Origin of the sequence: Moritella sp. PE36, assembly GCF_000170855.1 — a bacterium.
Taxonomy (GTDB): domain Bacteria; phylum Pseudomonadota; class Gammaproteobacteria; order Enterobacterales; family Moritellaceae; genus Moritella.
The window spans coordinates 57,672-115,342 of record NZ_ABCQ01000009.1 but is presented as its reverse complement, the minus strand read 5'-3'; the positions used below and the strand labels follow the sequence as shown (position 1 = coordinate 115,342).

The following is a 57,671-nucleotide window of genomic DNA, read 5'->3' as shown; positions in this document are numbered from 1 at the left end:
CACGCATTAGATGCAAGTCCTTTTGCTACTGACGTTGAGTTTAATCAGGCGTTACTGCCTGCAGAGGAAAAACAGCGATTAGTGGTGCTTAAATCACAGCTAACCGCGAACTTAACGCGTTGTCAGGCGTTGTTTGAACAAGCCCGTGAGCGTTTGTTAACACTGCAACAGACGCAGTTAACCGAATTGGATATTGTCACTCTGGTTACTCAGTTAGACGAGATAACGACACGGCTAAACCAAGGTTTACAGCGTCAAGGTGAATTGAAACAACGTCTTGCCGATGATACTACACGCAGCGCTGACTTAGCTGATTTTTATCAGCAGATCAAAGCCTGTGAAGCTGATTATGATGACAAAGCGTATCTGCAAAGTTTGATTGGCTCGAAAGATGGCAGCAAGTTCCGCCGCTTTGCACAGGGGTTAACGCTCGATCACTTAGTGACTTTAGCCAACCAACAATTAAACCGTTTACACAGCCGCTACCAGTTGCAGCGTAAGCTAGCGTCAGGCAGCGAAGCCTTGGCCTTACAAGTTGTTGATACTTGGTTAGCGGATGCAGTGCGTGACACCAAAACCTTATCCGGTGGTGAAAGCTTCTTAGTGAGTTTGGCGCTGGCACTAGGCTTGTCTGACTTGGTTAGCCATAAAACCAGCATTGATTCATTATTCCTTGATGAAGGCTTTGGTACGCTCGATGCTGAGACATTAGATATCGCCTTAGATGCATTAGATAATTTGAATGCGTCAGGCAAGATGATAGGTGTGATCAGTCATGTTGAAGCTTTAAAAGAACGTATTCCGGTACAAGTTAGAGTGAACAAGGGCAGTGGTTTAGGGCTGAGTTCGTTTACTGTTGTGAGTTGATTTAAGTTTTATTGCTTTCAGTTATAAAAATAAAATTAATCCGGTGGCGAAAGCTGCCAGATTGATTTTATCGTTTTTAAATCGATTTATTTAAAGGATTAACCATGATTCAACTTAGACCTATGACATTAGTGGAATATCCCGCTTATTGTGATTATTTCATTGATGATTATAGTCGTGAAATAGCTGAGAACTACGGTCATACAATGGACAGGGCTATCGAATTAGCCGAGCAAGATTTGATTCGTAGCTTCCCTAATGGATTGGAAACTAATGAACATGATTTACTGTGTCTTGAACTTAAATCAGAATCAGGCTCGGAATCAGAAGTTGTCGGTTATCTATGGCATTCAGTTAAGGTCAGCGATAAATCGACGTTTATTTATGACTTTTTCATTTTCTCGAATCAGCGTAATAACGGGTATGGGAAATTAGCTATTAAAGCCCTTGAATCTCAACTGCAAGCGATTGGCATTGAACAAATAAAGTTAAGAGTAGCGTATCAAAATCAGCGTGCTTTAAAGTTATATCAAGACGTTGGCTTTGTTATTAGTGGCTATAATATGTCAAAGAAAATAGTGAGTTAACGTTTATAATATACGTATTAGAATAACTATCTCGCTGCTCGTCCAACCTTTAATGGTAGCCACCGTTTACCTCGCACCCTTAAGTTGTTAATGTATTGTGAATACATTAATTCAGGAGGTTCACATGATCCCGTTAGATACATTGATGCTTTTTCTCGCCGCGACTTTTGTCGTGGTACTTTCACCGGGACCTGCTGCAATTGCTGTCACAGCTGAGTCCGCGTCCAATGGATTTAAGAGTTCTGTTTGGGTGATATTAGGTATTGCGACAGCAAACGTTGTATTTTTCGTCTTGTCTGCTACAGGTATTGCAGGACTCCTAATCGCGTCACACAGTTTATTCACGGTAATTAAATGGGTAGGTGTTGCATACCTTTTGTACCTTGGGTTCAGTGCAATCTTTAGTGATGCAGGCCCTTTAAGGATTAACAAGTCAAACAATGAGAAAGGCAGTTGGTATAAAGTATTTTTGAAAGGTTTTATTTTAGAAATATCGAACCCAAAAGCACTGTTGTATTTTTCAGCATTGCTGCCACAGTTTATTGATATATCTCATCCAATTATCCCTCAATTAGCCATATTGTGTTTAATCACTATTTTTATAGATCTTTTTTGTTATTCGCTATACGGGTATTTGGGGTTCAAATCAATTAGTGTTGGGATAAAACCCATCATAACGAAACTGATAAATCGGTCTGCTGGCTGTATGTTAATTTTCGCTGGGGTAAAAATGGCTTCAGTGGAAAGCCAATAAATATAAAACGCATAGCAATCAGCAGTAAAAATCTGCGCTTCAGTGCCACGATTCGTTGCCTCTGTTGTTTACAAAATTTGATACTTAGGAGTAAAAATGTCAGTTATCGCCAATACACCTAAACCACCCTATTTTGCTGTTATTTTCACGTCTACACGTACAGACGGTGATAATGGTTATGATGACATGGCCAATAGGATGGTTGAATTAGCAGATCAGCAATCTGGATTTTTGGGCATTGAATCAGCAAGAGAAAATGTTGGGATAACCGTTTCTTACTGGGCGGATCTCGAGTCAATTAAAAATTGGAAAGCGAACACTGAGCACTTAACCGCTCAAAAAATTGGTCGTAAGTCTTGGTATGATTCTTTCAAGGTTCGTATTTCAAAAGTAGAACGAGATTACGGTATATAATAAATATGAATTCAATTCCGTATAGGAGAATATAAATGATTGGATATGTAATGTTAGGATCACAAAATATCGACGTTTCGCGTTATTTTTACAGCTCTTTAATGGATATGATGGGGGCTAAAAAAGTAGCCGATTCGAAAACATTTCTAGCGTGGAGTTTTGGTGACGAAAAACCGGTACTGGCAATAGGAACGCCCTTCGATGGTGAAGATGCGAGTTATGGTAATGGCACCATGGTCGCTTTAGCTGCTTCTTCGGTTGAGGACGTCGATAAGCTGCATAAAAAAGCATTAGCTTTAGGTGGACAAAATGAGGGCGACCCTGGCGTGCGCTCAGGTGGGTTTTATTGTGCTTATTTCAGAGATTTAGATGGCAATAAATTAAACTTCCATTGTAAACCTTAGAGAAGTAACTCTTAGAATTAAAACAAAAATTGTTATCTGATGAGGGAATATCATGAAGTTAGTTATTGGCAATGATCCTGAGCTTATTGGAAAAGCCAGAAAAATTAGACACAGTGTATTCGTCACGGAACAAGGCATACCTTCACAGCTGGATTCAGACGGATTAGATGACGGCGCTTATCATGCCTTAATGACTCAAGGCGACGATTTAGTGGGTACGGCAAGGCTAACACTCGTGAGTCCTACCCATGCGACCTTAGCTAGGGTTTCTATTATGTCTGATTTCAGAGGCCAGGGGTTATCCACAACGTTAATTAGCTCGTTAGTCAACAAGGCGAAAGAACTCAATTTAAATCGGATTGAAATTCATGCGCACAAAAATCTTAAACATTACTATGAGTCGTTGGATTTTAGCTATATTAAGGACGCCGGGTCGGTTGCTGAGCATCCGCTTATCGAGATGCATTTGAAGTTAAACCCCGAATAATACCCCTCCACATTCAAGAACATTTCTGCATATGAGTACATAATGAGACAAGAATTAAGAAACAAAATAATTGATGTTTGTAATAAAAAAATAGCCAGCAAAGGCGATAATGTCGGCCTTTCATTTTATGCCTTTTTCGCCAACAAAAATGATAAGCCGGAGTTACTGATGGAAGCGGCGACTTGGTGGATCCAAATACATAAATTGGATCACTTCGTTAAAGCGGTTGTTATTAAAGAGATGATCCAAGCTGGACTGTAGTGGCATATAACAAGAGATCATAACCTCGGAGAGTATGATGCAAGCACTTAAACATAGAGTACCACCACCACTTGTAGCGGGACTATTTGCGTTTGCTATGTGGGCTATTTCATTTGTTGTACCGACGGTTGAGATGAATACCGTGGCGCGTTTGACCTTATCAGCTGCGACAGTCGCTTTAGGGATCTTTTTTTGTCTTGCGGGTGTTGTTTCTTTTCGACGCGCTAAAACAACGGTTAACCCTTTAAAACCTGAAGCAGCGACTGCGCTAGTAAGTTCGGGTATTTATGCCATATCACGTAACCCTATGTATGTTGGCTTTGCTTTATTTTTGACTGCATGGGTTATGTATTTATCATCACCTTGGGTAAGTATAGGCGTTGTCGGTTTCGTGCTTTATATGAACCAATTTCAGATTGAACCTGAGGAGCGAGCGCTTGCAGAAATATTTGGACCTGAATTCATCAGTTATCAAGCAAAAGTTCGTCGCTGGTTGTGAGTTTATCTAGGCTGGTATTTACCTTATCGCCTTAAGTTGTTAAGGTATTGTTACATTGTGTCTACTTTGCCATTTTATTGTATACAATTTAACGGGGTTAGTGTTTCAATATAATTACATTCAATACAGTTACATTCAATACAGTTACATTCAATATAAGTAGGTATGACTTATGAAATACGTTGTTTATTTATCAGGTGAAATTCACAGTGATTGGCGCGAACAAATTATCAGTGGTTGCGAGCAGAAAGGGTTAGATATTCAATTTACGTCTGCGATAACGAACCATGACGCAAGTGATGCTGCTGGTGATTGTTTGGGTGAAGAAACCACTTCATTTTGGCGTGATCATAAATCATCAATTTCCCTAATACCTTCATTGAATCCTATAAGTTATCAATTATAAACCTTGTTTAATCATCCTGATGTTAATATCGTTGTTCTGATATCAACGCTATCTTCTTTAAATAATTTTATATTACTCATATTATCAAAAGACTAATAATAACTAAAGTCTAAGAAAACTAGAGTTACTTGATGAACCTGTTTATTCATTTATTTGAATAAATATGATTATTTTGGTATTTACATATTTGTTTGTCTGAAATATCAGAGAGTCGGAACCAAGTTTTCATAAAATACCGTTAAACATTAATAGGTCAGATAAGGGATAACAAGATTTTGGATAGAATCGCGTTAGAATGTATGGGAATGATGACAAAATTTTCAGCTCGACATAAAATTATATCGGGAGTATTTGTCAATATTATTCCATCATGTATGATGTTAACCGCGTGGCAATCGATAATCCAATAAGCGAGCTATCTACTCTGTATACTCGATATGACCAATCTATGTAGACGTATACATGAAGGCTACTCTAGGGTACGGTTAATACTAATATTAACCACTGTGCATAAAGTATGTGATGTAAGATCAGTATCTAGTAGTGGTTCGCTACGTTAAATCTATTGAACTAATTACGCCCCGAAAATATCATTTCAAGCAAGCTAGTTCCTTATGCAATGCTTCAACAGTTAATTTAATTACATCGGCATTAGTTAACTTTTCGTCAGGATAATACCCCTTGATGTGATTCAACGAATTAATCAAATTAATATCAACGATAACACTACTAACTTTGGAATTTCCTAGGTGTTTGTTTATTACCCTGACACTGGTCATGCTAGCGTAACTATAAGTAAACTTTAAACTAAGTTCCACATAACACAAAGATGCCATAGACCTCTTAGGTATTTACAAATTTGTGGATTATTTTACTGAATTACAACAACTTTCAGTAAAGGTTATGCGCTATATTCTTCTTATGTACAGAATTAAATTATTCTAATGTTCAACCGAAATACTGTAATATAAAATGCTCTGACGATTTAGGTGGGTATTACCTATTATTTAAATTACGTTACTAGGAGTTAAGCATGGATTTGAACCAACTCATTGAATTTTCCTGGGGAGCTATAAGTGGAGGAGTATACTATGATGCACTTAAAACTACTTTAGGCGCCGTTTTCCCAAGATTGGAAGCATTCAAAGATAACGATAAAAAAGAATTGTTTGACGCTTCTTTACTTGCGGTTTTGGAGACAAATGAGCAAATTAAAGAAGAAATTTCACATATGGTCCAAGGGATTTCGTCTATAGAAGTGACTCAAATCACTACAGGTAATATCGAAGCTAGTGGTACAGTCATTGTGGGAAACCACAACATAATAGGTAGCTCTAAGTGAGTGAATCTAGCTTTAGTGTTGGGGATATTGATGCGGAAGGTTGCGTAATTGTCGGTAGTGGAAACAGCATAATCCAGAATTTTTATAATACACCTGATTACAAACGTCTTAAAGGCGAGCTTGAAGAATCAATCACTAATCGACAAAAATGCGAGATTAGATACAATAAATACCCCGAAGATAATGACTTCAGTAACGATCTTAACTGTGCAACTCAAGCTGTAATTCAGTGTGAAGATCAACTAGTACAGTTTGAGAATGAAATAATTTCATTATACCAGTTAATTAAGAATTCGGAATCCCATAATGATTCTGAACGATTGAAATATGCTAAAGAATTCTTTAATAATGGAGACTTAAATTCTGCCAGAGAAGCTCTAAATGCTGATAGTTTAAACTCTGAACAGATGTCTTTGTTACAACTAAAAAGTAATGCTTTGGAGTTAGTAAAAAAGACACAAGTAAAACTAGAGGTTAATGCTGAAGAATTTTCCTTAAAGGCCAAGTTAACTGCTACAAACTTTAGTTTAAATGACCTGCGTATTCCACAAACAATCAATTTTTATAGAAAATCGTTAGTTTCATCCAACTCACCTGAGCACAAATATAGGTTTGCTAGTTTTTTGTATGAACATAACTTATTTACTGAAGCTAAAAGTCTTTATCAAGAAGCTCTGACTCAATATAGACAACTATTTGATATGACTGGAGTATCTGGTGTGTTAAACAACTTAGCTAATTTGTATGCCGATGAAAATTCACTGTTTGAAGCTAAGAGTCAATATCAAGAGGCATTAGTTATTCTACGCCAGTTAGCTAAGTCTAATGCCCATGGACACTTGTCTAATTTATCAATAATACTTATCAATATAGCAATCTTGCTAAATAGTCAGAATGAGCACCCAGAAGCTAAAGAATTATATCAAGAAGCTATAGATATTCAGCGTCAGTTAGCTCAATTAAATTCGCAAATTTATTTGCCTGTATTGGCTGTTTCACTGACTAACCTAGCAAACTTGCTTGCAAAAGAATATTCAGAGACAAAGGCTTATGAAGCATACCGTGAAGCGCTGAATATTAAACGTGAACTAACCTGTTTGGCCCCACAGATATATCAGTCCAGTTTAGCAATCACTCTGAATAACTTTGCGTATTTTCTCTACAGATCTAATATGCTATCTGAGGCAAGAGAAATATTTCTAGAGGCGCTGGTTATCCAGAGGGAATTAGTCGAATCTAATCCACAAGTGTATTTACCTGACATGGCAAAAACACTTAATAATTATGCAAATCAGCTGGTTAAAGTAAACGCCTTAGATGAAGCGCGAAATAAATTTCATGAAGTGTTAGTTATCCGGCGCCAGCTAGCTGAATCGAATTTACAAGTTTACTTACCCGGTGTAGCGACAACGCTTAACGATCTTGCTAATTTATCATCGATAGAGAACGCGTTAGTTGATGCCAGAGATCAATATCATGAGGCGCTAATTATTAGGCGTAGGTTGGCAAAGTTAAACCCAAGTGCTTATTTATCGGAATTAGCTGTCTTACTGAATAATCAGGCGAATTTATTCTTAAAAATGAATTTATTGATAGAATCCAAAAAAATGTATCAAGAGGCTTTAAGCATACAGCGTAAAATGGTTGAATCTAATCCCAATACTTATTTGCCAGATCTAGCTGTAACTCTCATTAATCTTGCGCGTTTATTTACTAGAATAAATGAGAAGACTGAAGCTAGAGAAAAGTGTCAAGAAGCATTGAGAATATACCGTCAGCTGAACGATTCAAATCCAGGAACTTTTTTGCCATACTTAGCTATCACACTTAATAATTTGGCTAATCATTTTGTAGATGAAAACATGTTAGATGGAGCAAGAAAAAACTATCAGGAGGCGCTGTATATCAGACGTCAACTTGCTAAATCGAACCCACAAGCATATTTACCGGATGTGGCTACTACACTAAGCAACATAGCGCTTTTGCTAGAAAACGAAGACAAACTAGCTGAAGCTCTAGATAAATACCATGAAGCATTGAACATTTACATGAAATTTCATGACAATATACCACTTGTATATGAGCAATACGTGGAAAAGGTAACTGATAGAATTAAATTTATTGAAACTATGTTATCGCTCAGGAATAAGAATAAAATAGGTCCGTAAATATTTACATTATCCATATTCAACATTTTATCTTATGTTCAATATGGTGGCCGTCTTGTAATAAGAACAAACTAAACTAGCATTTTACTCTAACTTACTTGTGTCCTACTTTAGCCTTGTACCTCCCTACATCATCATGACCTTTTATCAGTAGTAGATAATGATGATTGCAAAGAACTAAAATCACGGACGTGAATCTCTATTAAGCCACTTACTTGTGGGTTTTACATTTAAAATGTTGATTGTAAGTAATTGATATGATAATGTAATTTCACGGTGGCGTATCGCTGCTCTACTACGACAAATTATTAAAATATTTGATCACGTTGCTAGTTAGATTTTAATTAGCGTTCTAAGCATTTGCATTAGAACTACACCAGGGCCCCCCTGCCTTCGCCACGGCTGCAAGCAACCGTAGCGCTTGATATGCCTAGCCGCAACCAAGAACAGGTAAGTTGTGATTAAGTTAATATGTTTCGGTAGCTGAGTTTGGTTGTGACCTATTGTATGGGTAGGCTAGGTATATAATTATTCTGGAATGATATTGAATGTCTTATAAGTATGACTTTGGTAAAAGGTCTAAGCGCTCTATTAGTAGTGTTGACAACCTACTTATAGCTTTAAATATTACTCGTAACGAATTTGATCATGTTAATGCATTAACTGAATTGCAAAATACAAAGAATCGAAGTTAAAAATCTAATGGTTCTATTCGAGTAGTTTATAATCCCGAAAAAACGCTTCGCAAAATTCAAAGGCGTATCAATAAACGAATATTTAATCAGCGTCATATCAAAGGTGGATTGATATCTTGGCCAAGTTATTTGTTTGGTTCTATACCTAATGATCCTCAACATAATAGTTCCGTTCCAGTAGTAGATTTGTCCAGAGATTATGTGGCGTGTGCTACAAATCACTGTAATTCGAAAAGCTTACTTAAAATGGATATAAGTGATTTTTTTGATAATATTCATGAAATACATGTATATAGTATATTTTCAGATCTACTTAAGTTTCCAGACGATGTCTCTAATGCTCTCACTTCGTTATGTTGCTTGAATGGGAATGTAGTACAAGGTGCGTTAACATCTAGCTATATTGCTAGCGCCGTTCTATTTGATGTGGAAGCTAAAGTGGTAAGAAGGCTTCAATATAAAAATCTAACATATACTCGACTCGTTGATGATATTACAGTTTCCAGTAAGAAATTTGATCATGATTTTTCCTATGCTCAAAGTATTATAACCGAAATGGTTCAGTCAAAAGATTTACCTATAAACATAGAAAAAACAACGATATCTAGATGTTCAACTGAAGAGCTGATGGTTCATGGCCTTAGGGTTAATTATAAAGAACCTAGACTTCCAGCAAGTGAAGTTTCACGTATACGATCTTCTGTAAAACACTTAGAGTTGTTGGCTCAAGACTCTGTTTATCGTGTCAGTAGAGATTATCGAAAAAGTTTTGATCGATGCCAAGGTAGAGTCAATAAGCTTGGTAGGTTAGGGCATCGGCAGCATAAAATTCTTCTAGATAGAATTTTGAGAATTAAACCATTGCCTAGTAAAAAAGATATAAATTTGGCTATTAAATTTATTACTAAACTCGAAAATTGGCATATAACTAAGGCTGGCGAATACTGGTATTTTCGCTTATTCCATAAAGCCCATGCTGAATTAAATATCCTTCAAAGATGTTTTAACAAAACAGCTTATTCTTTGCGACAAAGGCTTAGAAAAATAAAACCGACAGCTGGAGATTAGCATTGATATGAAGTCAAATTACTCAGAAGTAAAAGCATTATTAAATTCATTAAAAATATACTTAATCGTATCCGCTATTCTAACTATTTTAATAGCAATATTTTCACTTGGTAAAGCTGGGCTTTTTAGTCAAAATATTTGTTTTACTTATCAATGTATAGATAGTTTTTTCAGTGAGCTTACTAATGTTATATCCTTTGTTGACTTCGCTCTAAAAGTACTCGTATCGTCAGTTACCATATTTGGTATCTACCACGCACTAAATAACTACCTTAGTAGTATTGATGCTTCACGTTCAAACATTCATTTAACTCACTTAAATACATTCAAAGATTATTTGATATCAGAAGTTAGCAGTCATGACCGATTGAACATAAAGAGTTTTAATTTTTTCAAATGGTATAATATAGCATTTCCATTGTCACGAAATGGGAAGTTAGACATCGGTGTTGATTATGAGAATTGGATAAATGAATTGAACGCTGAAATCAAAATATCAAATGATTTGGTTCAAGGTGTTACAGCAAGTGGTTATGATTATAAAAAGCATCAAGGTAGAATGATTAAAGTTATGAAAAAGGTAGGAATAAACTGTCCTCGATTGCATAGAAATGATTTTTACGAACTTGAAGGTGAGGTTATGCAGTTGATTAACAAAGTAAATATGGAATTTTGTTTTCTCGATAAAAAGATTTTTAAACGTCATTATAATTGAGTGAAAAATCAATGTTAAGTTAAGCACCGTTACAAAATTGTACATGATATTTAATCCGTAACTTGTTTATATGCTCTTGTGTTGCTGAGCTTGTAGGAAGAGGATCTACTAAAGTACCAGAATTTTTTATGGCGATGAATTTTCAACTATTAACAGCAGTGATTGGGAGTCCTTCTTTAAAGATGTAAAGCTTAAGGTAGTAAGCCTTTAGCATCACACTCTAACACTTCAGCGATTTGATATAGTTTTTCTAGCGTAATATTGACTTCACCACGTTCAATACGGCCCACATACGATCGATCAATATCGGCTAGTAACGCGAGTTTATCTTGAGATACTCGCATTTCTTTTCTTCTAACTTTAATTTTCAATCCAACATTAATCGCTAAGTCTTTCATTTTAAATCATTCTAAAAATGAAAGACTATCCGCTCTTGTCACACCAAAAACAACGGACTATAATCCGCATTTTGTAGTGCGCTTTAAGTGCGACCCTTGGATTTAGAATGATGCCGAAAAAACCGATAAAAGTTACAACGTCAATATATTCAATTTTTATTACTGATGATTTGAATAATTTTACAGTCAGTGAAATGAGAAGTGCTTATATGGATATTACCTGTGAAACAGATCCTGTTCTTTCTCGAAAGATGGTTTACCGACAGATTTTGCGCCTACAAAAACTAGGTATGCTTGAAAAGATCGACTCTGAGAACGTAAAAGAGCATCGTTATAATAAAACAAATGTGTTTCACCAGACAGGCTTAACAACTGAGGAAATTAAGAATAAACAAACAAGTCCAATGCTTGTAAAGAGTCCTAAAAAGATTACTAGATCATTACTTGATGAACGTTTAAAGCAGTGTGAAGTAGACTTGATTGCAAGTATTGCTGAGTCAGAAGAATACATGGCATTGTACAAGTCACTCCCTGAATTGAAAGAGCACTTAGAGTCGAATTACCTGCAGTCTCGCGAGCACAGCTCTAAGTTATTAGGGCAAATCAAAGCGATAAAAAGCGTTATCTCATACCAGAGGAAGCAATGATGAAATTGAGACCCTGGCAAGAAGAATGTGTATTGACAGCTGTTGAACATTTTAAACATACTAGCAAGCATTTTTTATGTTTAGCTACGCCTGGGGCTGGCAAAACTATTATGGCTGCAGAACTAGCTGCGAGTTTGCATAAGTCTAAGCTTATTGATTTTATTTTATGCTTTTCACCATCGATTAATGTAGCCCATAGTATTCGAGATCGGTTCTCTCAACGTTTAAACTACCGGTTTGATGGTGTTATTGGTGCATTAGGTTGTTCATATACATACCAAAGTTTATTGTTTTTTAATGATGACTTTTGGCAAATCATGAATAACCATCGCGTATTGGTTATTTTTGATGAGATCCATCATTGTTCTGGTTCGACAATTGAAAACGCTAATGCATGGGGTGAGGAGATTATATTAAAGATTCAATCTCAAGCTGCCTATACCTTAGCATTAACAGGTACACCATGGCGCTCAGATAAGGCTCCTATCGTTCTTTCTAATTACATCGAGCCAGATGGTGCTATTCAATGTGATTACGCCTACGGGCTTAGTGAGGCCGTGAGAGACAGTGTCTGCAGAAATCCTAAAATTGTTTTGATTGATAATGAAAAACTAACTGTAACTCAAGAAAATAAAGTTTCAAAAGTATTCTCAAGCTTCCAGGCTTTATTAGGCGACCCTTCTATATCCTACCAAGCGATTATAACGAACGATACTGCGATCCGTTATGCATTAAATTTATCATGTAATAAGTTAAGCGAAATAAGATGTATGAACCCAAATGCAGCCGGTTTAATTGTCGCATCTTCAGTTGAGCATGCAGAATATATTATGAATATTCTACAGGTTGAATTTAAGCAAAGTGCGATATTAGTGACTTATAAGCAACCCGATGCTCAGTATCTTATCGATCAATTTCGTCATAGTGATTCGGAATGGATAGTGTCAGTCAATATGGTTTCTGAAGGCATAGACCTCCCTCGTTTGCAGGTATGTTGTCATTTGAGTCACGTTAAAACTGAATTATATTTTAGACAGGTGCTAGGTCGTATTTTACGTATGAATAATGCTCCAAATAAAGATGCATGGCTTTATACGTTTGCAGAGCCGTTACTCAGTGAGTTCGCATTAAGAATTCAGCAAGAGATCCCTGATGTAGAAGTTATAATGGATAACAATATTAAAAAGGTACCTGGCTTTAAAGCATTAAATAAACGGGGTTTCGTTGGGAAAAGGAATGATAGTGTAAAACTCGATATGGGTGTTGAGAGTGTTTCAGAACGTCCATTATCACCTTATGCTATCTATCAAAATAAAAGTTGTATAGATGATTTTACATTTGAGATTAGAGGCGATTTCAGGGAAAAAGTAATAAGAACCTTTAGTTCACCATTTTAAGCGATAACTGTCATTAAATAGAATTTTGAGTGAAGTTGAAGTAACAAAGATAATGCAGTTTATAGTCAATTTTACATGCCGTTGCATGCAACGGCATGTGAGCGTACAAGCCGCAATATATACTTTTAAAATACTTAACTATCTGACTGAACTAATTTTACGTCTCTTTAGCGTTTAAATTACAGATGTTTATAGATTAGTTAAAATCCATCTAAATCATTATGCCCCTTTCTGTAGAGTAGTTACTCACACACAATATATTCATATCGGTTTGCCATACATTTATTATGCATATTGAAAACTGTTCGACGAGATGATTTTATACCGTATTATTGATATTTTGGTGAACGCAGTCTCGGTTTGTCAAAAAACAGTCAGGTTTATCTTGTGACTGAAAATTAATATCAATATACTCAATCACATAGATAGTTTTGTATATAACTTATAAGACTAAATCAATAACTTACAGGACGACTCGTTCCCCCTGGAATCGGTAATCAATAAATTTCTAATATAATCTTATTTTTCAGTTGATTAGTTACCATCTTTAGCGGTGAATGAGTTTGGCAAACCGACACGTCCTACTATACATACGTTCAAGCGATTTGAGCCTTGCAAAGAACGCAAAGCACAAATACTAAGACGTTAGAGGTTCGAGGATATAAGATGGACAAATTAGTTTCTGATTTTATTAGTCAAAGAACGTTATCACTTGATATGGAACTTAATGAACCACTTTACAATGCAATTTTGTACTTAGAAAAATCTAATGTACTAATTAATCAAATGTGCGAAGAAAACCAAGAAAATTTAGTTAAGGCTGTTCCATGGTCTTCAATGCATGATATGTACAAAAGAAACTACGAGTATTGCAGTGCCGTTCTTGGTTGTTTCCTTATCGGTCAATTTCCATCAAGTGAAGCACTTTGCAGAACTGCTATTGAAGGTGCTGTCAATTTACATTATGTAAGCCTTGGAGATTCAATGGGCAAACAAATAGCCTATTTTAAAAATCACCTAACTACGGAACGTAAACAAAATCGGAGCTGGAAATTAAGTGTTGAAAATTCAGAATATCCCCAAGAAGCGAAAAAACATCATTTTACAAAAATTGAGGAAAAAGAAGAATCGTTAAATCACTATGAAAATGGTCTTAGACAGTCTCTCGCTCTGTCTGGTGTAGACTTTGATGCTGTTGATTTAAAGTGGCCTAATATTTTTGATAGATTCAAAGAAGCCGATGATGAAGTTGGCTACAGAACAGTTTATGCAGCTCTATGCTCTCAAGCACACAATGATGCAGAGGATATTCTAAATAAAATCATGTCTCGAATTACCGCTAATGCTTCTGGAATGGAAGAGGCTCAATGGATAGAACAGTATAATTTTTCTCTTTATTTATTATTGACTGCCATCAATTACCATATCAATGCATCAGCTATGTACATCGCAAAATTTAGTATAAAACCGGATCGTTTAATCGAATGTAAAAATAAAATAGTTGAATCCATTATTCTAGTTACAGAGCACGGTCCTAGGTTGGTAAAAGAAAAAATAAATTTTAATGTAAATGGAAACCTCTAACAATAAGAATAGGTGTCGCGTCGCCGACACCTTATTCGGGTGTTGAACAAGTCCAACAAGCAAATCAAAGCGGATCAATTAAAGTCGGCTGGTTTCGCTTCGCTATACTTTTCTCATGCATTATTTATAAGGTATCCACCTGCGTCTAAACGCTTACATGCTTAATAAATTAAACCGACAAAACTACCGTATTTATCCATAATACATACGATTGTTCAACTGCACATTTAATTGTGCTTTATACAGTGTTATTTGATTTTTGATAATAGTATTCTCGTTTTTCCAGTTAATTCAGTACAGTTTCTCTTGTAGAAAATAATATTATTCTTTAAACTCAGGTAGATACAAGTTCCATCATAGAAATAAGCGGAGCATAAATTCGATATAACAGGCGCGCACGCTTTTTCAGAAATGAAACATTAAAATTTTTTGATTAATTTAAATCTATTCAATGAGTTATTTGATATTGGTTAAACTGGTCTAATGAGGTAAATGAGCGCCGTTTATACAAATGTTATGTTTTTTTTGAGGCATGAGTATGATTACAAAGAAAGAGCCGATTACTAGAGATGAACGGATTCGTAGAGTCGGATTTCTTTGTGTGCATTTTGTAAGAAATTTGGCGTTCTATCGTGCAGGTATGGAAAATGGAATATTATTAAAAACGAACCCATTTTGGCGAACTGCAAATTTTAATTTTTTTGATCAAGCCGTTTTGGAATGGTGCAAACTTTTTGCTGATAAAAAAGGGAAACATTATTGGGGTAAAATTGCTACTGACTGCTCTAAATTCCAAATTTTCTTATGTGAAACTATCAGAATGGATAATGATGAATTTGAGGTTTACGTAAATGAACTTCGTAAATCTAGAGATAAGTTCATCGCGCACCTTGATTCTGAACGTCATGATTATCGTCCACATATGGATATAGCTTATAAATGTATAGAGTATTACTATCAACATCTATTTAACCACGATAATAAGCAGAATTGTCTATCGGATTTTCCAAGTGACCTTAAAGTATTTTATGACAAGTGCTTCCAATTGGCTGAAGCTGAATATAAAACATAACAAGTCAATTAATTACACGCTTTCAGCGTCAGACATCCTATACGTGACTTCGTCACAGGCAGCTAATTATTGAGGCGTTATGTGTCAGTGTTACCCATAGACGATTGGTGTTAATGGATAAAAAGTATCAAGTATTCGCAAGTCTCATATTGGTCTTTGACTCCTTACAGTAAGAATAGAATGATGCAACTTCGTGCATTGAAAAAGTAGAGTTATCAAAAATAATGAATGAAAAAGTACAAGACACACGCAAAATTCAAATTGATGAGCTGGCAGATATACAAGAAAATACTGATCTTGAAAATCAGATTCAAAAATTCTTATTTGTTATTATGATTGGTTTAGTTTTATTGGGGGCTTTTCTCTGGGCCGAATCTCAACTTGTTGCAACATATATTACAAATGGGTATTTCAAAGGTAATTCAACAAGTGATAAGGCTAAATTGGTAAATATTAAGATTTTTGGTGGTGTACTACTTTTATTTTCTACCGTTATCTTCTCATATTTACATATGTCAGGATTTAACCTTAAGAGAATAAGAAAAATAAAGACAGAAGAATTGAACACCCCTTTAAACTCAAAAGAAAATAAGGCAATTGTAAGTTTGCTTCGTTCAATTAATGATTCATTAGAAAAGGGGAAATTAGAATCAACGTTATCAACTCATGAACGAGAATCTATCGTAAGTAAAATATCAGAGACAGTCGAATCACAGCTCAATAGTGCTCTATTATTAAAAATTGAAGGAAAGTACGGTTCTAAAATATACAATGATAAACTCTCGATGCAAGCAGAAAAATCATTAAACTCTACCGTTGTGAGATTAAAAAAGTATGCTGATACCTTACAAGCCAAAGCAACTATAAATTTAGTTTATGGTATCGCAGCAACAATCTCAGCCATTTTGATCCTAATATTTGTTTTAATGAATGCTACTCCGCCTCAAAATGATTCAAATATTGAAACAGTCTTTTACTATACATCTCGGTTGTTTTTAGTTCTTATGGTTCAGGGGATTTCCATTTTCTTTTTAAACCTATATAAAACAACATTAAACAATATTATTTACATTAATAATGAAGTGACAAATTATGAAGCAAAACGAGATTCATTAATGCTCGCTTTCAATTCTGGTGATTCAACTAACACATCAAAAATGCTTTCAAACCTTGCAAATACGGAGCGAAACTTTGTACTTAAAAAGGGAGAAACCTCTGTTTTTGATAAAGGAGGAATTCCAGTAGAGCCTGCAATATCAGCTACTATGGTCGCTGATTTGTTAAATAAAATGAATTCTAGTGGGAAAAACACATAACAAGAAAATTAACTAGGACTTAAAATAGCTTGCTGTTTTTCGTTACTCAAAATTTTAGCTAACTATTTTAAGCCTGTGATTTGGGCGTTGTGTTTCTGGAGTTGTGGTGAATAATCTAATTGAAGATGCCGAACTATCTTTTAAATTACTTGAGTACACAATAAGAAACATGTGTTACGCAGAGTTAGGGAAAATTGATGTTGATGTATTTGGCCAAGATCTTCAATCGAACCTTGATGAAGAAAATGTTTCCTATTCTTCCGATGAATTTAAAAACCAAGATAGTATCGTTCATGCATCTCAAATGGCAGTAAGTACAGCTTTTGGCGCAACGGCTATTTGTTTAGATTGTATTTTAGAGAAAGTGAATTCAGAGCATAGTGAAATCAAAATTATAAAATCATTAATATCGGCTACGCGTAATGCATTTTCTCACGGTATTGCAGCGCCAGAATGGTTTGTTAAACCTCACAAATTTGAGGTGTTAGATTTAAGCTTTATTGATGGTATCGGAATTAATTTAGAAAACCTAAATGGGCAACCATTTGATTATTCGCAAATAGGTGGCTTAGCTGTTTGGTATAGAATTAAATCATATATAATTACATACGTATCAAACACATAAAAAGTCCTTTAAAAGGACGAGAAACAGCTGGCTGTTTTCGTTCCTCAACAAGTTTAGCCAACAATTGTTGTCCGTTTAATGTAGGCGTTAATCTCAATTTATCCATACTTTCTGGAATGCAAATTATGTTCTTTGAAGCTTAAACTCTAAGCCAGTTTTGTCCAGCAATGATTTTGGGATGTGGGGCGTAACTTGATGTGGGGCGTAACTCGGAACGTGCCCCAAACCTTTTTAGATAAAACTATCATTATGTGTAACCCCACAGATAACAACCGCAAAGAACTTCGTTATCGGGAAGACGAGTAACCGTGATAATATTCTTAAGTGTCTAATATTATCAAGGAGTAAGTATGTCTATTTCAGAAGAGGCATTACAACCAAAGTGCCCGATTTGTGGGGCTCAACCTGTTCATACAGACGAGCATCAAAAGTTTATGATATGTAAAGAGTGCGGTCATAAAGAGAACTTTAATGACTTCATGGAAGAATATGAGGCTAAGATGCTTGATGAGGTGGCTAACTCTTTGACTGAATCATTTGAGAGTGCGTTTAAGGGAAATAAGAACATTACATTTACGAAGAAATAGAGGGGGTTAAATGGAGTTAACTGTTAGCGATGCAGGCGCTATTGCCGCTGCTGTTTTTGCTGGTTGTTCTTTATGGCATAGTATTAGAGTTCATAGTAAGCAGAAAGACTTAGCAAGAGAATTGGGTAATCTGCAAAGGGAGCTTACAGTCCTTGAGTTAAAGGATGCTAAAGAGCGTGAGATGAATAAGGAGAAGGCAGAGTTTACTGCTAGGTTCGTAAGTCATCGTAGCAATAGCAAACGGCTAGTTATTACTAATATAGGTTCTGCTCAAGCCAGAGATGTAAGAATTGATTTTGGTGAGAGAGTTGATTTTGTGATTTCATCAGAGATTAAAGATTATTTTCCATGCAACCTTGATAGTTCTGAGTCCGTTAAATTGCTTGCAACAACCTCACTTGGTCATACGGTTGTTAGAGAGTCATTTACATTATCGTGGATGGATAATGCTGGCGGTGGCCGAAAAGGGTTTAATATTCAATACACATAATAGTTGCTAAAATAATTATAACTACGCGAGTCCAACTTGTTGTGGCTAAACTATATTGGCCACTGATTTGTCGTTTTGTAAGACGAGTTGTGCCACAAACGACTCAGTATTATCAATTCAAACCTCGCCAATCACGCTAACTCGATTCTGCCCCTTTCTGCGTTAGAGCAGTTACTCACTCACGATGTTTTCATATCGATTTTCCATACATTTTATCATGTGAGGAATCTGTCATATCACAACAATACACGCGAACTCTATTGCGAGTTCAATTGTGATCCAGCCTTGGTTAGATTAGATATTATGCAAAGGGGCTCTCCCTCCTATAGTGACTTGTATCCCATATTACAAAAGCATTAGAAATAAGCATTTCAATTAAAATCGATGCGAAAGTGATATTCACTAAGACAGTGCAAAATGATCCATCCAGAATTACGGGTTAAAATTGGTTTTAAAGGGGTAAAGTAAGCGTTAGAGAGGACTTTTTGCCTGAGTAGTGAAATGACACTGCGCATTATCACCTTTATGTTAAACAGCCGCTCAGGGACTAAATTTATCTCAAGATCAAAAACATTCGAATTTTGCAGTTCCAAACTAATCCCCTAGGTTTAAACTTATCATTATGGAATTTTTATTCACCCCATGATTTATGCGTAAGCCCGCTATTTACGATTTAATACCCACCTTATCTAAATCACCTCAGCTAAATGTCGAATTAACCCACAAGAAACACTGTATTTAGATACAGTGTACGTGTAAGCTTATTACCAATGTCAGTTTAGTATTTAGCTTAAATTCTTTAGTGCTTCACTGTTTTAAATAAAATATACAGTTAATGAATTAAGGAGTTATAAAAATGATTAAGTCTGAAGCAAGCTGCCTTTGTGGGGAAGTAATAATTACCGCAGAGGAAGTGAATCCTAAGTTTACAGTATGCCATTGCCAATCATGTAGAACCTGGGGTGGCGCTCCATTCTTTGCGGTGCAATGCGGTACTAAAGTAAAAATTGAAGGTGAAGATAAAGTTAAAATGTACGAATCATCATCTTGGGCATCACGAGCTTTTTGTTCTGAATGTGGAACACACCTTTTCTATAAATTAAAAGCTACAGGTGAATACAATATGCCTGTAGGCTTATTCTCGCAATTGAAAGGGTTAGAAATGGACATGCAGTACTTTAGTGATCTCCGTCCTAATTATTATTGTTTTACCAATAAAACAAAAGAAATGACTACAGCTGAGATAATGGCCTATTTCTCTGAAAAAATATAACTGAAAATAGCCATAATCTACATTAGTGGCAAGGATACTACGTAACCTATCCAACTGCGCATAACGCATGTTATGTAAGAACCGAATAAGATAATGGTTCGCTACGTGAAATCTGGCGAACTAACTCCCACCAAGAATTATTCCAGGCACGTAACTGACGGCCATCAAACATTACTAGGTAATATTTATCGCCATTACTTAAACCCGATCATAGTTATGCGCGTTATCGCCTTTATGTTCAATAGGCCGCTCAGGCTAGATTTTATCTCTAGTTAAGAACAGCCTATATTTGGTAAAGTGAATAATAAACATTAATACAGCCAGCTTGATAGCTAGTCTTTAAATACAATTAAGGTGTTTCTGTGGAAAATAAAAACTATCGTGATGAATTAGAGTCTTTTTTAACTCAAGAGTTTGTTCCTGTAGGCTATAAAATAACTAAAAATGTTGAGATAGATTCTGTTCTTGAAAGTTCGAAGTATGAAGCATTAAATTTTTCCCTAGATAATAGGAATATTGTCTATCGGAGAGGTAAAGTGACTTCAGATAGGCCTGGAGCTTTTTTAGCCGTTTGGAAACGTCCACTTTCCGAGAGTATCAATGGTAATAAACCTATTCCATTAAAATCCAATGACCTCGATTATTTGTTCATACGGGTTGATAGCCATTCTAATGTCACTGAACAGTTAGAGCATAAATCTAAATGTGGGATGTTTATTTTCCCTGTCTCTATTTTGATTGAAAAAGGTATTGTCTCTCAGATGAAAAGCAAGGGAAAAACGGGATTTAGAGTTTTTCCACCGTGGAGCGAAGATAGAGGTATTACTGGAACTAAAGTATTTTCCGAATCGGGTAAGAAAACTCAGCGCTGGCAATTACCATTCTTTCTAGATATTGATGAGGACGGTTCAATCGATTCATTCGAATTAAGTAAGCTATTAAGTAGTCAAAGCATTAATCACACTTAATCGTTGGTTATGCTTCGTCGTATAACCGTTTGTAACTTTACTAGTATATCGAGTAAGGTTACTTCTTTAGTAATAAACAATCCATAAAAAACGGCGGCAAGTTGGCGGCGGTATTTCGGAATAATAGGTAAGTCATTAGATAAGAACGCACAAAATCAAAAATGAACGCTGTATATAAGCACAGTTAAAATCGCGCTTCAACTCCCCTCGACTCAACTGCGCATAACGAATGTTATGTAAGATCAGAGTCTAGTAATGGTTCGCTACGTGAAATCTAGCGAACTAACTCCCACCAAAAATTATTCCAGGATCGTAGCTGACGGCCATCAAACATCCCAATGAGATTATCTGTTGTCACAACAGATAATTATTACCTAGTAATAATTAAACCCGATCATCGTTATGCGCATTATCGTCTTTATGTTCAATAGGCCGCATATGGAGGTTTTTATCGCTAGAGATTAACCTCCAACAAGGAAGTTAATCTCAACAAACCATGATGCGACACACGAACGCTTACAAACCAAACATTTTCTTTACAACTGATTTTTGTTTTAATAATTCATCTAACATATGGAAAAGTGGAGCTGTGAAGGATATTAAATATTTCACCTTCGACGCTTTTCAAGGAGTAGTTTTGATTCATGCTAAATAAATTATTATTAAGTTCAATCGTATTGTTTGGATTAGGTTTTAGCTTTCTTTTTTTAGAAAATACATTCTTTCAATATATCGACGAAGAAGGTGTTCTACATGAAAGTCTTTTTCTTCCATTTGGTGTTATAGGCATTCTATCTGCTGCAGGAGTTCTGTTTATTTATCTAACGATAGTACTTATTAGAAAAGTATTTAAGTAAGATATGAAGCGTATTAGAGTTGTACTTAGTATTGGTTCTCTACGTAAAATCTAGCGAACTAACGCCCACCAAAAATAATTCTAGACGCGTAGCTAACAACGAAACAATAACCACCTGGTAACGGCTACACGTGATTAACACTTCTGCGCTACGAATGGTCAAATTAACGATCAGGTGGTCTTATAGGGTGGTTAAGAGGCTTTTAGCGTGTTTTCATACACTAATATCGCTCTGCGTATTATCACCTTTATGTTCAATATGCCCGTGTATTGGCTATTTTATCCCTAAATTTATAAAGCCTCCCGTTAGGATACTAACCCTACCTTGGTGCAAAGTATTGATTTATACCCAAATAAGGTTAGTATTCGTGAAATATAAAAACCTTGTTGCCATATATAAAAAACTTAAGTAATTTGACATTGAGTTATGGTGATTAACAAGTTTTTTTAGTCGAACAGTTCCATATTTTAGAAGGGTATTATGAGCGTAGAATTTTTAGATACTGAATTTGAAAAAGTAAGTTATCTCATGAACATACTAGTTGCTAAGGCCACAAATGGAACGTATTCTAATGAGGAATTCGCATCCCTACGCTATGAGTTACTAGCCAACGATAACATTACATCAATCCTACCTAAGTGGTTGAAGTTACATAGAAGCCTTGATTCTTTTTGGGATTTTATCAAACCTAAATTTGGATCCTATTCTGATAGAAGAAAGTTTTTAAATGAGGAGTTTTCAGAAGCTCTAAATCTTCTTGAATTTGGGCATGCAGTGGAAATGAAAAAAGAACCAAAAGCGGTAGGGGTGATTTCTGAAATTATAGGTCAACAAAACTATATAGCACCTAAAAAGAAGGTTTTTATTGTCCACGGTAGAGACAATGAAGCCAAGCAAGAAATATCAAGATACATCGAAAGTTTAGGTATTGACGTCATAATCCTTCATGAGCAAGCAAACAGTGGTATGACCATCATTGAGAAAATAGAATATTACGCAAATGAAGCTGACTTTGCTTTAATTCTATATACCGCATGTGATCACGGGCGCGGTATACATGAAACAAAGTCTCACCCTAAGAACAGGGCTCGTCAAAACGTTATTTTCGAGCATGGCTATCTTATGGCTAAACTAGGTAGAGAAAATGTATGCGCCTTAGTAAAAGGGCAAATAGAAACTCCGAATGATATTAGTGGTGTTGTCTACGTTGGTTTAGATACCCTTGGCGCTTGGAAACTTGAAGTCAATAAAGAGCTACAAGCTTGTGGCTACAAAATATCATAATCAAATTGTATTGATAGCGCCCAAGAAGCACCACTGCGCATAATGTTATGCCATTCTGCCCCATTTTAATTCAGATTGAAGATTCAGTCGCTTTGTTCAACGCTATGTTTGATTTGGATATGTTAAACCGGAGGGGGGTACGATAAGGTTAGTTAAGTAAGCTTATGAGTTTGTTGTTGTTTATTAACATTTTCTCAATATGTTTTTTGTTTTTGCTATGTACCACATGAAATTTGAATGGGTAAGTGTGCTTACATAGTGGGATTTAGTTATTAGTTATCAGTTATAGGAATTAAGGAGGAGACGTTGGCTAGAAAAGGGAGCGGTTTAAGGTTAGCTATTAAAGTTGTTAAGGCTATTGATAAAGCTGGCAAGCAAGCAGCCAGAGATAACGAGCGTAGACAAAAGGCAATAGCAAGAGAGCAGGCTAAATCTGAGAGAGAACATCAGAAGCGATTAAGAGAGTTGGAGCGTGATGCAATACGTGCAGAAAAAGATAGGACTAATATAGCTAAACAATCGGAAAAAATAAATATCGCTAAAGCAAAGCAGCAGTTCAAAGATTCACTTATCGATGCCCAAGAAGAATACATTGATAGGTGCTCTGAAAGAGCTTCTTTACGTAAACAATTTATTAATGCAGTACTAAGGTAGTCATATGGATAACAACCTCCTGATTGTTATAGCGGTTGCAGTGTCAGTAATAATTGCTAGCTATTTAATCACTAAGAGCCATTTCAATAAAAAACTAAATGAATACAAAAATAATGTTAATTCAAAGCTCGATACATATAAGAGTCTTGATGAAGCATTAGCTCAAACACAAGAAGAGTTGACGTTGACTCTAAATGAATTGAATGCTCAAACCAAAGAACTAGATCGCGTGCGAATTGAGACTGTTGAATTACAAGAACTTAAGAAAAATGAAAAACAGTTATTAGAGTGTGTTCAGTTGCATACTTCAGCGATTTCTAAGTTAAAAGTGGATGAAGAAAAACTTGTGTTAAGTTTATCCAACCTTGGTGCGGAGCAGGAAGAATTAATGAGGATGTTAGATTTATACTCTCGCTTGGATGAATATACATCATGTGGCCATTTTGAAATGCCAGATTATCTCTATGAAACTTCAGTTAGGTTTGCTGAGGAGATTAAAGATGTCAGGGTTCAGCAGAAAGAAATGATTAAAGAAAAAAAGGCTGTCACTTACCCAGACACAACAATCATTTCAAATGACAAATCGTTCAATAAAAAGATTCTGAGCGGTCAAGTTAAGTTGATGCTAACGGCATTTAATACAGAATGTGATTTTCTTATAGGTAAAGTTAGCCCAAGTAGTTTCGGTCGAACTTTAGAACGCATAGAAAAGCTTGCTAATACTCTTGAAAAATCGGCTGCAACATTGGAATGTGGGTTCGACATAAGTTATGTGGAACTGAAATTTGAAGAGTGCAAGCTCCAATACCAATATACATTGAAGAAGCAAGAAGAAATAGCAGAGCAAAAGTTAATAAAAGAGCAAATAAGAGAGGAGCAACGTGCTATCAAGGAGTATGAGCGAGTCGTTGCTGAAGCTGAAAAAGAAGAAAAAATGTATAGGGATTTGTTGGATAAGGCACGAAAAGAGCTATCAGGAATTTCTGAAAATGAAAGGGCAATTGCAGAACTACGTATTACTCAACTTGAGCAGCAATTACTCGACGCTGAAGCTAAAGAAAATCGAGCGAAAAGTATGGCTCAGCAAACTCGAAAGGGCCATGTATATGTAATTAGTAATATTGGCTCATTCGGAGAGGATGTATACAAAATAGGTATGACTAGGCGTTTAGAGCCTATGGATCGTGTCAAAGAACTAGGTGATGCAAGTGTGCCGTTCCCATTCGATGTGCATGCCATGATATATGCTGAGGATGCTCCTGCACTTGAAACTGCTCTGCATCGAACATTTACATCATTAAGGGTTAATGCTGTAAATCTTAGGAAGGAATTCTTTCAGGTGGATCTCGACTCTATAAAAGAGGCTGTTGATAATATTGATGGAATGGATGTTGAGTTTAAGATGACGGCTTTAGCTGAAGACTATTATGAAAGCCTTCGTCTTCAAGAGCGGTTAGCAGCTGCCTAGTATCACTAGCACAAAAGCCTTCTGTGTAAAGACTGAAGGCTTTGTTGACCATTACACTGTTTTAAACTTTAAACCTTCCGTTTTGAGGATTATCTGAGATTACATTTTTGGTTTGTAGATATTTAGTGATTAGGTGAAAAGTAGGTACTTAGTGACTGCGTTGCTCATGTCTAAACAAGGCATTAATCTCAATTTAATAATACTTTATGTAATGTGAACTGTACCATTTAAAGTTTCAACTCTAAGCCATTTCTGTCCAGATCTGGCTTAGAGTCATTGATCATCCTCTGGGCTATCAGCTCTCGACACATCATAAAATAAGAACTGGCAGATTACACTCAAAGCAACCCGCTAATGAATCACTTTGTAAATATTTGGTTTTTAGAGAATGATCATTTCACAACAGATATTCCAACATCTACACGATCGCTACTCGATAGTGCATTATCTATATCACCTTTAAATGCCTCAATTAAATTAGATAGCGCTAATAAAGCTTCGGTTGTGGTTATTGACTTGCTTTTAATTTGTTGATTGATAGCTTCTAGATGTTGACCTACTATTTTTACTGAATCCTTTAGTTGAACGGCATCATACACTTCGCTGTAACCATTCAAATCAGAAAATACGAGGTTAATATAGATATCTAGTGAATGTAGTCTGAGATGCCCGGTCCATTGCTGTAGTTGCATTTTAAATCGTTCAGTATGTAATAAGTGCTCACGAAATTTATCTCCCGAAGTAATGTCTTTATGCTTCAAGATAATCTCTCTAAGCTTGTTGGTGATGAAGGCATGTCGGAATAAGTGAGCATGAAATGGTCCTTCAATACCCACTTTCTTCTTCCAAATATTCAAATAAGTACCAGTTGATTCGCTTTGAAAGGGTTTTCCAGTGGTTAGCGATACGAACAAATAATCATGGTCATTAGCCTTGCCAATTGTACGCTTGATGATCTTTTTACGTACCTTGTTTATGTATTCCTTAATGCAGGCTAGCAGAGCTAATGAAACGGGGATGCTTCGAGTAACATCATTATCTCTTCGCTTTAATGTTGTTAATTTCAGATGGGGATTGCCGTTCGTTCTCGCAGCATTATCTATATCTTGAACTGTGATAAGGTGAATCTCACTAATTCGACCGCCTAGTTGTTCTAAGCATTGATATAAAGCAATATCACGCAATCTCTTTTCACGGTTATCTTGATTGTAGATGTAATTCCACACCTTTAAGGCATCGGCTTCACTTACTGGCAATCGACGTTTAACGGCGTCTTTTGTTGGTACGCAACTATGAGTAATAACTTCGATTTCTTTCTTGTTATTTGAGCCTTCAATTACGATGCGATGTTTCTCGATGGTAACTTTTAGCCTATTTTCGTTACCTGTTCCAATAAAGTGCTCAAGATCATGATAATACTGAACAAACATTAAAAAGTCGAGGCAGCGTTGAGCTATTTGAATTACATGATTATTACTTCGTGCAAGCTCACCTAATTTATCTCGCTCACCCTGTAAACAATGAACGAATAAGGTAAAATAGGAATCGGTTAGTTGGCTAAAACGGAGTTTGTTTTTAAAGCAATAGTGAACTAAATGATGAATAAGTTTGGCGTAGGTCTTTAATGTCCCACCCTTAATACGCCTCGATCTAACAGCAGTAAGCTGCTTGTGCATATACATATTAGCTTCATTGCAAGGCATACCGTTATTATAAGTGATAAAAGGTGTGTAGCTTGCATCGACGATTTGTAATTTTTGGTTAAGTGGTGAGTAGAAATCCCAACGCTCGAAATTTTTTAAATAAGTTATTGGCATACTAAGTTTTACCATGCAGTGTATAGCTTAGCTTAGCTTCAATTATACGATTGATACGGTGGTACTCAGCTCGCCTTAACTCTGAACTATCACTTGAATGAGCCATTTTTTTTAGTTCACCGCGCAATTCAGTAATGAGTACGGTTAATAAAAAATCACTTTTTTGCATTGTGCTTAATTGAGCTTCCAACTTATCAATTTTGTTCCTCAAACCTGTTCGAGTTGACTTTGTGGCTTTATCTCCTAGAATTGCACTTTCAATGGTGTCCTTTGCGCTGTTACGCAATTCATCTAGTTCAGTAAAGCCTCGAACAAGCAAAGGTTCTGAAGCGCTCTTGAGTGTATTTAGAGTGCAAGATGCGATACCTCGTTCAATATTAGTGTATTTCGCTAGCCCATTTTGAGATTTTAGGGCTGGTCTCAATCTATCATCTTCTTTGAATCTAGAGGGTTCTTTGATAATGTCTAAGAGTAGCGCTTTTGTTTCGATAACTTTCTTTTGATTGATTTCTAATGTATTCATCTTATCGTCCTTAATCTAGTTCTTTGACTTGAAGCGTTAGTGTAAAATCGTTAATCTTTTTCCCACCTTGGGTTACCGTAAAAAATTCAGGTTCAAGGGTGATTAAACCATCGTCTAAAAGTTCAATTACCTGAGATTCTAGAGCTTCTTGGTCTTTCAATTGCTCAATGCTAGGAATAGTTTGATAACCATCGTCATAATCTTCAATAGCTTCGGAAACTGTTGAAAGTGAGATGTTTTCTTTCGCTACTCCATATCGCTTGGCAATAAGATCAGCTAACGCATCAATATTTTCAAGTTTTTGATTCTGTGCTTCCTCCACAATGTAAGATGCCTTAACACCATTTAGAACGGCACCAGTTTCAGTTTCACTGATGTAGCGGTATAAGTGTTCAATATCAGTATGAGCGAGCATCCAGCGTAAAGTGTCTAAACCATCAAATCCTTTTGACCAAAAGAACACCATCGCAATAAATCGTCGTAATTGGTGTTGGCGAACGTAATAGCGACGTAATTCATTATCTCCAAATTTCACAAGCGGCGTTTCGAAATAATCGCAGACGGCATTTAAATGAGCACTATATGTATTTGGATTAATGCTAGATAAGGTAAATGAGTTGAGGGATAAGTTATTAAACAGAAGTAACAGCCCTTTGTTGAGTCCAAACTCAATAATGGACTGATTAAATTGCTCTAGTTTCCATATAAGTAAAGCAAAGGAACGTGGTATCGGACGTTTAATGGTTGCGTGTCTTCCGTGCTCACCTCCTATACCCGACTTCATAACAATTGTCGTTAATTGGTAATCTGTTTTTTGACCTTTTTCACTCGATGGGTCGAGGTGCGGGGATAGATTTCCTTGAGGCTTCAGGCTGATTAACTCATCAATACGCTTTGCCATGATGACACCCGTCAATATCTGAATAGAGCCCATTAGCACATGGTATAGATCAAATAACCCATGATTATTACGCCTTTTGTTAAAGGCATTGCTATCAGTACGAGAAACATAAAGCTGCTCCACGCCCATTTCTTTTAAGTTATCATGAACCAACGTAATTGCTTCGTTTTTTACCCAATCAGTGTGTTCGCTTCTTGTTGTTTGCTTGCCATCAATACAAACGTGTTTTTTATCTTTGTTCTTTTTAGTTTGTTCTTTAAATACCAGTAATACAGAATCTAAAATGGCATCTTGATACTTACGAGCAAACTCATAACAGTCTTCGATTAAATTAAACACTAGCTTGGGAGGGAGTGTTTTGGTTCGCCCATTTATTCTAAGCTTTATATGTTCTTTAATACGAGTTGATGATATGTATTTCATTGCTGTCGGTGAAAACTTGCTTACCTCATTCCTTCCATTTACGACGTTAAGTAGTTTGAAGGTATTGATATATACTACTAGAATTTGCTCACTTAAAACTGTAGAAATATCTTTATTGGGTATGACGAGGTATTCTGTCCTTTGATTTTTGTCACCAAGCTTTAATTCTTCGATGTATGAAAGGGAAGTGGTCAGAGTGGGTATTATTTGATTAGCATAAAGTAGATCGAACAACACTGAATTAGAACCAGTAAGAAGCGTTGTAGTTCGATTTCCACGAAGTTTAGTGTTCGATTTTTGCAGATAATAACCAATGCTATCAAGCCAGCAACAAGCTTTAATCCTTTCTGCGATAGATAGGCGCAACACTTTGTCTTCATCAAGTAAAGAGCGTGTAATAAACGGGTGCTTCTTTTCGAAATCATTAGCATCGTCATCACTAATTAGGATTATTTTTTGAAGTAAAAACTTACGGACTTTGTTGTGATAATCATAAATCCCATTTTCTACACCGCCAGTACCTAATTTAACGAATAAGTCCATTAAAAAATCATCATTTAGACCTGACAGGTGTTGCGATGAAAGATGGATAATGTCGCCATGAATCAGTAAACTGTTAATAAGTACGATAACTCTTAAGATGGTTGCATTGATTGCGCTTTGTGTGTTTATTTTTCCGCCGTTTTCTAATGGATTATCGGTTGCAGTTATCCAGTATTTAAAAGCATTGAGTAAAGGCGCGTTATCTTTACTTGTAAGTTTTGAACCATTGCTCAGAATAACAGCATCCCAGTCAATAACCCTCCTGATTACTTTTTTGTTGATTATTAGTTTTATGTGCCAAGTAAATGATGAAAATTTGGACTCTAACCAATAGGGATTGTGCTCATCGTAATCGTAAATATTCGTAAAGCTATTGGTTATAACCTCTAGCGCTCTAAAATCGCCATTTGCGACAGATACATCAGCTACTGATTTTAAATCTTCTTTTGTAAGCTCTGAAAGAGTGGTAGAAGCGTTAGCGATACTTTCAATTAACTTTAACGACACAGCATATTCTCCTTGAAGGAAATTAAATTAAGAGGGTTATTCAGAGCTTTGTCATAAAGAGATTTGGCTTCCAAAGGAGGTGTTCTGTAACTTTTAGCTTTTTTAATTAAGGAGAAATGACTTAAAACGAAAACTGCGGATTCGTACCACTTTTCTATAATTGGACTGAATAAATCCTTTTCTACGGCATTTTCAATAATATGTTGAATCGCAATCAACACTTGAAATAATGGCGTGCTTAACGTAAACGTTAACTCATCTAACTCTTCTATTTGAATCTGTTTTTTTTCATCTTCAATGCCTGAACCGGCTCGTTCAAGGTGTTCGGGTAAGTCACCTAACCGATGGTTTTTCAAGAATTCATCGAGTGCTTTCGCGTCAAAATCTAATGCGTCAAATAGGTAAGGAGAATCCTGCAAAGCTTCAAAAATAATCGCGTTTTGGAATATGCGAACCCATCTTGAATTAAAATAATCCATCAGTGATTCCGGAAGATATGACTTTAGTATTTCCAGCTTAGCCTCTTTATGACCAAGTGCTTCCGCTACAGCTTTGATTGAATGAGTTTCTAAATAGATTTGAAGTCCTCGAGCTTTACGAATACCTCTAGGTGTGATTAAAGACGCTAAACCTTTGGCGTCAGACTTGCTTAGAATAAGCACTCCATTTTCATCAAAGGAATCAACCACAAGCGAATTTTGATAGTTAGATGCATTAGCTAATCGTGCGTTTAAGTGTAAAGTTCTACGTGGTTTTTGTACATTTGCTGTAAGCATCATGTAGCGCCAATCATTGCCCCCCTTCTTTTTCAATGCTTCTCTTGCAATTTGAGTGTGCTCAATTAACCCGTCAACAAGAATCTTTGAATATTCAGTCAAAACCACCTCCTGTTGAGCCATACCTGGACCTTTGCGATTCTTATAGCTAATCGCAATCCACTGTTTTCCAACTTGCTTTAAGCCTACCTTAGTGTTTTTTTCATCAAACAATACCCACTCTTGCAGCCAGCTTGGAGTGATTTTAGGATGTTCCAACACAAGAAGGGCAGTAAAAGCCATGAGGGTATCGCTAGTGGGTAGATTTAATTCGTGAATTAATTTGGAACCTTCACCAGGGAATCCCAAAAAACTCCCTGTATCACTGCCTACTCCAAACCCGTGGTGATAAAATGTTGCTATTGTAGTCTCTAAGTAGTTAGATCCTGCGGGCACATTCATTGACCAATGGTAAGGATGAGGCTTTACTTTACCCTTTTTTATGTAAGCAATATTTCGTCCATGTCGTTGGATTATGTCATCGACTAATTGCTGACTAACAACTCTAATGTGCTCAAGGTCACGATTAAGACGTTGATGAATAATGTTTAACGTCTCCTCATCTTTGATTTCAAGTGGTATATCAACAAACCATCTATCCTTCTCCTCTTGTGTGGACTTGCCACCCAAAGAAATAACTTGAGAACTGGTTTTTGGCCCTTTAAATAGAGGTGTAATAAAGGGCTTTAACGGTTCTTCAAATAAGCCAGCTTCAATAAAGCAAGAGGTGAAACGAGGAATTATAGCGGAAGACCATGTAACGGTAAAAGATCTTACATCTTGTTCGTTTATTATTGTTTTTAGTAACATGGAGTTAAAAACGTTAAGCATGAATGCGGTTGAGTTTTCAGCTTTAAGTGAATGTTTTAAAGCCTTGATTGTTAAACAGTGCTCTGTGAACTCATTTAGAAGTGATGTTAGTTGAGGTACTATGCCCCTTGCTGATGTGATTTTTTGGGTTCGTATATAGTTTGATATCGTTACATAAATTTTCTTTGTGAATACAGAGCCATAAGCATCATGTATCCGGGCAATGTGCAGATTTACTGATTGCAACTCCTTACTTTTGCACGCCCAACCTGAGTAATATTCAACGAGTGATGCATTCACATTCATTGACTGGTACTGTGTAATGCAATTTTGAACATCATCAGATATTTTGGACACCCTAATTTTAATATCTTGTAATGACATGTTATATTGAGAGGCTAATCGGCTCATCGTTCTTTTGAGCAGAGAGCTATAGTGACCACGCGCAGTTATAGATATGTTGGTCATTTCGCAATATACAAAGCCAATTAAAGCTGAAAAGTGGTGATTCAATTTACCTTCATTATTTTTGATGTCTAATGCGTTATATGGAATACCAGATTGTCGCACTGCGACATCCACGAATACTGAATATATATTCAATATTCCAACTGAGCTTTCTGGACATATGGATGATAAAATGTCTTTAATTTCAGAACTGTATTTCTCCGACAAGATCGTTTTCAGCTTCGGATAGTAGTTTAATTGTCCCGTATCCACATTAACACCATTGATAAATTATTTAGTTAGTTAAAGGCTAATACCTTATTTGATAGTTGTCAATTGAAAATGTCGTGATTTCTGTTTGTAAGTAATTGTTAATTATCAGTTTTAATTGTCTTTGATATCATTTTGATTTTGGGGAAAACCGTAAAGTGAATGCCATTCGCATTCAAACGGCTATAAAAAATTGTGATCTTGCAGTCATCCGCTTTGGTGAAAAGTACAAACAATGGAACGCTGCCTTCGATGCTGGTTACTGTGCGGCTTTAGGTAAACCTTATATTACCCTGCATGATGAAAGCCTGATCCATGCTTTAAAAGAAGTTGATGGTTCGGCGCAATCTTGGGCCACTACACCAAGCCAAATTGTGGAAATATTGACATATTTGGTCGCTAAGTAATAATCCTTAATTATAACGTTAGGCGCAGAGATTGATTACTCTTTTAGCATTCGTTTTCTAGCTTCATTAGGGTAAATACCACTCCAGCGATGATAACTGCGGCTGAATGCGCTTAAACTATTATAACCAAGTAGTACTGCGATATCCGTTTGGCGGTAGTAAGAGTTTTTCAAATATTGATTCGCCATATTGAATCTGACGGAATCAAGCAGCGCGCTGAATGAGGTGTTTTGTTCACCTAATTTACGCTGGAGAGTACGCTGACTATAATGCATCGATGATGCAATATCTTCTAATCTATATACGCTATTGGTTAGTGAAAAACTAATCGCATTTGAAACCCGTTTCACGATGCATTCGTTGTGTACTGGCTTGGTATTATTGATTCTGGTATTAAGCTGTTTAACAAGGTTTCCGATGTCGAGCTGTAGAACCGAATTGTCACAGGTAAGTGAAAGGGTATGATTATTAAAAGCGACCGGACAGCCAAAGTATTGGGCATATTCAGAAATTCGTTGTTGATCTTGTTCATTACGAAGAAAATAACAGGCTCTAATTGGAAAAGATCTACCGAGTAACCCATAGAGAATATTTACCGCACTCGCCATTGCATAATCTTGATACTGCACTAACTCCTGAATATGAGACTGTTCAAGATAAAAGCTTACTGTGAAGTGGTCTTGTTGTACCTGAATATCCACTTGATAGCCAGATACTAAGATCTTTAGGTATTTAACGATCACCTCTAATGCTTCCGAGACATTATTACAATCGCTGAGCATCGAACCTAATGGTGCCAAGATCATCATATCCTGCTGTCGAGCTAACTGCATCGCGATGTCGGGGAAGTCTAACTGCGCCGCTGCGGCCTCCAAAAGATAGACAAACTTGTCATAAGGAATAAGCAAACTCTCTTCTGAAAATATAGCTTTATCTAAACCAACTGATTCGTAAAGAGCAGACACGTTTCCACCTTTAGAAAGCACGAGAGAGCTAAATCCGTTTAAGAAACAAGTATTGATATAAGGTGAGTGCATCTTTGCTCCATATGAAGGGTTGGAGCACACTTTAGAGCGGCTGGCATTAGCTGTCAAACAGATGGCGTGAAATGGTAAGTGGCTGCTTTGTTAATCGCTCAAATTAGCCTATGGTTATAAAATAAAAAGTCGTCTTTTATAAGTCAATCTTGAGCTGAGTTAGTTATATTTTTGTTAAATTCACAATACATATGGGCATTAAATCGTAGAGAAAACCATGTTTAAGGATTAAAATGATTCAAGATGTAGTCCAAATAATTTTCGTTAAAGACTCTCGAGTACTGCTTGGTTTTCGTCAAAATACCGAGTTTCTCGATCAGCAATGGAGCCTTCCTGATGGTCGAATTGAACTTGGCGAAACCCCGCAAGTAAGTGCGTTACGCGAGTCATTAGAAGAAGTGGGTGTTGAGCCTATCAATCTTAATTTCTTAATTCAATTATCTGATCCTAATGTGGATTGTCAGCATTATGTTTACGTGTGCGATGATTGGCAAGGTGAACTAATAAATGCCGAACCTCATTTATGTCGTGAAGTGAGCTGGTTTGATATTGAAGCAGTACCTAGCATCTGTGCCCCGACAATACCGCCGATCATGGCTCAACTAAAAGAGTATTTAGGATGAATATCGCTTAACTGCAAGCGTGAAATGGCTTAGTTGTTTACGCACCTAATGATCCTATACAATAAAAATTGAGCGTAGATGTTGAATAAATTTGATTTAATATCACCACGATTAAACGGGAAATATAAGCATTACTAAAAGGGAGTTGGTATATATGGTTACTTGTTATTTGAGATATGTGATTAACGCTTCAAAGGTTAAAGATTTTGAAGCGTACGCTAAAATGTGGATCCCACTGGTTGAGAAATTTGGTGGTCAGCACAATGGTTATTTTTTGCCATCGGAAGGTGCAAACAATATTGCATTGGCGTTATTTACGTTTCCAAGTTTGGCTGCTTACGAGGAATATCGAATTAAATCATTTGATGATCAAGAGTGTATAAAAGCTTTTCAGTTCGCAGAAGAAACAAACTGTATTGTGAGTTATGAGCGTAGTTTTTTTAGGCCCGTATTTGCTTAGCCAATGTTAGTTATATCTTTTGTGGCTTGATTCTTTATTGCAGCCGTTTGTCTTCGTAAATGATCTTTCTACTAGTATTAGTAGTACACGTAAAACAAAGTAAGGTTTGTTTGGTTTATGAAAACTCTAATTTTGATGCTATGTACCTTGTTTATACTTGGCGGTTGTCAGCTAACCCGTGTAGAGGGGGAAGTTGATAACGTAGAAATAAAAGTGAGTACAAAGGATAATCATGACTCAAAAGGTCACTTCTGCCCACCAGGTCAGGCAAAGAAGGGTAACTGTTAATGAACCGTCAAACTCGGTTAATGTTGCTAGTCTTTAACTGGATTTTATTGTGTCTAGATAGGGACATCACTGATGAATTTAAGGGTTGTACCAGAGCTTTATTGTGTCGATATAGATGTAAGCAAGCACTTTTATGTCGATATTCTTGGCTTTAGTATTAAATATCAACGCCCAGAAGAACAGTTTCTATTTCTAACGTTAGACGGTGTTGATTTGATGTTAGAAGGGTTAAATAGTGAAGGAAGAAAATGGCTAACGGGTGATATGAATACACCATTTGGTCGCGGTGTTAATTTCCAATGGGATACAATTGATATTGATAATATCTATGATCGTATTCAATCATTATCACCAAGCTCTATTTATATGGAACTGGAAACGAAAACCTACGAATGTAACGACCAGCTAGCCACTCAAAAACAATTCATTGTGCAAGACCCTAATGGGTACCTGTTTCGGTTTTGTGAAGACAGCTAATTTGACGTCAAATACAGGGATGATATAGATGTGATTCACGGAGAGACTCATATTACGAAAGTTTGTAGAGAGTGACGAAGATGCTGTCATTCCCTCTGCTAAATTACGTCATTGTCATATGCTCGCTAGTAAGGCCTTTAATCAGCTCAAAAAAGTATGGGTTTTCGCTATTCAATTGTGATTTATACGCGGTGTTGATAGTTTCGTTTATATTTTTATTCTAATACACGGACAAAGGACACTACGCGATAGATGCAGCAAAAAGGTTAAATTATGAGCGTGATGTAGTTAAACAGTAGAGGTGGATATTAACCATTCCTCGCCTTTTTTATTTTTTTGTCTTACACTGATTTTAATTTATACCCCCCAGTAAAACAAAGGAAAAAAACATGGCTCAAGCAACTGCACGACACATTTTAGTAGACGACGAAGCAAAGTGTAATGAATTAAAAGCACAAATCGAAGCTGGTGCTGATTTTGCTGACGTTGCGAAGAAAAATTCAAACTGTCCTTCAGCCGCTAAAGGCGGTGATTTAGGCAAGTTTGGCCCGGGTATGATGGTTCCTGAGTTCGATAAAGTGGTATTTTCTGCGCCTTTAAATACAGTTCAAGGCCCAGTGAAAACACAATTTGGTTATCATTTGTTAGACGTGACTAGCCGTAGCTAATAATCATTTTATATTCCTCGCATCTTTCGTGATGCGAGGAATATTTCTGTAATTCAAACCAAGATTAAACTCCCCCCCGATATTTTATTACCCCCTATACCAAGAAAAGTAGTATTGTGCATGTTTGTCATTCTTTGACTTGACCTACTCACTACTGAATTATTTCAAAGGCATCCTATTGATTAATACACACAAATTTACCCTTGCAGGGTGCTTGGCAATTTTACTGTGGAGCACTATAGTCGGGCTCATCCGTAATGTCGCCGAGCAATTAGGGCCGATTGGCGGCGCTGCGATGATTTACACTGTCAGCTCTGTATTTTTGCTGATTGTTTTAGGTGCTCCTAAGCTTAAAAGCTTTCCGCCTCGCTATTTACTCATTGGCGGTGGACTGTTTATCAGTTATGAGATTTGCTTATCTTTGGCATTAGGCATGGCAAACGACCGCACCCAAGCGGTAGAAATGGGCGTCATTAACTACTTGTGGCCTTCGTTAACGGTCTTGCTCGCGGTATTTATCAGTGATAAACCCGTTAACAAGTTACTTTACCCTGCAATTGCGTTGTCATTTTTTGGTGTCGCATGGACCGTGGGCGGTGATGACGGTATTTCTATTAGTCAATTAAGCAGTAATATTGCGACCAATCCGGCCAGTTATTCAATGGCGTTTGTTGGAGCTTTTATTTGGGCGCTATATTGTAATGTAACCAAGAAACTCGCCAACGGTATGAATGGTATTACTTGGTTCTTTATTGGCACTGCGATTGTGCTTTGGATTAAATACTTGATAAGCAATGAACCTACCATGGTATTTACGACTGAAGCGACGTTTGACTTGTTACTCGCGGGTATCGTGATGGGCAGTGGTTATGCGCTGTGGAATATCGGTATTATTGGTGGCAACATGGTGTTTTTAGCCACGTTATCTTATTTCACACCAATCTTATCGACCTTCTTTTCGGCAATGATATTGGATATCGAGTTGACGACTAAGTTCTGGGAGGGCGTGGTAATGGTGACAATCGCCTCGTTAATTTGCTGGTGGTTGACGCGTGAAAAGTCTGTAATTAAGACGCAGGTTGAATCTAGCTAATTATTTTTAATTAATAATTTTAAATTAAATATCAGTATGCTAACGCTGTATTTACTTACTGTATTTACTTACTGTATTTACTTACTGTATTTAAGACGAGGTGACTGATTATGATTAACATTGAAAAATTAAATGCGTCACATATGAGTGCGATTCATCACATTACGTTAGCTGAAGAACAGATTAAATTTGCCAGTACGGTGGACGCGTTTCTTGCCGATAGTAGCGAAACCATGCATCTTCATGTCATCAAGTATCATGATGACGTTGTTGGATTTTTTAAAATTGATATCGCTTATTCGTCAACATTCGGATTTTGTTCAGAACCGAGCGTTGGGCTTAGAACATTTGTCATTGATGCGAAACTGCAAGGCAAAGGCATAGGTAGTAATGCGGTAAAGGCACTGCTTCCATACCTTAAAGAAAACTACCCTCACTATCACTCGCTATATTTGACGGTGAATTGTCAGAATCCCGGGGCTGTCAGTTGCTATCAAAAAGCGGGTTTGCAAGATACAGGCGAGTTATACCTAGGTGGTGCTGCAGGCCCTCAGCATATAATGAAAGCTAAAATTTTCTAAACTAGATAATCGATAGGGTAGATAAATTTTGAATTTAACTGTGTTTTTGCAGTCAAAAGCCAATGTACTGCATTAATTTATATTTAATCGATATAGGGCGATAACATGAGAACACTTGGTAATATAATCTGGTTTCTGTTTGGTGGCGCAGTCATGGGACTTGCATGGGTACTATTCGGCATATTAGCGTTTATTAGTATCGTTGGTATTCCTTGGGGGCGTTCTTGTTTTGTTATCGCCGGTTTCTCATTTTTCCCATTTGGTAAAGAAGCCATCTATCGAGACGAATTAACGCGCGCTGAAGATATCGGTACCGGCAGTGTTGGTTTCATTGGTAATGCGTTGTGGTTCATTTTTGCGGGTGTTTGGCTGGCAATCGGCCATGTGATGTCTGCGATAGCCTGTTTTGTGACTATCATCGGTATTCCATTTGCGCTGCAACATTTGAAATTAGCGGTTATCTCACTTGCCCCAGTTGGGCAAACTGTTGTAGATAAAGACGTTGCTGCAATGGCACGTTATAAGAACGATAAATTTAAGCTTTAGTAAAAATATAAATTATCATCATTATCTTAGCGCCCATTTAATATCAGTCAATTCGTTATCTTGATGTGAGTTAAATGGGCTAGCTAATCAGCCTTTAACCAACGCGCAGTTTAAGGCGTTTAAACGCTTCACTTCCTTGGTCTGCTTCAACACAAACACTTAATAAATCATCAATGAAATGCACGAATGCGCGGTGTTCAATTTGTTTCACTTGCGCTTGCTGTGTATCCGTTAACATGTGATACATAGTTGCCGCTCCAAAGTCGCCAAAGATGATATTCGCATCCACATCAAACAGGGTATTGTGCGCGTACAGATCACCGTGGCAAACTTGGTTGTCGTGTAAATGAGCAAATACGTCTTCCATCTGTGCCACGATCTTGTCAATTTGCGAAATAGACAAGCTAAATCCAGTTGGGAAGGTGTCACGCGTACAGCTATTAAAGCATGGCGGTAAGCCTAAGTTTGCGTAGTGTGCTGGGATCAAGTTCATGATCAGGGCTAAGTAACCATCTTCTTTTACCTGCGCAAGCGATTGCACTAGGCTAGGGTGGTTACCGACTTTTAAGCAAGCTTGTAACTCATCTTCTGGATAACCATCACTGGTCACTTCACCTTTAAATACTTTTACCGCAATCTCATCAGGGAATTGCGTTTGTTGCTCATTCCACACTGCTTTTGAGATCACGCCTGACGCGCCTTGTCCCAGTACGTTTTGCAATGTATAGCTTGATGATGCTAATTGCGGCACGCTATCAATTGATACGCTAGTTTGGCTGAATGGATTACCCGAGAATGCAAACCAAGCCAGCTTAGGTAAACCAAATAATTGCTCTGGACATGCTGTTAGGCGGTTAGCGGAAATACGTACCAGTTCAAGGTTGTGACACTGAGACATAGTCTGAGGTAGCTCAGTCAAACAGTTGCCCGCTAGTGCTAATTTTTGTAAGCGTGGACGTTCGCCTAATGAATCCGGTAAAACTTCAAGACGGTTATCCGTCAAGATCAACCAACGTAGTTTTACTGGTAGCGAATTTTCAGGTACTTGGTTAATTTGGTTTGATTTAAAGCCAACCATTTCTAAGTTAGGGCATTGGCCAAGTACTTCAGGTAGCGTTACAAATTGATTGTTTGATGCAAACAAGATCTTCAACTTCGTTAACTGGGCAATCTCTGCTGGTAGCGTTGTTAACTGGTTATTCGATAAGTCGAGGATCTCTAAACTGCTCGCCAGTGACAAGATCTCTAATGGAAAAGCGGTTAGGTTGTCTGATAATGTTAAACGCTTAATACCTGTTAATTCACCAGATTTTAGCTGAGATAGAGTATGCAAAATAATTTAGCCCGTGTTAGAAAGATACAAAACCGGGCCAGTTTACTTGAAAATGACTGAAAAGGGGGGATTAACAATGATATTAACCTCAGTGGTTACTGTTTTTGTCTTTGTTATAACGCTATGATGCAGCACTTTCCTCGGCCAAATTGTCATCACGTTTGGCAATCTTATGACCATCTTCAGTACAGCCCGTTTTCCAATAGCTGCTGATATAGATATTGTCTTTGTCGACGTTTCTGTCATTTCTGAAGTAAACACGTAGCGCACGCATAGCTGAAAACTCACAGGCACACCAAGCCGATACTTCACCTTGCTGCCACGTTAATGCTTTCACTTGGCGAGGTAAGTTTGTTTTAGCTTCATCAGCGATAACCCAAATAACCTCAATACCCTCGGGTTTGGTTAAGAGTTGCTTGTCGTCTTCATGATTAATTTCGATAACCGCATAACCATGGGCTGTTGTTGGTAGCTTAGTGAGTTGCGCAGACAAGGCTGGAAGAGCTGTCATGTCTGCGACTAAGAAGTACCAATCGGTATCTATATTGACGGGTTTAAGCATCCCTGGTCCCGCAATCGAAATGGTATCACCAGTGGTTGCAGATTGAGACCACGCAGCGGCAAAGCCACCACTGTAATTATCCATAGCCGAGTGTTCGTGATGAACAAAATCAACGTCTAATTGATTGAGCGCTTGGCGTAAATGACGGATGGTATAAGTACGCTTTTTCGGGTTTTTATCTGTCCCAAGCGTTGAAATATCGGTATCACCTTGCTCAGTGAACAGTAGCTTAATATAGCCACCTTCGGCATCAGCTGGAAAATCAGACAAGTCGTCAGCCTGAAAGCTAATGCGTTGCATATTATGCGTTAATTGCTGGTTGGCTATTACGGTTAATACTCTGCTGCTTGGTTTCTTACTCATATGTATCCCCTTAATAATGTGGTTGCTATTACTGCCCGTAGTACATGCAAATTCGTTTGCCGTTGATTTCGTGAATATCAAAATCAGTATCGTAAATTGCTGACAATGTTGCTTGATTGATGATCTCAGCCACTGACCCGTTAGCGACCACCTTACCTTGCTTCAACGCCACGATATTGTCTGAATAACAAGACGCGAAGTTGATATCATGGATCACAATAACAACGGCTTTACCTAATTCATGCGCTAAGGTTTTGATGTTTTTCATGATTTGTAATGAATGTTTAATGTCGAGATTGTTCAGTGGTTCATCCAAAAATACATAATCAGTATCTTGTGCCACGACCATGGCGATAAACGCTAATTGGCGTTGACCACCGCTGAGTTCATCAAGATACTTGTTTTCGATTAGTGTTAAATCTAAATAGCCAATGGCTTTGTCAATCACGTCATTGTCGTTGGTGGTTAGCTTACCCTGACTATAAGGATAGCGCCCAAAGGCCACTAATTCTCGCACGGTAAAGCGCATATTCAGATTGTTAGACTGGCGTAATACCGCCAATTTTTTCGCTAGCGCTTTGGTATCCCAATCTACAACGTCTTGGTTGTCGATAATGACGCTGCCACTGTCTTTATTTAATAAGCGACTGGCCATGGATAATACGGTACTTTTCCCAGCTCCATTAGGCCCTATGATCGCCGTTACTTCACCTTTAATGAAAGAAGCTGAAACTTGGTCGACAACTTTGTGTTGGCCAAATGATTTAGATAAATTGGTTAATGAAATCACGTTTTATGTATCCTACTTACTTTATTAAATAATGGCTTTAATAAATAGTGAATTTGTTAAATAGCGACGCTATTGAATTTTTTGTCGAACAAGCAGTGATAAGAAGTACAAACCACCAACAAAGTTGATCACCACACTGAGCGTGGTTGAAAAACTAAAGATTTTTTCGATGATCCATTGCCCTGATAACAACATCGACATTGCCATTAAACTGCTGGCAATAAGTAGCGTGTGATGGCGATAGGTATGGAAGAATTCTTTGGTTAAATTTGCCACGAGCAAGCCGAAGAACATCACTGGGCCGACTAAAGCGGTGGATAGCGATATCATGATAGCGACCAGAATTAATACTTGCTTGGTGACGCGACGAGTATCAACCCCTAAGCTAATTGCATTGTCATTGTCTAGCCAAAATACATCTAACACAGGGGCTAATTTGAATAACAAAGCACTGACCACAAATAGCGGGATAATACATAAATAAACCAGTTCTTGGTTCACATTGTTAAAACTAGCAAACATGCTTGATTGAATGGTTAAGAAATCATTGGGGTCAACCAACATCATGAAAAACGACGACACATTGCTGAACAGTTGGCCGAAGATAACGCCGAGCAGTAATAACGTGATGACGTTACCCTTGCCATTATTGTTGCGGAAATAAAATCCAAACAGCAATAACGAAAATCCCACCATGATCATGACTGACAAGGCAAAGTTAACAAAGGGGTTTAATAGCAAGACACTAAAGCCACCAAAGATAACCACAACCAAAACTTGGGTGAGTAAATATAAGGCATCAAACCCCATAATACTCGGGGTTAAAATCCGATTATGGGTAATGGTTTGAAACACCAATGATGATTGCGCGATGGCAATGCTGGCGATGATCATAGCGAATACTTTCGGCACGCGACGTGATAAAAAGTATTCATAATTCGAAGCATCTAAGCCAATGCCAATGAATAAAAAAGTAAAGACAACGGTGATCACAGCCAATCCGGTGAGCTTCATTGAATCAGACATTTTGCTTCCCCTTTACAATGAAGAAGATAAAGACCGTGCCACCCAGCATGCTGATGATCATCGAAATCGGGATCTCGTAAGGGAAGATGATCACACGACCAATGACATCACAAAGTAAAATTAAAATAGCGCCGATAATAGCCGTCAGTGGAATATTTTTACGTAAATTGTCACCGTAGAATTGCGCCACTAAATTCGGTACGATCAGACCTAAGAAAGGCAGTTGACCGACAATCATCACCACAGACGCTGACATCACAGACACAAGTAGAATGCCGATGAACAGTACTTGTTTGTAATTCAGCCCAATATTGGTAGCGAAGTCTTTACCCATGCCCACCGCAGATAAACGGGTTGCATACCAATAGCTAATAATGGAAATAGGCAGAGCAATATAAAGCAGTTCATAGTTACCTTGCAGAATGCTGGCAAAGTTAGCCACAGTCCACGCTGACAGGTTTTGTACCGCATCATATTTATAAGCGATAAAGGTAGCAGCAGAAGACACCACATTACCAAAAATGATACCGATTAATGGCACGTAGATGGCGTTCTTAAATTGAATGCGATGGATAAACTGAATAAATAGCAGTGTACCGGCTATCGCCATGCCAAAGATAAGCAGTAGACTATCGCCATGACCAAGAAAGACTAAACTTAATACATAGCCGAGCATGGCACATTCAATGGTGCCAGATGTCGATGGTGACGCAAATCGGTTCTGACTGATCTGCTGCATAATAAGTCCAGCAATACTCAACCCTGCACCCGAGAGTAAAATCGCTAATAAGCGGGGAAGGCGGCTGATTAATAACAACTCAATGGCATCAGTATCGCCCGCTAAAATGGCAGAGAGAGACAGGTCAGCCACGCCAATAAATACCGATGCGATGCTGAGTAATACCAGTAAAAATAATAACTTTTCAAGGTAAGCTCAATTAAAGTTTGCGTGATTGCTGCATATCTTGGATCATTTTGTCGGTTGCGGTGACACCCGAAAGTGCGATATACCACGCGTTAATATCAAGGTAATTTAGTTTGTCGTCTTTATAGGCATCGGTTGATTTAACCAGTGGATTGGCAAACTCTTCACGGGTACGACTTTTATCTTTATTAATCAGTTTGTCTTTGTCGATAATGAATAGATTAGCTGGATTGACGTTGCTAATGAATTCATACGAGATCAGATCACCATGACGAGATTCTTTAATGTTCGGCACAGCTTCTTGGAAACCAAAATCACGGTAAATAGCAGAGAAACGAGACTGTGCACCAAACGTGGTGATATTACCGCCTGCACTCATTACCGTTAATGCCTTAACGTGGTTGGTTTTGTTGTAGTTGGCAATTTCGGTGATCTGAGAATCAACACTGGCGATCTTTGTTTCTACTTTAGGTTGGATTTCAAAGATGTCAGCGAGCATACGCCATTGTTTCTGGGTGCTTTGCCAATAGCCATTCGATTCTGGTGCGAACATCACTGTTGGCGCAATTTTTGACAGTTCTTTATAAGATTCAACGGCGCGAGAACCAATAATGATCACGTCTGGTTTTTGCATGTAAATGGTTTCAAAATCAGGTTCGTTTAAGCTACCTGACGACGCGAACTCTTTGGTTTTATATTTCAACAAATAATCTGGCATCGTTGTCGCTTTACTTACCGCCACGGGCTTAATACCAAAGTAATCTAAGGCGTCTAATGTACCCGTGCCAATCACTACCACACGTTCAGGTTTCGTTTCTAATGTTGTTTTACCGAGTTGGTGAGAGACCGTGATCGTTTCAGAAAGTGCGTTAGCAGAGAATAATAAACCAAATAAAGTAGCTACAACTGATAGTTTCATATTAAGTGAAATCCAAATGATAATTGTTCGTATTACGTTATCATATACTAAAATAAACTACGATGACCAGTAAATCAAAGGTAAAGAATGTAAATCAACATTAAGTGTAAATCACTGTAAATTAACGTCATTTAGTGTTTTTTGGCGTTGGTTTTAGTGGCGGTTTTAGCTGCATTTCTATGTCAAATGTGAAGAAAGTAAAGGTCGTATTCAGCAATAGCCCTGTGTGTTATGTTGAGCCCGTTGTGTTATCAACAATTTTATAAGGCATTCTTATAACAGAGAGTTATAGCCCTATTTTATGAGGTATTTATGGATACGCCCGTTAACAGTCATGCAGACTATCATGCGCATTTTTATTTCGATGAATCATCACTCGTACATGCTAAGGCATTACGAAAGAATATCAGTGAAGAGCTGGGCTTTTATGTCGGTAATTTCAATACCAAACCAGTAGGGCCGCACCCGCAGTGGAGTTTTCAAGCCTCTTTCACAGCAGACGATTTTGAGGTGTTTGTGCCTTGGTGTATTGAACACAGGCAAGGGATTTCGGTATTGCTACATGCAGTAACAGGCGATGATTTACGCGATCACACCGAGTATGTGCAATGGCTAGGCGCACCCATCACACTCGATTTATCGCGTTTTTAGTGCGCTAAGCGCAAAGGTTATTTATCACAGTGTAAACATAGCCGATAACACCGATAGCAAAAGTAAGATCGCGAGAATTTTGTTGATGGTATCGCTTTGCTTTGTGCTGCTTAATATCTTTCTTGTTAATTGTCCGAGTAATGTCCAGCAAACAAGCGTATTGCAAGCAACGAAGAAGAATATTATTGCTAAGGTTAGATTGTGATTGAAACTATGAGAGTCAGCAGTATTGAATAAGCTGCTGACTGTCATGGCCATAAACCATGTTTTAGGGTTAATGAATTGTAGGCCTGCACCTTGAATCCAACTCGGCTTTGTAAAGGAATCACTGTTATCTGCTGTTGCTGTAGCGGGCGTCCAATATAATTTCCATGATAACCAGATTAACCATGTACAGCCTATCCAGGCCATTGTTTGTTGTAACAGAGGATAGGTAATAAATACACTGGCAAATACCTTGAGACGTTAGTAACAGAATTAACGACGCAGAACTTGCAGCACTAATGATAAAAGCGAAAGCAGAATTAATGCCATATCGATGACCAAGGGTTAACGCGATAAGGTTTGTTGGACCTGGAGTGATAGAGATAACAACAGCAAATAACAAAAAGTTTAAATATAAAGTAGTCATAACAAGATACCATTAAAGTGACGATGTAATTAGTATCTCGGTATTGTCAGCGATAGTCTGGATGATTTGTGCAGAGTTGCTGGTAATTTGCGGGGGTTAATTTATAGACTCGACGAAACCAGCGTCCTAGATGGCTTTGATCGGCAAAACATAGCTCGCTGGCTACATCTACTGGTTGATAGCCCTGAGAGAGTAATTGACGTGCTTTCACTAAGCGTAATTGGATCAAATAAGCATGAGGCGCTAGGCCAAAAGCGGCTTTAAATGCTCGGCTTATTCTAAATCTATCAGCATCAACTGCGCGAGACAAATCCTCTAAACCAATATCGGTATAAATGTTGGAATGTAAGAAATCTTGTGTTTTAAGCGCTATGGCATCAATCTTAACTGATTTAGACCGTTTTTTACTCCAATCTAAATTTGCGGTTAGTTTTTCTAACATCTGATCTAAGCAAGCATCTTTCACTATCTTCGGGTCCTGATGGTGTAACGATAAAAATGCAGATGAAATACTGGCTGACAGTGCGTTGTTACTCGATAGTGTGGAATCAAAGTTAAGCTCAAAACTACTTGGTATATTATCGAATAGGGCTAAAAATTTGTCCTTTATCCATGCTTGTGGGATGTAGAGCATCCGATAAGTAAAGCCGCCATATTCAGGTGCTTTGCCATCGTGTATTTCCCCAGGCTCAAGTAGAAAGCTACCGCCAGATAAAGATGTGTGGGTATTACGTCTGCAGTTAAACTGTTGCACGCCTTGTTCAGTGATACCAACTAAATAACTGTCATGCCAATGCGGATCATATGCATGACCATTAAAATGCGCTCTGATTGTCTCAATGCCAGTTTCAGCATCTTTACTTAATTCAAGCCAATCCGTAGTCGCTAACTCAGTCATTTTATTACTTCCTTGTAAACGAAAATACACACTCAACTTAGTTAAATATAAAATGCGGTTTGAATCTAGAATATTTGTGCGTTTTTAATTAATTACTTCTTGGGCAGTTATTTCTCTAACGTATACTAAAAATACCACGCGATACAAATTACGCTTAAAATTTGTTATTTTAAACAATATATTGAATAGAAAGAACAAAAAGCCTACCATAAAAAATGTCAATAAAACTTAAACAATATACATTTATATGGAGTCTAAATATGAACAATGATGACCTTCAACATTTATTAAACAGCATTCAATCTGAAGTTAAAAGTGATGTTACGTCTGGTAAAAATACAACTACTTATAAATTATCAGATGAAGCACTTACTGAAAAAGTGCTTGATGGACTTGCAGAAAATTTAAAGGGTTACAAAGACGTTAGAATTGACGGTAGCAATTTAATTCTGACTCATGCTGACCAAGAAGCTTAACTGTACCACTATAAGCTAAGCGCCTACCAAATATGAGGTCGTTTTAACGTCCTCATATTTCCTCCATTATTAGGACGACATTTCTAGTTACGCATTAGACATTGAAAGTTAATGCTCATCTCATACTAATCCCTGATTGCCTGCTTTACTCACAATTCGTACACTTTTGCCCATTAACAATTTGTAAGATATTGACCTGCGTCATGAGTGTTATGTCACTTATTCCAATGGTTAAAGTCGCAAGTGTGGACCATGGATGTTAACGCAACATAGAAAGGATTAAGGGATATGAAAAAGTTTATAGTGCTTATAGCCGCGATTGCATTTGTGAATCACTATAATCCAAGCCTACTTAGTTTTATTTGGCAAAAGGACGGGGCGTTTAATGCCAGTGGCACTGCTAAAGCATTGTTGTTCGTCCATGACGAATGTGGTGCGCCTTGTAACGCTGCGTTAGTTCACCTTAAAAGCAAATCGATAAAGCCTGAAGTGATAGATCTAAAAGACAATGCAGAAGGCAGAAAGCTATTACAGAGATATGTTGATAGCACAACACTACCGGTATTGGTGGTGGGCAATAACATCTATAACGGGTTTAATGCTCGTAGCTACAATGAGTTTCTGTACGAGATAAAAGGCGACAGCATTTTTTCTTGGCGAGATAAACGTGTTTATAAACAACATTTTAATGAGTTTAATCAACCTAAGGTGGTGATTTACAGTACTCGAAGCTGTGCTCGCTGTAGCGATCTTCGCGATGATTTTGATTCATATAGCATCGAATATATTGAATGGGATATTAATAACAACAGTGAAGCGAAAATCCGTTATAACATTCTGGCGCAGGCATATGGTGGTTCAAGTGATGCGTTGTTGTATGTGGGAACAAGACGGATAGAAGCGTTTGAGGTTGTTGGTGTATTACAAGCGATAAAAGATTTGATGTGAGAGTCCATCGCTAATTAAGCGTAATTAGCGATGGTAGTAAGACGTTGCTTATATCGGGGAGATATTAAGCGTCGTCTTTTTCTGATGCTTCTGATTCGTCAGATTCGTCAGATTCGTCAGATTCGTCTGACTCTTCAGCACTCTCTTCTGCATTCTCTTCAACGCTTTCTGAAACGAGGCGAATGCGACGTGCGTTACGTTCGATTTGGTTTTGTAAGAAACCTTTTAATTCAGTTTCAGCCCAAATCTTTGCTTCTTCTTCTGAAGCAAAGCCCGCTTGGCTTTTTGATACAACTGTTTTTTTAGATGTGATTTTTCTCACGATTTCAGCAGTCCAAGAGCCGTCTACTAATACCAAATTAAAATCGTACTTTTTACCTTTAGCCATGTGTCTATTTCCTAGCGATTATTCAGTGTTATATACCCAAGCTACTTTATCAGAGATTAGCTCAGGTAACTTTTTTGTGCTTTTTCATTCTACTTAATCATCGCGATACGTTTTGTTATCAACACTGGATAAAGAGAAATGAACTAGAGGGCGGGATTCTAGGCTAAAATCACAAAAATACCAGCAGTTAATTAAATTCATCACTACATTTTAGTATAAAGCAGCGATTATTAGCCATTTTTGGTAAAGAAGGGTAATTTTAATAAGCCTGACTTGTGATATTTACTGATTATCGGTAAAAAGAGACTCTATGACGAATTCAACCATAAGCTTAATCATAAAAAAATATGCGCATCACTATACCAACAAACAATGCCAATATCAGCCTGCTATTAATAGTCGTGTTTTTGATTGCTTGTATGGTTAACAATGCTTACGCATTTAATCAGCCTATCTCTAGTGGTGAACCGTTGAGTGCAACAACGACTGTTGAACTTTATAATGCCAGTTATACTGATAGCAGTGATGGCGTTTGTAAGCTGACAGAACGGCTGTTGCAAAAAGCCAGTACCCACATAGATGAACTGGTTATGGTCATTTTGATGATCATCCTGTTCAGTCATTATTTCACGCGCCAGACGCTTAATATTACCTACCTCACCAATACATTTGTACCTTCGCAACGCCGTCATCTCATCTTGTGTAAGTTCGACGAGTAATATTCTGTATACCCAAGTTACTTCAAGATGCTATAGCTTAGACATAGTTAAAGTCGCTAATAGTTAATAACCATTTGATATTAACTATTAGATATTAAAATCTTAAGTCTTTTCTGTAACTCAGGTATATTAAATAATTATTATGATCATCTATAGATAAGGTATGTGTGACTGCGCTTGACAAGATAAGCACTCTGCATAACCTGTTTATTGACAACCGACTAAATACAATTGGTATTGAAGTATCTATATGATGACTTTGAGTACTTTTTGGAGACATGATTTGAAGACAATAAAAACCTTATTTGTAACTTGTTTACTGTTTATCTCGGCGAGTATTTCGGCGCAAACAACAGGTTGGTTACAAGAACCATCACACCCACCAATTCAGTTACGCTTTATGCTGACTGGGCAAGTGGATACAACCACTAACACAGTACCCGCCGTACTTGAAGTTAAGCTTTCTGGCGACTGGAAAACCTATTGGCGCTCGCCGGGTGAAGGTGGTATCGCCCCAAGTATTGATTGGCAAGATTCGACAAACCTTGTTAACAGTAATTGGCAGTGGCCAGTACCAAAGCATTTTTCATTGCTTGGATTAGAGACTTATGGTTATACCGATTCGGTCAGTTTTCCCATGCAGTTACAGTTCGAAGACATTAATAAACCGTTAATATTAGCGGGTACATTAACCTTATCTTCGTGTACGACTATTTGTGTGTTAACGGACTATGACATCAACATGTCGGTTGAAATTCAAAACTTGCAAGCGGATGCTGACGCGATGTTTTTATATAATAAAAGCATCACTCAAGTACCGAAAAAAGTGGATGATAATAACGCGATCCAATTAGTATGGGATCACGCTAACAGTCAATTACAAGCGACAATATCTGGCTATAATTGGGGTGAAACCCCGACATTATTGATCGATGGCGACTTAGACACGGCCTTTAAACTAAAGACGGTAGAAGAGTCAGCTGATAATTTAATTGCGGTATTTAACGCCAGTAGTTGGTTGGGTGAGATTGAATTAATCGATAAAACGTTAAACTTAACCGTCATCACGTCAGAGCAAGCGTTAGAGTTCTCGACGCCTGTTATTGCAGGGCAAGTCACTATTGCAGGCCAGTCTCTGATCGGGATAGTTCTGTTCGCTTTATTAGGCGGTTTGATCCTCAATATAATGCCGTGTGTATTACCCGTTCTAGGCATGAAATTGAGCACGATTATCGATGCGCCAAGACTCGAGAAAGGTAAAATCAGACAACAATTCCTTGCTTCTGCAGCTGGTATCATAGTGTCGTTCTGGCTACTTGCCGCTTTCATCTTTGCATTAAAAGTATCAGGTCAAGCGATAGGTTGGGGTATCCAATTCCAAAGTCCTTGGTTTATTGCTGCCATGGTTGTTATAACCGCTGTGTTCTCATTAAACATGTTAGGCGCATTTGAATTTAGTTTATCGTCAAATGTACAAACGAAATTAGCAACCGTAGGTGATGACAGTAATCGTGGGCATTTCTTGCAGGGTATGTTCGCGACATTACTCGCAACGCCTTGTAGCGCACCATTTTTGGGTACGGCGGTTGCTTATGCTCTGGGTGCTGATACGGTAACTTTATTTGTTATCTTTACTGCCTTAGCGATTGGTATGGCTCTGCCGTGGTTGTTAGTTGCCACTTTCCCAAGCCTTGTCAGTCTATTACCTAAACCTGGTCGTTGGATGGGTTCAGTAAAAACTGTGTTTGCTGGCTTGTTAATGCTGACTTGTTTATGGCTAGTGACCTTGCTGTCTAGTTTCTTACCTACGCTTGCTATTTATGGTTTGTTTAGTGTTGTTAGCCTGATATTTATTGGTTTCATGATAAAACTTAAAGGTAAACGCGCAGTACTTATCAGCGTCAGTGTTGGCTTGTTGCTTGGTAGTGCTGTCGCGCTAGCGGCGTCGTTAACAACGAGTAAATGGTCAAATGGTTTACCTGAGGACTTAGCTTGGCAAGAACTTGATACCGTACGAATCGAACAGGAAGTTCAAGCTGGCAATACGGTATTTGTGAATATCACCGCTGATTGGTGTATTACCTGTAAAGCCAATAAGATCGGAGTGATATTGCAAGATCCTGTATACAGCACACTGCAAGCAGAAAATGTGGTGCCGATGGAAGGTGATTGGACTGTTCGTTCTGAAAAAGTGACAAATTATTTACAAAACAATGGCCGTTTTGGAGTGCCATTCAATATTGTTTATGGGCCTAAGGCGCCAAGCGGTATACCACTGCCGGTCATTTTAAGTGACGATGCTGTGATGAATGCAATTAAGCAAGCGAGTGGCGAATAATCATTAATTTCTGCCCTGCGTGTATGCGTGGGGTATGACGATTCGGAAAACAAATTTAATAGATAGGAATAACAATGAAAACGAAATTATTAGCACTTTCCACCACTATTTCAGCCGCTCTTTTAGCAACACAAATGGCGTGGGCTGAACCGGTAAAAATCGATACGAAAGCAGAGTTTAACCAAATGCTGAAAGAAGCCTTGGTAAACAACCCTGAGATATTAAAAGAAGCGATTATTGCACTGCAGGCACACGAACAAAATAAAGTAAAAGCGCAGCAAAATCAAAGTTTAGATGACAATCAAGCGGCTTTGTTTAATAACAAAATGGATCCGTGGATGGGCGCTGAAAATCCAGAATTAACCATTGCTTACTTTACTGACTTCAATTGTCCTTACTGCAAGAAAATTGAACCATTATTAGACCGTTTAGTTGAAGAGTACCCAGAAGTACGTGTGGTCTATAAATTGGTACCTATCTTAGGTCCAAGTTCGAAAGAAGCAACTGATTTAGCCTTAACTGTGTGGGAAAATGAACCTGAAAAATTTGCTGATCTACATAAAATGTTAATGTCGCGTCCAAGTCGTTTAGACAGTGGTGCTATCGCTAAAGTGGGTAAGATAACCGGCACGGATGAATGGTTAGATAATACGGCCGCGAGTGCTGAAACGACAATTGAAAGAAGTATGACGTTGATGCGTGAGTTTGGACTAAGTGGAACGCCGGGTCTTATCTTTGGTGATCAAATTATCGGTGGTTTAGTGCCTTATAGCCAACTAGAGAAACAAGTTAAAGCGGCACTTGCGGCTAAACGTAAGCAATAACAACCGAGTCTACCAATTGCATTGAATCAATCACACATTATTGAATGCAGTTGGTATTAATATTGGTATGCGTATGACCAAAGGAAATGATTAGATGAAGCAACGACTACTTGGTTGGATAAAACAATTAGTAATATTTATGTTGTTAGCGCTGGTTATTACCACTGCTGTCGATGTATGGCGTGGCAAAGATTTACCAAAAGATAACCCTCCAGCTTTAGTTGGTACGACATTGAAAGGTGAGCAGGTCGATCTTGCTGAGTTAAGTAAAGATCAAGCCGTGGTCGTTTATTTTTGGGCAACCTGGTGCCCTGTGTGTAGTTTTGTTAGCCCTGCTGTTGATACGTTGTCGGAGTACTATCCGGTGGTTACTGTGGCGCTAAGCTCAGGTGAAGATCTGCGGGTGAAAAAATACTTACAACATCATGAGTATGACTTTGATGTGATCAACGATAAAAACTATGAGCTGGGCAGCGACTGGCAAGTAAAAGTAACCCCCACCATCATAATTATTAAAGATGGCGAGGTTAAGTGGTTAACCACCGGATTTACCAGTTTACCTGGGGTCTGGTGGCGTTTAATGATGAGTTAAAACTCATCCCAATTGTCGTTATTTGATAATGCGGCGATTGCCTTGTCATTGGATTGCTTTTTCTGCGCCGTTACTGGCTGAGCTGGTGGTTGTCCACTGCGTCGGTTGCGGTTCGCATTCGTTGAGCGGGGTTGGGTACCTTGCTGACGTTGTGCACCTTGATGATGTGGTACATTTTGCATTTGTTGTTCTTCTTGCTCTGTTTGTACTAGCTTAAAGAATTGGATTAACTGGGTCATGTGATTGACCTGTTCAGACATAGCGGAGCTTGCAACGGATGCTTGCTCGACCAGTGACGCATTTTGTTGAGTCACTTCATCCATTTGATTCACGGCTTGGTTTACTTGCTCAATACCGCTAGATTGCTCTGTCGCCGCATTACTGACTTCAGCAATCATATTGGCTACGTGTTCAACCGAATGCACTATCTCTTGTAATGTCTCACCCGATTCATTGACTAATGATGAACCTATTTTTACTTTTTCAACACTGTCGCGGATCAGGTCTTTAATTTCTTTCGCTGCATCAGCTGAGCGTTGTGATAGATTTCTGACTTCAGCAGCAACGACAGCAAATCCACGTCCTTGTTCTCCGGCTCGTGCCGCTTCTACTGCCGCATTTAGTGCCAGGAGGTTGGTCTGGAAGGCAATCTCATCAATGACACCAATAATGTCATTGATACGGTTACTCGCAGTGAGGATCTCCTTCATTGCCGAAACGGCTTCTTGTACGGTTTTACCGCCATTTTGGGCTTTATTTTTGGCCTCCGTCGCCAACTTATTCGCTTCATCGGTATTGGCGGCACTTTGTTTCACGGTTGCCGTGATCTCTTCCATGCTTGAGGCTGTTTCTTCTAATGAGCAAGCCTGTTCTTCCGTACGTTGACTGAGATCGGTATTACCCAGTGCGATCTCGTGTGATGCGGTACTTACCGTATCTGCTGATTCACGGATTTGGCTGATAATGGACGTTAATTTATCAATCGTGTTGTTTGCATCATTTTTGATTTGTTGAAATTCACCGTTGTATTCTTGCTCAATTGACTGGGTTAAATCACCTTCGGACATACGAGAGAACAAGCCCCCAACATCACTAATAAATAATGATGAGCTTTCCAGTAATTCATTTAATCCAGTGCTTAACTTCGTAAAGAATTCATTCTTACCTTCAAGGTTAATACGTTTGGATAAATCTCCATTCGCCGCCGCTGCAACAATCTCGTCGATTTCTTGTTCGATTGCCAGCTCTGCGGTTTTATCACTCCATTCAACCACAGTACCTAGGCGGTCATTCGCTGCGTTTGTCACCGGATTCAGCGTTAACTGCATCGTTCTGCCACCAATTTTGATATTAGCCTGATGGGTAGATGACAGACCTTGTAGCATCTGCTGTTGATGTTGTGGACGTTTATGGAATACATCGATACTTGAGCCGAGTAAACTGGCGACATTAAAGTTGGGCAAATCTTTTTGGAAATCTTTTTCAGCGTGCTTAAGTAATTTATTAACCGACTCATTCATATAAATAATATTACGTTGTCCATCTGCCACCATGACATTTGCTGTCACGTTATCTAAGGCATTTTTGATACGTAATGCTTCTTCAGCGGTTAAACGTGACTCTTGAATATCAAAGTTGAGTTTGGTCTGGGTGACGTAAATTGCTTGGAATAATTTACCAAATTCACTGTTATTACGAATTTCAAATTTGTTCTCGTATTTACCTTCATTGATTTTGCTGAAAATACCAATGAGCTGCTTGATTGGCTTAATGATTGCTCGACTTAGCACCATTATGCCAAGTAAGGCCAAGATAAGGAACGTAGCGAGTCTTTCTGCACCTAAACTAATAAATGAATCGGCGATTTGCGTATGCAGGGTATTCGAGGCCTGCTGTGTGAGTGATGCGTAGTTTTGTTGTAATTGTACAATGGCATTAAGCGCGGGTTTGTCATCCACTTTCACACTGGCGTCAATCTGGCTTATCCCTGCACCATTAGTGATGAGAGCTTGAACGCTATCTAGATGCTGTCGATATTGCTCTGCAACATTGATGATGTCTTTTAATGCGTTTTGTTCTAGTGAACTAACACCAGATAAGGCTTGATAACGGCTGATTTGACTCAGTAATCCGGTATAACCTTGAATAAATTGAGCTCTGTAATTGTCATCTTGACGGAGAATATAATTTTTGAATTGATGAATAACACCGCCATACCCTAATGATGCAGTTATCTCATTGATAAGCGTACTACGCGCTGCAATGTTCGTTTGGTAATTATCCCAAGCCGTATCAATTTTGTGCACGTTATCATATTGAACAAGTGCGCCAGCCATTAAGATAAAGGCGACAAAGGTAGTCAATATTGAAAGCTTGGTTTTTAGTCCTGCGTTAGTGAGTATTTTCTTGAGCGTAACAAGTGGTTTTTTACGGGGTTGGTTATCCGCATTCATGGCCTGATAGGTAAGTTCAGCCTCTTTAGTTTCTTGCTGAGTCGGTTTGGTTCTAACCGACATATATTCTATCACTTGGCCATTTTTCTTGATGGGGATGACATTCGCGACTACCCAGTAAAAATCACCATTTTTCACTCTGTTCTTAATGACACCAGTCCAAGGGTTACCTTGTTGTATTGTTTCCCAAAGGTCTTTAAAGGCCGCGGGTGGCATGTCTGGATGCCGCACTATACTGTGGCTTTTACGTAACAATTCAGCCTCGGTAAAACCACTGATTTCGAGAAATGCTCTATTCACGAAGGTAATAGAGCCTTTTAGATCTGTTTTGGAGACAAGAATATCTCCTTCTTTCATAAACTGTTCAGTATCCGTAATTGGCATGTTGATTTTCATTGCCATTGCCTCCAGCTTGGGTAAATTCCTATATACCCAAGTAACTTGGGTATGAACAACCCTAGTTATAAATTGGTATTATGAGAGGCATTAGTAATAGAAATCAAATTATTGCGATCTAGATCTTATAAAGTATATTATATTCATGGAATTATGCGGTGCTAGGCATCAGACAAAAAGCGATCTAGTCATGCTATGAAGATAATGGTTTTACGCCTTTCAATACCGAGACCGTATAGCCGTATTGATTTTGATAAAACTTAGAGATAAAACCACTGATGTAAATGTATGATTTTTCAGTAATCGATTGGCTATGATTAAATTGCACCACGCGACCGATATCATCTTTACCCCGTATATCGTAGCGTTTAGTCACAATTTGGTACTTGCAGCTATTAACTGTGATACGACAACGTACATAATCCCCCAGTTTGCCTTTTAAGCGTAAAGTTTCGCTAATATTGCTGCCATCGTTATGTAATGCGAGTTTTTTGTCGGTTGCTAGTGGTGATTTATGACTTAATAAACCTTGGTTATTGACGATGTAATTCGAGATGATTAATGCCGCTGTGGCGAGTTCATTTTCAGCCAGTACACTTTGTCCACACAACTGTTTTAACTTATCGTTTAGACTGGTTGATTTCATTTGCTTGGTATACAAAATGGCTTTTTCTACAAACTCAAAACTCAGGTCTTTAGGGTATGACGATGTTTTATAGCGCTGAGCTGCTTTGTTGTAACTCGCATGCTTAAAGTCATGATGAAACTGGATCGCGTCTTGTTTACTGACAAAACCATGTTGGCGAATTTCGTCTTCGACAATTGCTAAGTATAAACGTAGCGGGGCACCGGATGAATAATTTTGGCTAAATACACTGTTTTGCAGTTGTTCAAGATGCTTAACTAATGCAGGTAGTTTTTGTAAATAATGCACAAATGGCATTAACTCGGGTAAGCGTTTTTTTACACACGTTAAATGGGCGCAGAAGTCACCTTGTTGCGGATGGTTAAATATCAACCCCTGACTGCGATTCGTGGTGGTATTGCAGATGCTGCAAATGCGGGTGAAGCCTGGATTTTTTAATAAGTTGATTGGTTGCGCATATTCATTTATCGCATAGATATTTTTGTTATCAGTGATATCATAATAGGCTTCGATAATATATCGCGCGTGACTTTGTTCCAAAAGTTCTAATGTAATTTCATAACCTTGAGCTGTCACCAGTTGGTCTGCTTTTTTTACTGTCAGCGCCGATACTGGATTAACAGTAACAAAGTCTGAAAAAGCAAAGGAATCAAAAGGTGCAAGTAAGTCTTCTATGGTAGACTTTAGGTTAGCGTATTGCTCAGTTGTAATTAAATATGGCATTGTGGTGTTAAACAGTTATGAATAGAAAAATGGAGAGCACATACTTTATCGTGCCCGATCATATCGCGCAATCATCATCACTTTCTGATGCTGCATTTCGCTTATTAGTATGGATGTTATGTAAAAAGAATAAAGATCGTATTGCGGATTTTTCGCGTTTTTCGCTGCAATCTGATAAGCAGCATAGCATTACTGAACTGATTAATAAAAACTATCTTCAGCAAGATGATACAGGCTTGTACATCAATAATGCCATTATGTATGAAGACTTTAAAGAACAGGTCGCAGCGCCAGTGTCTGCAGTGGATCCAAGCCTGCAATATTTCCAGCAGGTTTTTGACTTAGTGGCCGAGTATTCTCAGAAACGGCTGAATTTCAATAACAGTAAATTCCGGGTTCGCTGTGATGAGTTCATGCGTCAAGGTTTTACTATCGAACATATTAAAGTGTTATGTATTCAGCTTAATAGTCGTAATCCAACGTTTGATTGGTATGAACTTGATAGTACAGAATTACAGCATATTAAGGACGTATCAGCGGTTAATCG

General features: G+C 37.8%; 58 protein-coding genes and 3 pseudogenes (2 of these 61 cut by a window edge). 44 read left to right on the top strand and 17 right to left on the bottom strand.

The window, feature by feature from the left end; translation table 11 throughout:
- The 13 genes and pseudogenes from PE36_RS08080 to PE36_RS08015 all read left to right on the top strand — a co-directional run.
- On the top strand, window positions 1–867 hold the final stretch of the coding sequence (locus PE36_RS08080; RefSeq protein ID WP_006031503.1) for an AAA family ATPase. Its footprint begins 2,805 nt before the window's first position; only the last 867 of its 3,672 coding nucleotides appear in the window; its start codon lies off the left edge, out of view; its stop codon occupies window positions 865–867.
- A 104-nt stretch (window positions 868–971) separates the two neighbouring features.
- Window positions 972–1,454, top strand: coding sequence for a GNAT family N-acetyltransferase (locus PE36_RS08075; protein WP_043994284.1), 483 nt, complete (start codon window positions 972–974; stop codon window positions 1,452–1,454).
- Window positions 1,455–1,578: 124 nt separating this feature from the next.
- The gene (locus PE36_RS08070) at window positions 1,579–2,208 is read left to right on the top strand and encodes a LysE family translocator (RefSeq protein ID WP_006031501.1); all 630 of its coding nucleotides are present in this window, start codon (window positions 1,579–1,581) and stop codon (window positions 2,206–2,208) included.
- 96 nt (window positions 2,209–2,304) lie between these two features.
- Window positions 2,305–2,622 carry an antibiotic biosynthesis monooxygenase gene (locus PE36_RS08065; protein WP_006031500.1) on the top strand — a complete coding sequence of 106 codons (318 nt, stop codon included), beginning with the start codon at window positions 2,305–2,307 and terminating at the stop codon, window positions 2,620–2,622.
- Window positions 2,623–2,672: 50 nt separating this feature from the next.
- A complete protein-coding gene (locus PE36_RS08060) occupies window positions 2,673–3,026 on the top strand; it encodes a VOC family protein (RefSeq protein ID WP_006031499.1) in 354 nt (117 codons plus the stop codon).
- A gap of 52 nt (window positions 3,027–3,078) precedes the next feature.
- The gene (locus PE36_RS08055) at window positions 3,079–3,513 is read left to right on the top strand and encodes a GNAT family N-acetyltransferase (RefSeq protein WP_006031498.1); all 435 of its coding nucleotides are present in this window, start codon (window positions 3,079–3,081) and stop codon (window positions 3,511–3,513) included.
- A gap of 42 nt (window positions 3,514–3,555) precedes the next feature.
- A complete protein-coding gene (locus tag PE36_RS08050) occupies window positions 3,556–3,774 on the top strand; it encodes a DUF6500 family protein (protein ID WP_006031497.1) in 219 nt (72 codons plus the stop codon).
- A 37-nt stretch (window positions 3,775–3,811) separates the two neighbouring features.
- A complete protein-coding gene (locus tag PE36_RS08045; RefSeq protein WP_043994279.1) occupies window positions 3,812–4,273 on the top strand; it encodes an isoprenylcysteine carboxylmethyltransferase family protein in 462 nt (153 codons plus the stop codon).
- Between the two features lie 172 nt (window positions 4,274–4,445).
- Window positions 4,446–4,634: pseudogene (locus PE36_RS08040) on the top strand (YtoQ family protein); the annotation flags it as partial.
- A 1,078-nt stretch (window positions 4,635–5,712) separates the two neighbouring features.
- Entirely contained in the window at window positions 5,713–6,021 is a 309-nt protein-coding gene (locus PE36_RS08030; protein ID WP_006031493.1) for a hypothetical protein, read from the top strand.
- A complete protein-coding gene (locus PE36_RS23715) occupies window positions 6,018–8,189 on the top strand; it encodes a tetratricopeptide repeat protein (protein ID WP_006031492.1) in 2,172 nt (723 codons plus the stop codon). Before PE36_RS08030 ends, PE36_RS23715 begins: the two co-directional genes overlap by 4 nt.
- Window positions 8,190–8,896: 707 nt before the next feature.
- Window positions 8,897–9,952: pseudogene (locus PE36_RS08020) on the top strand (reverse transcriptase family protein); the annotation flags it as partial.
- Between the two features lie 7 nt (window positions 9,953–9,959).
- A complete protein-coding gene (locus PE36_RS08015; protein WP_006031490.1) occupies window positions 9,960–10,667 on the top strand; it encodes a retron Ec48 family effector membrane protein in 708 nt (235 codons plus the stop codon).
- 191 nt (window positions 10,668–10,858) lie between these two features.
- Here PE36_RS08015 and PE36_RS08010 read toward each other — a convergent pair whose 3' ends face one another.
- On the bottom strand, window positions 10,859–11,065 hold the full coding sequence (locus PE36_RS08010; protein WP_006031489.1) for a helix-turn-helix domain-containing protein: 207 nt from the start codon (window positions 11,063–11,065) through the stop codon (window positions 10,859–10,861).
- 110 nt (window positions 11,066–11,175) lie between these two features.
- Between PE36_RS08010 and PE36_RS08005 the strand changes: the two genes are divergently transcribed.
- From PE36_RS08005 to PE36_RS07940, 14 genes are all read left to right on the top strand, one after another.
- Window positions 11,176–11,712, top strand: a complete 537-nt coding sequence (locus PE36_RS08005; protein ID WP_043994294.1) for a hypothetical protein — start codon at window positions 11,176–11,178, stop codon at window positions 11,710–11,712.
- Entirely contained in the window at window positions 11,709–13,109 is a 1,401-nt protein-coding gene (locus PE36_RS08000) for a DEAD/DEAH box helicase (RefSeq protein ID WP_006031487.1), read from the top strand. Before PE36_RS08005 ends, PE36_RS08000 begins: the two co-directional genes overlap by 4 nt.
- Window positions 13,110–13,775: 666 nt before the next feature.
- Window positions 13,776–14,693 carry a DUF5677 domain-containing protein gene (locus tag PE36_RS07995; RefSeq protein ID WP_006031486.1) on the top strand — a complete coding sequence of 306 codons (918 nt, stop codon included), beginning with the start codon at window positions 13,776–13,778 and terminating at the stop codon, window positions 14,691–14,693.
- 538 nt (window positions 14,694–15,231) lie between these two features.
- Window positions 15,232–15,765 carry a hypothetical protein gene (locus tag PE36_RS07990; protein WP_043994275.1) on the top strand — a complete coding sequence of 178 codons (534 nt, stop codon included), beginning with the start codon at window positions 15,232–15,234 and terminating at the stop codon, window positions 15,763–15,765.
- Window positions 15,766–15,989: 224 nt separating this feature from the next.
- Window positions 15,990–17,081, top strand: a complete 1,092-nt coding sequence (locus PE36_RS07985) for a hypothetical protein (protein WP_006031484.1) — start codon at window positions 15,990–15,992, stop codon at window positions 17,079–17,081.
- A 106-nt stretch (window positions 17,082–17,187) separates the two neighbouring features.
- Window positions 17,188–17,706: a hypothetical protein gene (locus PE36_RS07980; RefSeq protein ID WP_043994273.1), complete on the top strand. Its 519-nt coding sequence runs from the start codon at window positions 17,188–17,190 to the stop codon at window positions 17,704–17,706.
- Between the two features lie 350 nt (window positions 17,707–18,056).
- A complete protein-coding gene (locus PE36_RS07975; protein ID WP_006031482.1) occupies window positions 18,057–18,293 on the top strand; it encodes a hypothetical protein in 237 nt (78 codons plus the stop codon).
- A gap of 10 nt (window positions 18,294–18,303) precedes the next feature.
- Complete coding sequence (locus PE36_RS07970; RefSeq protein WP_006031481.1) at window positions 18,304–18,783, top strand: hypothetical protein; 480 nt, start codon at window positions 18,304–18,306, stop codon at window positions 18,781–18,783.
- An 856-nt stretch (window positions 18,784–19,639) separates the two neighbouring features.
- Complete coding sequence (locus PE36_RS07965) at window positions 19,640–20,056, top strand: GFA family protein (protein WP_006031480.1); 417 nt, start codon at window positions 19,640–19,642, stop codon at window positions 20,054–20,056.
- Window positions 20,057–20,418: 362 nt separating this feature from the next.
- Window positions 20,419–21,024 (top strand): MepB family protein, encoded by a 606-nt coding sequence (locus PE36_RS07960; protein ID WP_006031479.1) that lies wholly within the window; start codon window positions 20,419–20,421, stop codon window positions 21,022–21,024.
- A gap of 644 nt (window positions 21,025–21,668) precedes the next feature.
- Entirely contained in the window at window positions 21,669–21,881 is a 213-nt protein-coding gene (locus tag PE36_RS07955; protein WP_006031477.1) for a DUF3955 domain-containing protein, read from the top strand.
- A gap of 480 nt (window positions 21,882–22,361) precedes the next feature.
- Window positions 22,362–23,165 (top strand): TIR domain-containing protein, encoded by an 804-nt coding sequence (locus tag PE36_RS07950; RefSeq protein ID WP_006031476.1) that lies wholly within the window; start codon window positions 22,362–22,364, stop codon window positions 23,163–23,165.
- A 306-nt stretch (window positions 23,166–23,471) separates the two neighbouring features.
- Window positions 23,472–23,819, top strand: coding sequence for a hypothetical protein (locus PE36_RS07945; protein ID WP_006031475.1), 348 nt, complete (start codon window positions 23,472–23,474; stop codon window positions 23,817–23,819).
- Between the two features lie 4 nt (window positions 23,820–23,823).
- Window positions 23,824–25,287: a DUF4041 domain-containing protein gene (locus PE36_RS07940; RefSeq protein ID WP_006031474.1), complete on the top strand. Its 1,464-nt coding sequence runs from the start codon at window positions 23,824–23,826 to the stop codon at window positions 25,285–25,287.
- A 392-nt stretch (window positions 25,288–25,679) separates the two neighbouring features.
- Here the strand turns inward: PE36_RS07940 and xerC are convergent, their stop codons facing one another.
- Genes xerC through PE36_RS07920 form a run of 4 tightly spaced genes read right to left on the bottom strand, consistent with a single transcriptional unit; the run spans window position 25,680 to window position 32,346 of the window.
- A complete protein-coding gene (gene xerC / locus PE36_RS07935) occupies window positions 25,680–27,104 on the bottom strand; it encodes a tyrosine recombinase XerC (protein ID WP_043994271.1) in 1,425 nt (474 codons plus the stop codon).
- Between the two features lies 1 nt (window position 27,105).
- On the bottom strand, window positions 27,106–27,627 hold the full coding sequence (locus tag PE36_RS07930) for a hypothetical protein (RefSeq protein ID WP_006031472.1): 522 nt from the start codon (window positions 27,625–27,627) through the stop codon (window positions 27,106–27,108).
- A gap of 10 nt (window positions 27,628–27,637) precedes the next feature.
- Complete coding sequence (locus PE36_RS07925; protein ID WP_006031471.1) at window positions 27,638–30,001, bottom strand: hypothetical protein; 2,364 nt, start codon at window positions 29,999–30,001, stop codon at window positions 27,638–27,640.
- Complete coding sequence (locus PE36_RS07920) at window positions 29,992–32,346, bottom strand: hypothetical protein (protein ID WP_006031470.1); 2,355 nt, start codon at window positions 32,344–32,346, stop codon at window positions 29,992–29,994. Before PE36_RS07920 ends, PE36_RS07925 begins: the two co-directional genes overlap by 10 nt.
- A 143-nt stretch (window positions 32,347–32,489) precedes the next feature.
- On the opposite strand from PE36_RS07920, the pseudogene PE36_RS07915 reads away from it, so the two are divergent.
- Window positions 32,490–32,750, top strand: a pseudogene (locus tag PE36_RS07915) (YtoQ family protein); the annotation flags it as partial.
- Between the two features lie 35 nt (window positions 32,751–32,785).
- Here PE36_RS07915 and PE36_RS07910 read toward each other — a convergent pair.
- Window positions 32,786–33,715 (bottom strand): AraC family transcriptional regulator, encoded by a 930-nt coding sequence (locus tag PE36_RS07910; protein WP_006031468.1) that lies wholly within the window; start codon window positions 33,713–33,715, stop codon window positions 32,786–32,788.
- Window positions 33,716–34,020: 305 nt separating this feature from the next.
- Here PE36_RS07910 and PE36_RS07905 point away from each other — a divergent pair, with 305 nt between their 5' ends.
- From PE36_RS07905 to PE36_RS07875, 8 genes are all read left to right on the top strand, one after another.
- Window positions 34,021–34,410: an NUDIX domain-containing protein gene (locus PE36_RS07905; RefSeq protein ID WP_006031467.1), complete on the top strand. Its 390-nt coding sequence runs from the start codon at window positions 34,021–34,023 to the stop codon at window positions 34,408–34,410.
- A gap of 154 nt (window positions 34,411–34,564) precedes the next feature.
- Window positions 34,565–34,870, top strand: coding sequence for an NIPSNAP family protein (locus PE36_RS07900; protein ID WP_043994268.1), 306 nt, complete (start codon window positions 34,565–34,567; stop codon window positions 34,868–34,870).
- 117 nt (window positions 34,871–34,987) lie between these two features.
- Window positions 34,988–35,158, top strand: a complete 171-nt coding sequence (locus PE36_RS24545; protein WP_006031465.1) for a hypothetical protein — start codon at window positions 34,988–34,990, stop codon at window positions 35,156–35,158.
- 72 nt (window positions 35,159–35,230) lie between these two features.
- Window positions 35,231–35,635 (top strand): VOC family protein, encoded by a 405-nt coding sequence (locus PE36_RS07895; RefSeq protein WP_006031464.1) that lies wholly within the window; start codon window positions 35,231–35,233, stop codon window positions 35,633–35,635.
- A 389-nt stretch (window positions 35,636–36,024) separates the two neighbouring features.
- Window positions 36,025–36,303 (top strand): peptidylprolyl isomerase, encoded by a 279-nt coding sequence (locus PE36_RS07890; protein WP_006031463.1) that lies wholly within the window; start codon window positions 36,025–36,027, stop codon window positions 36,301–36,303.
- Window positions 36,304–36,481: 178 nt separating this feature from the next.
- The gene (gene yddG, locus PE36_RS07885; RefSeq protein WP_043994266.1) at window positions 36,482–37,396 is read left to right on the top strand and encodes an aromatic amino acid DMT transporter YddG; all 915 of its coding nucleotides are present in this window, start codon (window positions 36,482–36,484) and stop codon (window positions 37,394–37,396) included.
- A gap of 110 nt (window positions 37,397–37,506) precedes the next feature.
- Entirely contained in the window at window positions 37,507–37,977 is a 471-nt protein-coding gene (locus PE36_RS07880) for a GNAT family N-acetyltransferase (protein ID WP_006031461.1), read from the top strand.
- A gap of 105 nt (window positions 37,978–38,082) precedes the next feature.
- Window positions 38,083–38,523: a YccF domain-containing protein gene (locus tag PE36_RS07875; RefSeq protein ID WP_006031460.1), complete on the top strand. Its 441-nt coding sequence runs from the start codon at window positions 38,083–38,085 to the stop codon at window positions 38,521–38,523.
- A 94-nt stretch (window positions 38,524–38,617) separates the two neighbouring features.
- Here PE36_RS07875 and PE36_RS07870 read toward each other — a convergent pair whose 3' ends face one another.
- From PE36_RS07870 to PE36_RS07845, 6 genes are all read right to left on the bottom strand, one after another.
- Entirely contained in the window at window positions 38,618–39,856 is a 1,239-nt protein-coding gene (locus tag PE36_RS07870) for a leucine-rich repeat-containing protein kinase family protein (RefSeq protein WP_006031459.1), read from the bottom strand.
- A 121-nt stretch (window positions 39,857–39,977) separates the two neighbouring features.
- Window positions 39,978–40,781: a siderophore-interacting protein gene (locus tag PE36_RS07865; RefSeq protein ID WP_006031458.1), complete on the bottom strand. Its 804-nt coding sequence runs from the start codon at window positions 40,779–40,781 to the stop codon at window positions 39,978–39,980.
- Between the two features lie 28 nt (window positions 40,782–40,809).
- Entirely contained in the window at window positions 40,810–41,571 is a 762-nt protein-coding gene (locus PE36_RS07860) for an ABC transporter ATP-binding protein (RefSeq protein ID WP_006031457.1), read from the bottom strand.
- A 69-nt stretch (window positions 41,572–41,640) separates the two neighbouring features.
- Window positions 41,641–42,597 (bottom strand): iron chelate uptake ABC transporter family permease subunit, encoded by a 957-nt coding sequence (locus tag PE36_RS07855; RefSeq protein WP_006031456.1) that lies wholly within the window; start codon window positions 42,595–42,597, stop codon window positions 41,641–41,643.
- Window positions 42,590–43,504, bottom strand: a complete 915-nt coding sequence (gene vctD / locus PE36_RS07850; RefSeq protein WP_043994262.1) for an iron chelate uptake ABC transporter permease subunit VctD — start codon at window positions 43,502–43,504, stop codon at window positions 42,590–42,592. Before vctD ends, PE36_RS07855 begins: the two co-directional genes overlap by 8 nt.
- Window positions 43,505–43,535: 31 nt before the next feature.
- Window positions 43,536–44,441: a siderophore ABC transporter substrate-binding protein gene (locus tag PE36_RS07845; protein WP_006031454.1), complete on the bottom strand. Its 906-nt coding sequence runs from the start codon at window positions 44,439–44,441 to the stop codon at window positions 43,536–43,538.
- Between the two features lie 312 nt (window positions 44,442–44,753).
- Here PE36_RS07845 and PE36_RS07840 point away from each other — a divergent pair, with 312 nt between their 5' ends.
- The gene (locus tag PE36_RS07840; protein WP_006031453.1) at window positions 44,754–45,092 is read left to right on the top strand and encodes a DOPA 4,5-dioxygenase family protein; all 339 of its coding nucleotides are present in this window, start codon (window positions 44,754–44,756) and stop codon (window positions 45,090–45,092) included.
- 331 nt (window positions 45,093–45,423) lie between these two features.
- Here the strand turns inward: PE36_RS07840 and PE36_RS24370 are convergent, their stop codons facing one another.
- Window positions 45,424–45,723, bottom strand: coding sequence for a hypothetical protein (locus tag PE36_RS24370; RefSeq protein ID WP_157517769.1), 300 nt, complete (start codon window positions 45,721–45,723; stop codon window positions 45,424–45,426).
- Window positions 45,724–45,769: 46 nt separating this feature from the next.
- Entirely contained in the window at window positions 45,770–46,621 is an 852-nt protein-coding gene (locus PE36_RS07830; protein ID WP_006031451.1) for an AraC family transcriptional regulator, read from the bottom strand.
- 260 nt (window positions 46,622–46,881) lie between these two features.
- Here PE36_RS07830 and PE36_RS07825 point away from each other — a divergent pair, with 260 nt between their 5' ends.
- Window positions 46,882–47,097, top strand: a complete 216-nt coding sequence (locus PE36_RS07825) for a hypothetical protein (protein ID WP_006031450.1) — start codon at window positions 46,882–46,884, stop codon at window positions 47,095–47,097.
- A gap of 288 nt (window positions 47,098–47,385) precedes the next feature.
- Window positions 47,386–48,045 carry a glutaredoxin domain-containing protein gene (locus tag PE36_RS07820; RefSeq protein WP_006031449.1) on the top strand — a complete coding sequence of 220 codons (660 nt, stop codon included), beginning with the start codon at window positions 47,386–47,388 and terminating at the stop codon, window positions 48,043–48,045.
- A gap of 64 nt (window positions 48,046–48,109) precedes the next feature.
- Here the strand turns inward: PE36_RS07820 and PE36_RS07815 are convergent, their stop codons facing one another.
- Window positions 48,110–48,433 carry a DUF3622 domain-containing protein gene (locus PE36_RS07815; RefSeq protein ID WP_006031448.1) on the bottom strand — a complete coding sequence of 108 codons (324 nt, stop codon included), beginning with the start codon at window positions 48,431–48,433 and terminating at the stop codon, window positions 48,110–48,112.
- Between the two features lie 347 nt (window positions 48,434–48,780).
- Between PE36_RS07815 and PE36_RS07810 the strand changes: the two genes are divergently transcribed.
- The 4 genes from PE36_RS07810 to PE36_RS07795 all read left to right on the top strand — a co-directional run bounded on the left by PE36_RS07810 (window position 48,781) and on the right by PE36_RS07795 (window position 52,906).
- A complete protein-coding gene (locus tag PE36_RS07810; protein ID WP_006031447.1) occupies window positions 48,781–49,152 on the top strand; it encodes a hypothetical protein in 372 nt (123 codons plus the stop codon).
- A 250-nt stretch (window positions 49,153–49,402) separates the two neighbouring features.
- Window positions 49,403–51,490, top strand: a complete 2,088-nt coding sequence (locus PE36_RS07805; RefSeq protein ID WP_006031446.1) for a protein-disulfide reductase DsbD — start codon at window positions 49,403–49,405, stop codon at window positions 51,488–51,490.
- A 74-nt stretch (window positions 51,491–51,564) separates the two neighbouring features.
- A complete protein-coding gene (locus tag PE36_RS07800; RefSeq protein WP_006031445.1) occupies window positions 51,565–52,314 on the top strand; it encodes a DsbA family protein in 750 nt (249 codons plus the stop codon).
- Between the two features lie 94 nt (window positions 52,315–52,408).
- Complete coding sequence (locus PE36_RS07795; protein ID WP_006031444.1) at window positions 52,409–52,906, top strand: protein disulfide oxidoreductase; 498 nt, start codon at window positions 52,409–52,411, stop codon at window positions 52,904–52,906.
- Here PE36_RS07795 and PE36_RS07790 read toward each other — a convergent pair.
- Together PE36_RS07790 and PE36_RS07785 are read right to left on the bottom strand one after the other, a co-directional pair.
- On the bottom strand, window positions 52,903–55,755 hold the full coding sequence (locus tag PE36_RS07790; RefSeq protein WP_043994289.1) for a methyl-accepting chemotaxis protein: 2,853 nt from the start codon (window positions 55,753–55,755) through the stop codon (window positions 52,903–52,905). The genes PE36_RS07795 and PE36_RS07790 overlap by 4 nt on opposite strands.
- A 193-nt stretch (window positions 55,756–55,948) precedes the next feature.
- Complete coding sequence (locus tag PE36_RS07785; RefSeq protein ID WP_006031442.1) at window positions 55,949–57,124, bottom strand: hypothetical protein; 1,176 nt, start codon at window positions 57,122–57,124, stop codon at window positions 55,949–55,951.
- Between the two features lie 17 nt (window positions 57,125–57,141).
- On the opposite strand from PE36_RS07785, the gene PE36_RS07780 reads away from it, so the two are divergent.
- Window positions 57,142–57,671 carry the 5' end (the start) of a hypothetical protein gene (locus PE36_RS07780; RefSeq protein WP_232286551.1) on the top strand. The gene runs 892 nt beyond the window's last position, so 530 of the gene's 1,422 nt are visible here — the first part of the coding sequence; it begins with the start codon at window positions 57,142–57,144; the stop codon falls past the right edge of the window.

Coding starts and splice junctions, on each gene's coding strand:
- PE36_RS07830 (WP_006031451.1), bottom strand. CDS start 46,621: ATGACTGAGTTAGCGACTACGGATTGGCTTGAATTAAGTAAAGATGCT.
- PE36_RS08010 (WP_006031489.1), bottom strand. CDS start 11,065: ATGAAAGACTTAGCGATTAATGTTGGATTGAAAATTAAAGTTAGAAGA.
- PE36_RS24545 (WP_006031465.1), top strand. CDS start 34,988: ATGAAAACTCTAATTTTGATGCTATGTACCTTGTTTATACTTGGCGGT.
- PE36_RS07880 (WP_006031461.1), top strand. CDS start 37,507: ATGATTAACATTGAAAAATTAAATGCGTCACATATGAGTGCGATTCAT.
- PE36_RS08015 (WP_006031490.1), top strand. CDS start 9,960: ATGAAGTCAAATTACTCAGAAGTAAAAGCATTATTAAATTCATTAAAA.
- PE36_RS07810 (WP_006031447.1), top strand. CDS start 48,781: ATGCGCATCACTATACCAACAAACAATGCCAATATCAGCCTGCTATTA.
- PE36_RS07800 (WP_006031445.1), top strand. CDS start 51,565: ATGAAAACGAAATTATTAGCACTTTCCACCACTATTTCAGCCGCTCTT.
- PE36_RS07845 (WP_006031454.1), bottom strand. CDS start 44,441: ATGAAACTATCAGTTGTAGCTACTTTATTTGGTTTATTATTCTCTGCT.
- PE36_RS08005 (WP_043994294.1), top strand. CDS start 11,176: ATGCCGAAAAAACCGATAAAAGTTACAACGTCAATATATTCAATTTTT.
- PE36_RS07990 (WP_043994275.1), top strand. CDS start 15,232: ATGATTACAAAGAAAGAGCCGATTACTAGAGATGAACGGATTCGTAGA.
- PE36_RS07940 (WP_006031474.1), top strand. CDS start 23,824: ATGGATAACAACCTCCTGATTGTTATAGCGGTTGCAGTGTCAGTAATA.
- PE36_RS07890 (WP_006031463.1), top strand. CDS start 36,025: ATGGCTCAAGCAACTGCACGACACATTTTAGTAGACGACGAAGCAAAG.
- PE36_RS07985 (WP_006031484.1), top strand. CDS start 15,990: ATGAATGAAAAAGTACAAGACACACGCAAAATTCAAATTGATGAGCTG.
- PE36_RS07895 (WP_006031464.1), top strand. CDS start 35,231: ATGAATTTAAGGGTTGTACCAGAGCTTTATTGTGTCGATATAGATGTA.
- xerC (WP_043994271.1), bottom strand. CDS start 27,104: ATGCCAATAACTTATTTAAAAAATTTCGAGCGTTGGGATTTCTACTCA.
- PE36_RS08030 (WP_006031493.1), top strand. CDS start 5,713: ATGGATTTGAACCAACTCATTGAATTTTCCTGGGGAGCTATAAGTGGA.
- PE36_RS07950 (WP_006031476.1), top strand. CDS start 22,362: ATGAGCGTAGAATTTTTAGATACTGAATTTGAAAAAGTAAGTTATCTC.
- PE36_RS07970 (WP_006031481.1), top strand. CDS start 18,304: ATGGAGTTAACTGTTAGCGATGCAGGCGCTATTGCCGCTGCTGTTTTT.
- PE36_RS07955 (WP_006031477.1), top strand. CDS start 21,669: ATGCTAAATAAATTATTATTAAGTTCAATCGTATTGTTTGGATTAGGT.
- PE36_RS08000 (WP_006031487.1), top strand. CDS start 11,709: ATGATGAAATTGAGACCCTGGCAAGAAGAATGTGTATTGACAGCTGTT.
- PE36_RS07875 (WP_006031460.1), top strand. CDS start 38,083: ATGAGAACACTTGGTAATATAATCTGGTTTCTGTTTGGTGGCGCAGTC.
- PE36_RS08075 (WP_043994284.1), top strand. CDS start 972: ATGATTCAACTTAGACCTATGACATTAGTGGAATATCCCGCTTATTGT.
- PE36_RS07820 (WP_006031449.1), top strand. CDS start 47,386: ATGAAAAAGTTTATAGTGCTTATAGCCGCGATTGCATTTGTGAATCAC.
- PE36_RS07975 (WP_006031482.1), top strand. CDS start 18,057: ATGTCTATTTCAGAAGAGGCATTACAACCAAAGTGCCCGATTTGTGGG.
- PE36_RS07805 (WP_006031446.1), top strand. CDS start 49,403: ATGATGACTTTGAGTACTTTTTGGAGACATGATTTGAAGACAATAAAA.
- PE36_RS08055 (WP_006031498.1), top strand. CDS start 3,079: ATGAAGTTAGTTATTGGCAATGATCCTGAGCTTATTGGAAAAGCCAGA.
- PE36_RS07815 (WP_006031448.1), bottom strand. CDS start 48,433: ATGGCTAAAGGTAAAAAGTACGATTTTAATTTGGTATTAGTAGACGGC.
- PE36_RS07785 (WP_006031442.1), bottom strand. CDS start 57,124: ATGCCATATTTAATTACAACTGAGCAATACGCTAACCTAAAGTCTACC.
- PE36_RS07905 (WP_006031467.1), top strand. CDS start 34,021: ATGATTCAAGATGTAGTCCAAATAATTTTCGTTAAAGACTCTCGAGTA.
- PE36_RS07795 (WP_006031444.1), top strand. CDS start 52,409: ATGAAGCAACGACTACTTGGTTGGATAAAACAATTAGTAATATTTATG.
- PE36_RS07995 (WP_006031486.1), top strand. CDS start 13,776: ATGGACAAATTAGTTTCTGATTTTATTAGTCAAAGAACGTTATCACTT.
- PE36_RS07930 (WP_006031472.1), bottom strand. CDS start 27,627: ATGAATACATTAGAAATCAATCAAAAGAAAGTTATCGAAACAAAAGCG.
- PE36_RS08050 (WP_006031497.1), top strand. CDS start 3,556: ATGAGACAAGAATTAAGAAACAAAATAATTGATGTTTGTAATAAAAAA.
- PE36_RS08065 (WP_006031500.1), top strand. CDS start 2,305: ATGTCAGTTATCGCCAATACACCTAAACCACCCTATTTTGCTGTTATT.
- PE36_RS07855 (WP_006031456.1), bottom strand. CDS start 42,597: ATGTCTGATTCAATGAAGCTCACCGGATTGGCTGTGATCACCGTTGTC.
- PE36_RS07965 (WP_006031480.1), top strand. CDS start 19,640: ATGATTAAGTCTGAAGCAAGCTGCCTTTGTGGGGAAGTAATAATTACC.
- PE36_RS07825 (WP_006031450.1), top strand. CDS start 46,882: ATGAACAATGATGACCTTCAACATTTATTAAACAGCATTCAATCTGAA.
- PE36_RS07865 (WP_006031458.1), bottom strand. CDS start 40,781: ATGAGTAAGAAACCAAGCAGCAGAGTATTAACCGTAATAGCCAACCAG.
- PE36_RS08045 (WP_043994279.1), top strand. CDS start 3,812: ATGCAAGCACTTAAACATAGAGTACCACCACCACTTGTAGCGGGACTA.
- PE36_RS07900 (WP_043994268.1), top strand. CDS start 34,565: ATGGTTACTTGTTATTTGAGATATGTGATTAACGCTTCAAAGGTTAAA.
- PE36_RS07790 (WP_043994289.1), bottom strand. CDS start 55,755: ATGAAAATCAACATGCCAATTACGGATACTGAACAGTTTATGAAAGAA.
- PE36_RS08070 (WP_006031501.1), top strand. CDS start 1,579: ATGATCCCGTTAGATACATTGATGCTTTTTCTCGCCGCGACTTTTGTC.
- PE36_RS08060 (WP_006031499.1), top strand. CDS start 2,673: ATGTTAGGATCACAAAATATCGACGTTTCGCGTTATTTTTACAGCTCT.
- PE36_RS24370 (WP_157517769.1), bottom strand. CDS start 45,723: ATGACTACTTTATATTTAAACTTTTTGTTATTTGCTGTTGTTATCTCT.
- PE36_RS07840 (WP_006031453.1), top strand. CDS start 44,754: ATGGATACGCCCGTTAACAGTCATGCAGACTATCATGCGCATTTTTAT.